The 57397-nt window shown below is 74.9% G+C and carries 37 protein-coding genes; 24 read left to right on the forward strand and 13 right to left on the reverse strand.

What is annotated here, in order from left to right:
• The 8 genes from ACFVHV_RS22380 to ACFVHV_RS22415 all read left to right on the forward strand — a co-directional run.
• The coding region (locus ACFVHV_RS22380; protein ID WP_380352916.1) for an SDR family NAD(P)-dependent oxidoreductase at positions 1-4212 on the forward strand (4212 nt) is incomplete at its 5' end.
• A gap of 47 nt (positions 4213-4259) precedes the next feature.
• Positions 4260-10769, forward strand: a complete 6510-nt coding sequence (locus tag ACFVHV_RS22385; RefSeq protein ID WP_380352917.1) for an SDR family NAD(P)-dependent oxidoreductase — start codon at positions 4260-4262, stop codon at positions 10767-10769.
• Positions 10770-10840: 71 nt separating this feature from the next.
• Positions 10841-15406 (forward strand): beta-ketoacyl synthase N-terminal-like domain-containing protein, encoded by a 4566-nt coding sequence (locus tag ACFVHV_RS22390; RefSeq protein ID WP_380352919.1) that lies wholly within the window; start codon positions 10841-10843, stop codon positions 15404-15406.
• A 16-nt stretch (positions 15407-15422) separates the two neighbouring features.
• Complete coding sequence (locus ACFVHV_RS22395; protein ID WP_380352921.1) at positions 15423-16991, forward strand: FAD-dependent monooxygenase; 1569 nt, start codon at positions 15423-15425, stop codon at positions 16989-16991.
• Positions 16927-17229 (forward strand): DUF6059 family protein, encoded by a 303-nt coding sequence (locus ACFVHV_RS22400; protein ID WP_380352922.1) that lies wholly within the window; start codon positions 16927-16929, stop codon positions 17227-17229. The genes ACFVHV_RS22395 and ACFVHV_RS22400 overlap by 65 nt, the downstream gene beginning before the upstream one ends.
• 202 nt (positions 17230-17431) lie before the next feature.
• The gene (locus ACFVHV_RS22405; protein WP_359911225.1) at positions 17432-18385 is read left to right on the forward strand and encodes a Gfo/Idh/MocA family oxidoreductase; all 954 of its coding nucleotides are present in this window, start codon (positions 17432-17434) and stop codon (positions 18383-18385) included.
• Positions 18386-18610: 225 nt separating this feature from the next.
• Positions 18611-20479 carry an endonuclease/exonuclease/phosphatase family protein gene (locus ACFVHV_RS22410; RefSeq protein WP_380352924.1) on the forward strand — a complete coding sequence of 623 codons (1869 nt, stop codon included), beginning with the start codon at positions 18611-18613 and terminating at the stop codon, positions 20477-20479.
• Between the two features lie 110 nt (positions 20480-20589).
• Positions 20590-21123, forward strand: a complete 534-nt coding sequence (locus ACFVHV_RS22415; protein ID WP_380352926.1) for a GNAT family N-acetyltransferase — start codon at positions 20590-20592, stop codon at positions 21121-21123.
• Positions 21124-21174: 51 nt separating this feature from the next.
• On the opposite strand, the gene ACFVHV_RS22420 is transcribed toward ACFVHV_RS22415, so the two are convergent.
• The 3 genes from ACFVHV_RS22420 to ACFVHV_RS22430 all read right to left on the reverse strand — a co-directional run bounded on the left by ACFVHV_RS22420 (position 21175) and on the right by ACFVHV_RS22430 (position 25543).
• Positions 21175-23550, reverse strand: a complete 2376-nt coding sequence (locus tag ACFVHV_RS22420; protein ID WP_380352928.1) for an ATP-binding cassette domain-containing protein — start codon at positions 23548-23550, stop codon at positions 21175-21177.
• Between the two features lie 179 nt (positions 23551-23729).
• The gene (locus ACFVHV_RS22425) at positions 23730-24143 is read right to left on the reverse strand and encodes a VOC family protein (RefSeq protein WP_380352930.1); all 414 of its coding nucleotides are present in this window, start codon (positions 24141-24143) and stop codon (positions 23730-23732) included.
• A 167-nt stretch (positions 24144-24310) separates the two neighbouring features.
• On the reverse strand, positions 24311-25543 hold the full coding sequence (locus ACFVHV_RS22430) for a C40 family peptidase (protein WP_380352931.1): 1233 nt from the start codon (positions 25541-25543) through the stop codon (positions 24311-24313).
• 310 nt (positions 25544-25853) lie between these two features.
• Here ACFVHV_RS22430 and ACFVHV_RS22435 point away from each other — a divergent pair, with 310 nt between their 5' ends.
• The 9 genes from ACFVHV_RS22435 to ACFVHV_RS22475 all read left to right on the forward strand — a co-directional run bounded on the left by ACFVHV_RS22435 (position 25854) and on the right by ACFVHV_RS22475 (position 39564).
• Entirely contained in the window at positions 25854-26423 is a 570-nt protein-coding gene (locus tag ACFVHV_RS22435) for a pyridoxamine 5'-phosphate oxidase family protein (protein WP_380352933.1), read from the forward strand.
• 142 nt (positions 26424-26565) lie between these two features.
• Positions 26566-27522 (forward strand): WYL domain-containing protein, encoded by a 957-nt coding sequence (locus ACFVHV_RS22440; RefSeq protein ID WP_359915040.1) that lies wholly within the window; start codon positions 26566-26568, stop codon positions 27520-27522.
• A 246-nt stretch (positions 27523-27768) separates the two neighbouring features.
• Complete coding sequence (locus ACFVHV_RS22445; protein ID WP_380352960.1) at positions 27769-29445, forward strand: acyclic terpene utilization AtuA family protein; 1677 nt, start codon at positions 27769-27771, stop codon at positions 29443-29445.
• Positions 29442-31040: an acyl-CoA carboxylase subunit beta gene (locus ACFVHV_RS22450; protein ID WP_380352934.1), complete on the forward strand. Its 1599-nt coding sequence runs from the start codon at positions 29442-29444 to the stop codon at positions 31038-31040. The genes ACFVHV_RS22445 and ACFVHV_RS22450 overlap by 4 nt, the downstream gene beginning before the upstream one ends.
• A 15-nt stretch (positions 31041-31055) precedes the next feature.
• On the forward strand, positions 31056-33062 hold the full coding sequence (locus ACFVHV_RS22455) for an acetyl/propionyl/methylcrotonyl-CoA carboxylase subunit alpha (protein ID WP_380352935.1): 2007 nt from the start codon (positions 31056-31058) through the stop codon (positions 33060-33062).
• A gap of 12 nt (positions 33063-33074) precedes the next feature.
• A complete protein-coding gene (locus ACFVHV_RS22460) occupies positions 33075-34262 on the forward strand; it encodes an acyl-CoA dehydrogenase family protein (protein WP_380352937.1) in 1188 nt (395 codons plus the stop codon).
• 345 nt (positions 34263-34607) lie between these two features.
• The gene (locus ACFVHV_RS22465; RefSeq protein WP_380352939.1) at positions 34608-36206 is read left to right on the forward strand and encodes a 4-coumarate--CoA ligase family protein; all 1599 of its coding nucleotides are present in this window, start codon (positions 34608-34610) and stop codon (positions 36204-36206) included.
• 113 nt (positions 36207-36319) lie between these two features.
• Positions 36320-36940, forward strand: coding sequence for a TetR/AcrR family transcriptional regulator (locus ACFVHV_RS22470; RefSeq protein WP_380352940.1), 621 nt, complete (start codon positions 36320-36322; stop codon positions 36938-36940).
• A 146-nt stretch (positions 36941-37086) separates the two neighbouring features.
• Positions 37087-39564, forward strand: coding sequence for a SpoIIE family protein phosphatase (locus ACFVHV_RS22475; protein WP_359913663.1), 2478 nt, complete (start codon positions 37087-37089; stop codon positions 39562-39564).
• A gap of 67 nt (positions 39565-39631) precedes the next feature.
• On the opposite strand, the gene ACFVHV_RS22480 is transcribed toward ACFVHV_RS22475, so the two are convergent.
• The 7 genes from ACFVHV_RS22480 to ACFVHV_RS22510 all read right to left on the reverse strand — a co-directional run bounded on the left by ACFVHV_RS22480 (position 39632) and on the right by ACFVHV_RS22510 (position 46179).
• Positions 39632-41203, reverse strand: coding sequence for an MFS transporter (locus ACFVHV_RS22480; RefSeq protein ID WP_380352942.1), 1572 nt, complete (start codon positions 41201-41203; stop codon positions 39632-39634).
• Positions 41200-41847, reverse strand: a complete 648-nt coding sequence (locus ACFVHV_RS22485) for a TetR/AcrR family transcriptional regulator (RefSeq protein WP_359913657.1) — start codon at positions 41845-41847, stop codon at positions 41200-41202. Before ACFVHV_RS22485 ends, ACFVHV_RS22480 begins: the two co-directional genes overlap by 4 nt.
• A gap of 175 nt (positions 41848-42022) precedes the next feature.
• Positions 42023-42415, reverse strand: a complete 393-nt coding sequence (locus ACFVHV_RS22490; RefSeq protein ID WP_359913654.1) for a cell division protein SepF — start codon at positions 42413-42415, stop codon at positions 42023-42025.
• Positions 42416-42697: 282 nt separating this feature from the next.
• Positions 42698-43210 (reverse strand): DinB family protein, encoded by a 513-nt coding sequence (locus tag ACFVHV_RS22495; protein WP_380352943.1) that lies wholly within the window; start codon positions 43208-43210, stop codon positions 42698-42700.
• A 79-nt stretch (positions 43211-43289) separates the two neighbouring features.
• A complete protein-coding gene (locus tag ACFVHV_RS22500) occupies positions 43290-44006 on the reverse strand; it encodes a TVP38/TMEM64 family protein (RefSeq protein WP_380352945.1) in 717 nt (238 codons plus the stop codon).
• A 62-nt stretch (positions 44007-44068) separates the two neighbouring features.
• Positions 44069-44839 carry a dienelactone hydrolase family protein gene (locus ACFVHV_RS22505; protein ID WP_380352947.1) on the reverse strand — a complete coding sequence of 257 codons (771 nt, stop codon included), beginning with the start codon at positions 44837-44839 and terminating at the stop codon, positions 44069-44071.
• A 95-nt stretch (positions 44840-44934) separates the two neighbouring features.
• Complete coding sequence (locus tag ACFVHV_RS22510; RefSeq protein ID WP_380352949.1) at positions 44935-46179, reverse strand: MFS transporter; 1245 nt, start codon at positions 46177-46179, stop codon at positions 44935-44937.
• Positions 46180-46288: 109 nt separating this feature from the next.
• Between ACFVHV_RS22510 and ACFVHV_RS22515 the strand changes: the two genes are divergently transcribed.
• The 7 genes from ACFVHV_RS22515 (at position 46289) to ACFVHV_RS22545 (ending at position 52519) form a co-directional block, all read left to right on the forward strand.
• Positions 46289-47473: an ROK family transcriptional regulator gene (locus ACFVHV_RS22515; protein ID WP_380352950.1), complete on the forward strand. Its 1185-nt coding sequence runs from the start codon at positions 46289-46291 to the stop codon at positions 47471-47473.
• A 91-nt stretch (positions 47474-47564) separates the two neighbouring features.
• Positions 47565-47981, forward strand: a complete 417-nt coding sequence (locus tag ACFVHV_RS22520) for a TOBE domain-containing protein (RefSeq protein ID WP_359913640.1) — start codon at positions 47565-47567, stop codon at positions 47979-47981.
• 76 nt (positions 47982-48057) lie between these two features.
• Entirely contained in the window at positions 48058-48504 is a 447-nt protein-coding gene (locus tag ACFVHV_RS22525) for a hypothetical protein (protein ID WP_359913638.1), read from the forward strand.
• A gap of 5 nt (positions 48505-48509) precedes the next feature.
• A complete protein-coding gene (locus ACFVHV_RS22530; RefSeq protein WP_359913635.1) occupies positions 48510-49205 on the forward strand; it encodes a glycerophosphodiester phosphodiesterase in 696 nt (231 codons plus the stop codon).
• On the forward strand, positions 49202-50299 hold the full coding sequence (locus ACFVHV_RS22535) for a winged helix DNA-binding domain-containing protein (protein WP_380352952.1): 1098 nt from the start codon (positions 49202-49204) through the stop codon (positions 50297-50299). The genes ACFVHV_RS22530 and ACFVHV_RS22535 overlap by 4 nt, the downstream gene beginning before the upstream one ends.
• Positions 50300-50397: 98 nt before the next feature.
• Complete coding sequence (locus ACFVHV_RS22540) at positions 50398-51498, forward strand: AI-2E family transporter (protein WP_359913630.1); 1101 nt, start codon at positions 50398-50400, stop codon at positions 51496-51498.
• A 103-nt stretch (positions 51499-51601) separates the two neighbouring features.
• A complete protein-coding gene (locus ACFVHV_RS22545) occupies positions 51602-52519 on the forward strand; it encodes a virginiamycin B lyase (protein WP_380352954.1) in 918 nt (305 codons plus the stop codon).
• Here ACFVHV_RS22545 and ACFVHV_RS22550 read toward each other — a convergent pair.
• Genes ACFVHV_RS22550 through ACFVHV_RS22560 form a run of 3 tightly spaced genes read right to left on the reverse strand, consistent with a single transcriptional unit; the run spans position 52510 to position 57030 of the window.
• Complete coding sequence (locus ACFVHV_RS22550) at positions 52510-53067, reverse strand: GAF domain-containing protein (protein WP_359913624.1); 558 nt, start codon at positions 53065-53067, stop codon at positions 52510-52512. The genes ACFVHV_RS22545 and ACFVHV_RS22550 overlap by 10 nt on opposite strands.
• The gene (locus ACFVHV_RS22555; RefSeq protein WP_380352956.1) at positions 53051-53917 is read right to left on the reverse strand and encodes a S8 family serine peptidase; all 867 of its coding nucleotides are present in this window, start codon (positions 53915-53917) and stop codon (positions 53051-53053) included. The genes ACFVHV_RS22550 and ACFVHV_RS22555 overlap by 17 nt, the downstream gene beginning before the upstream one ends.
• Positions 53914-57030 (reverse strand): adenylate/guanylate cyclase domain-containing protein, encoded by a 3117-nt coding sequence (locus tag ACFVHV_RS22560; RefSeq protein ID WP_380352958.1) that lies wholly within the window; start codon positions 57028-57030, stop codon positions 53914-53916. The genes ACFVHV_RS22555 and ACFVHV_RS22560 overlap by 4 nt, the downstream gene beginning before the upstream one ends.
• Between the last annotated feature and the right edge of the window lie 367 nt (positions 57031-57397).

Consider the following 57397-nt stretch of genomic DNA (forward strand, 5'->3'; position numbering starts at 1 on the left):
GCGGGGGTCTCCGCGTTCGGTATCAGTGGTACCAACGCGCATGTCGTTCTCGAACAGCCGCAGTCCCAGCCGTCCTCCCCGCCGGTTGATGTGGTGGCGGGTCCGGTTCCGTGGGTGCTGTCGGCCCGTTCCGAGGCGGCGTTGCGCGAACAGGCCGTCAACCTCGCCCGGAGCGTGCGCGAGGTCGACGGCGTCGATCCGGGTGCCGTCGCCCGGGCCCTGGCCACCACCCGCACCCACTGGAACCACCGCGCGGCGGTCGTCGCTCGCGACCTGGACGGCTATCTCGTGGGCCTGGACGAACTGGCGGAGGGCGGCACGACTCCCGACGTGGTCGGCGCCGTCGCCGGCTCCGGGGCGGTGGCGTTCATGTTCACCGGGCAGGGCAGCCAACGTACCGGCATGGGACGGGAGTTGTACCGGTCCCAGCCGGTCTTCGCCGCTGCCGTCGACGAGTTGTTCGCCGAACTCGACCGGCACCTGGAACGCCCGCTGGCCGACGTGGTGTTCGCCGATCCGGGGAGTGCGGAGGCGGCACTGCTCGACGGAACCGCGTACACCCAGCCGGCGCTGTTCGCCCTCGAGGTGGCCCTGTTCCGGCTGCTAGAGCACTGGGGCGTGCGTCCCGGTCTGCTGCTCGGGCACTCGGTCGGTGAGATCGCGGCCGCGCACGTGTCCGGCGTGCTGGGGCTGCCGGACGCGGCGAAGCTGGTCACGGCCCGGGGCCGGCTGATGCAGGCGCTTCCGCCGGGCGGGGCGATGCTCGCCGTCGAGGCGGACGAGGAGCAGGTGCGGGCGCTGATCGAGCGCCACGGGTCCGCGGTGGACCTGGCCGCGGTGAACGGCCCGACGTCGGTGGTGATCGCCGGGGACGAGGACGCCGTCGCCGAACTGGCTCGCGAACTCGCCACGGCGGGGCGCAGGACGAAGCGCCTGGCGGTCAGCCACGCCTTCCACTCCGCGCACATGGACGACATGCTGGCGGAGTTCCGCGTCGTCGCGGAGGGCCTCGACTACCGGCCCGCGACCGTCCCGGTGATCTCCGCACTGACGGGCCGGCCGGCCGGTGACGAGGAACTGGGGTCGGCCGAGTACTGGGTGCGCCATGCCCGCGGCACGGTGCGCTTCGCCGACGCGGTGCGCCGGGCTCAGGAAGCGGGCGCCGAAGTGCTGCTGGAACTCGGTCCGGGAGCGGTCCTGACGCCGATGGCCCTGGACAGCTGGCCCGCCGGGGCCGAACGGCCCGTCGCGGTGCCGGTGCTGCGCGCCGACCGGCCGGAGGACCTCAGCGCGGCCGTCGCGCTGGCCCGGCTGCACGTGCACGGGGCCGAGGTCGACTGGCCGGCGCTGCTCGACTCAACCGGAGGCTCGGGGAATCACCCCGGGACCGGTGCGTTCGCGGTGCCGAGCTACCCCTTCCAGCGGCGGCGCTACTGGCTGGAGCCCACCCCGGCTGTTGGGCAGGTCTCGGCCGCAGGTCTGGGAGAGGTGCTCCACCCGCTCCTGGGCGCGGTGATGGACGACCCCGAGTCGGAGGCGCTGAGCCTGACCGGCCGGGTGGCGGAGGCCACCCACCCGTGGCTGGTCGAGCACACGATCGCCGGAGCGGTACTGCTGCCCGGCACGGCGATCCTCGACCTGCTGCTGCACACCGCGGGCCGGGTCGGCGCGGACGAGGTGCGGGAACTGCTGTTGGAGTCCCCGGTCGTGTTGCCCGCGGGCAGGGGGCTCCAGCTCCGGCTGGTCGTCGGCGCGCCGGGGGACGACGGGGATCGGTCGGCCGCCCTGTACGCCCGGCCCGAGGACGATGCCTCGTCCACGGGGTGGACGAAGCACGCCACGGCGCGGCTGAGCCCGGGCACGGCCGGAACGCCCGGGCAGGATCCGGCGGACCACCACGGGCCGTGGCCGCCCGCCGGGGCCACCGCCCTGTCCGTCGAGACGTTCTACCCGGACCTCGCGGCCCTCGGGCTCGGCTACGGCCCGCTGTTCCGGGGACTGCGCGCCGCCTGGCGCGAGGGCGGCACCGTACTGGTGGAGGCCGAACTGCCGGAGGGCACCGACCCGGACGGCTTCGTGCTCCACCCGGCCCTGCTCGACTCCGCACTGCACGGATTCCTGCTGCTGCGGGACGACCCGGCGCCGGTGCTGCCGTTCGCCTGGAGCGGCGTGCGGGTGGCGGGGACGGGCGCCACGGCGCTGCGGGCCCGCATCACCGAGCTCGCGGCGGACCGCGTACGCGTCGAGGCCTGGGACCGGGACGGGCGGTTCCTCGCCCGGATCGACTCGTTGGCCTGCCGTCCCCTTCCCACCGGGGTCCTCGGTGGCGAACGAGGCGGCCTGTACGCGACGGAATGGGTCGAGGCAGCCCTGCCGGCCGCGCCGGCCGGCCTGCGGTGGGCGCTGCTGGGCGGCGAGGACCCGGAGACGGAGGCGGTCGGCCTGCCGGCCGGAGCGGGACGTCACCCGGACGTCGCCGCGCTCGCCGCCGCGGACGGCGACGCACCGGAGGTGGTGGTGGCGCCCTGCCCGGCCTTCGCCCCGTCGACGGCGCGAGCCGCGGAGAGGGTGCGCACGGAAACCGCGGGCTTCCTCGCCGTGCTGCAGTCCTGGCTGGCGGAGGAGCGGCTGTCCGGCAGCCGCCTGGTCGTGCTCACCCGCGGCGACGGGCCGGCCGACGCGGCGGTGCGTGGACTCGTGCGGGCCGCACAGCGCGAACACCCCGGTCGGTTCGGGCTGGTGGAGACCGACGGGCGGAGCACCGTCGAGCTGCTGCTCGCCGCCTGTGCCGGGGACGAGCCCGAGGTGGCCCTGCGGGACGGTGCGGCGCGTGTCCCGCGCCTGGCCCCGGTGTCCGTCGACGCCGAGGCGACGGCCCCGGTGCTGGACCCCGACGGCACCGTGCTGATCACCGGCGCCACCGGCGCGCTCGGCCGCCAGGTTGCCCGTCACCTGGTCCGGAGGCATGGTGTGAGCCACCTGCTGCTGGTCAGCCGCGGCGGCGCCGATGCCGAGCTGGCGGCCGAACTGGCCGCGGACGGCGCGGCCGTGACCTTTGCGGCCTGCGACGTCGCGGACCGTGCCGCACTGGCGGCCGTCCTGCGGGACGTTCCGGCGGCACACCCGCTCACCGGGGTGTTCCACGCCGCCGGCGTGGTCGCGGACGGGGTGCTGCGGTCGTTGACCGCCGCGGACCTGGACGCCGTGCTGCGGCCCAAGAGCGACGCGGCGCTGCACCTGGACGAGCTGACCCGGGGCACGGCGCTCGGCGCGTTCGTGCTGTTCTCCTCCATCGCCGGGGTGCTCGGCTCGGCCGGGCAGGCGAACTACGCCGCCGCCAACGCGATGTTGGACGCGCTGGCCGATCAGCGCCGCGACCTGGGCCTCCCCGCCGCCTCCCTGGCCTGGGGCAGCTGGGAGGCCGAGGGGCCCGGCCGCGGCATGACCGGGGCGCTCGACGGCGCGCAGTGGGCGCGGCTGCGCCGCACCGGTGTGGTCCCGCTGACCGCCGAGGACGGACTCGCCCTGCTCGACCTGAGTCTGGCGTCGCGTCAGTCCGCGCTGGTGGCCGCCCGGTTCGACCTGCGCGCGCTGCGCGAGCAGGAGGAGGCGGGTACCGTTCCGGCGGTGCTGCGCGGCCTCGTCCCGGCCCGCCCCCGGCCGGGGACGGGCCGCGCGGTGACCGCCGGCAGTACGCAGGGTGACCGGTTGCGGAGCCGGCTGGACGCGCTGGCCGGGCCGGAACGCGGACAGCTGCTGCTCGACACGGTGCGCCGGCGGGCCGCCGCGGCGCTCGGCCACCTCGACGAGGACGCCGTCCCGCCCGGCCGCGGCTTCCTCGACCTGGGCTTCAACTCGCTCACCGCGGTCGAGTTCCGCAACGACCTGGAGCGGCTCACCGGGCTGCGGCTGAGCACGACCGTGATGTTCGACCACCCCACCCCGGACGCCCTGGCCCGGTACCTGCTGGAACTGACCGGGTCCACGGATCCGGCGCCGGCCGCCTCGCCGGCGTTCACCGGACTGGAGGAGCTCGCCAGGACCCTGACGGAACTCGATGACGCGGCCCGGGCCGGCGCGCTCGTCCAGCTGAGGGACCTGCTGCAGGCACTCGACCGGCCCGCGGCCGGACCCGGGGACGAGGACGGCTTCGAGGACGTCAGCGACGACGAGATCTTCGACTTCATCGACCGCGAGCTCGGGGCCTCCTGATGGGCCACCGAAGGCTGTCTCCGCAGACCCCGAGAGGACGGACCGACGTGACGACCGAACAGAAACTGCGCGACTACCTCAAGCGGGCGACCGGCCAGCTCCAGCAGGCCAACCGTCGCCTGCGCGAAGCCGACGAGGCACGGACCGAACCGATCGCGATCGTCGCGATGAGCTGCCGTTACCCGGGCGACGTCAGCACCCCCGAGGAGCTCTGGCAGCTGGTCGCCGACGGGCGGGACGCGACCGGCGACTTCCCCACCGACCGGGGCTGGGACACCGCGGCGCTGTACGACCCCGACCCGGAGGCGACCGGCCGGACCTACACCACCCGGGGCGGTTTCCTCTACGACGCCGACCGCTTCGACCCGGAGTTCTTCGGACTCAACCCGCGGGAGGCGCTCGCCACCGACCCGCAGCAGCGGCTGCTGCTGGAACTCGCCTGGGAAGCCTTCGAACGGGCCGGAATCCGGCCGCAGGACGTGCGCGGCAGCTCGACCGGCGTGTTCACCGGCGTCATGTACAACGACTACGCCGGTCGGCTGCGGCCGATGCCCGGCGCCTTCGAGGGATACCTGGGCAGCGGCAGCGCGGGCAGCGTCGCCTCCGGTCGGGTCGCCCACACCTTCGACCTCGGCGGGCCCGCCATCACCGTGGACACCGCCTGCTCGTCCTCATTGGTCGCCATCCACCTGGCCGCCGAGTCGCTGCGCCGGGGCGAGTCCGCACTCGCGCTGGCCGGCGGGGTCACCGTGATGGCGACCCCGGACACCTTCGTCGAGTTCAGCCGCCAGCGCGGCCTCGCCCCCGACGGGCGCTGCAAGCCGTTCGCCGCCGCCGCCGACGGCACCGGCTGGGGCGAGGGCGGCGGACTCCTCCTGCTCGAACGGCTCTCGGACGCGGAGCGCAACGGGCACCCCGTGCTCGCCCTGGTCCGCTCCAGCGCCGTCAACCAGGACGGCACCAGCAGCCAGCTCACCGCGCCCAACGGCCCGGCCCAGCAGCGCGTCCTGCGGCAGGCGCTGGCGAACGGCGGACTGCTGCCCTCCGACGTCGACGCCGTCGAGGCGCACGGGACCGGAACCACGCTGGGCGATCCGATCGAGGCCGGCGCGCTGCTCGGTGTCTACGGCCCCGACCGCGCCCCGGACGCCCCGCTGTGGCTGGGCTCGGTGAAGTCCAACCTCGGCCACACCCAGGCCGCCGCCGGCGTGGCCGGCGTGATCAAGACGGTGATGGCGCTGCGCCACGAGGTGCTGCCGCCCACCCTGCACGCCGGGACGCCCTCGCCGTACGTGGACTGGGCGGCGGGCGGTGTCGAGCTGCTGACCGGGCCGGTGCCGTGGCCGCGGCGCGAGAGGCCCCGGCGGGCCGGTGTGTCCTCCTTCGGCATCAGCGGCACCAACGCCCATGTGATCGTCGAGGAGGGCCCGGCCGTCGAGCCGTCTGCTCCGGGCGAACCGGCCGTCGCCACCGGGACCCCGCCATGGGTGCTGTCGGCCCGGACCGGTGCGGCCCTGCGTGCCCAGGCCGGCCGGCTCCGGAACTGGCTCGGCGGCGCCCGGACCGGCGATGCCGAGATCGCCGCCGCGCTGGCCGGTGACCGCACCCTCTTCGAGCACCGCGCCGTTCTGCTCGGCGGCGACCGCGACCGGATGACGGCCGCCCTCGACGCCCTCGCCGCCGGGCGCGACACCCTCGACCTGGTCGAGGGAAGGGTCGCACCCGCGGGCCGTACCGTCCTGGTCTTCCCCGGGCAGGGCACCCAGTGGGTGGGCATGGCCGGCGACCTGCTCGACCGCTCGCCGGTGTTCCGGCGCGCGCTGGAGGACTGTGCGGACGCGCTCGGCCCGCACACCGACTGGTCGCTGCTGGACGCGGTGCGCACCGACGGCAACGCGGAGCTGCTGCAACGTGTGGACGTCGTCCAGCCCGCGCTGTTCGCGATGATGGTGTCGCTCGCGCGGCTGTGGCGATCCGTCGGCGTGGTTCCGGACGCCGTCGTCGGCCACTCCCAGGGCGAGATCGCCGCCGCCCACGTCGCCGGCGCGCTCGACCTGGACGACGCCGCGCGCGCGGTCGCCCTGCGCAGCCGCGCCGTGGCCCGGCTGGCCGGCACCGGCGCGATGGCCTCGATCGCGCTCGGCGCGGAGCAGGTCGCCCGAACGCTCGCGGCCGGTCGGCCCGGCGTGCAGATCGCCGCCGTAAACGGCCCCAACGCCACTGTCGTGGCGGGCGACCTCGGTTCGGTCCGGGCACTCCTCGACGAGTACCGGACGGCCGGAGTGAAGGTCCGCCCGCTCCCCGTCGACTACGCCTCGCACTCCCCGCACGTCGAGGCCATCGAACAGGAGGTCACCGAGGCGTTGGCCGGCCTGAAGCCGCGTACCGCCGACACCGCCTTCTACTCGACCGTCACCGCCGGCCCGATCGACACCGGTACCCTCGACGCCGACTACTGGTACCGCAACCTGCGCCGGCCCGTCCGATTCGACGAGGCCACCCGCCGACTCACCGCGGACGGCTACACCGTGTTCGTGGAGTCCAGCCCGCACCCCGTGTTGACCTCCGCCGTCGAGGAGACCGCCGAGCAGTCCGGCACGACCGTCACCGCGGTCGGCACGCTGCGCCGCGAGGAACCGGCCGCCGACCGCTTCCTGCGCTCCGCAGCCGAACTGCACACCCAGGCCGCGGACGTCGACTGGACCGCCCTGCGCACCGTCTCGCCGTCCCGCGAGGCGGTGCCGCCCACGTACGCCTTCCAGCGCCGCCGGCTGTGGATCGACACCCCGGTCGGAGCCGGCGACGCCGCCGGGCTGGGTCTGGAGCCGGCCGGGCACCCGATGCTCGGCGCGGCGCTGGGCACCGCCGAACCCGGAACCCTGGTGCTGACCGGCCGGATCTCCCGGCGCACCCACCCCTGGCTGACCGGCCACGCGGTGGCCGGAAGCGTGCTCGTCCCCGGCACCGCGCTGCTCGAACTCGCCCTGCACGCCGCCGCCCGGGTCGGTGGCGGCGCGGTGGAGGAACTCACCCTGGAAGCACCGCTGCCGCTGCCCGAGGAGGACGCGGTGCAGCTCCAGGTCGCCGTCACCGCGGACGGCGAAGGCCGGCACCGCGTCACCGTCCACTCCCGGACCGCGCCCGACGGCACCCCCGGCGACTGGATCCGCCACGCCTCCGGCACCCTGGCCCAGCAGCCGCCCGCCACCCCTGCCACCCCTGCCACCGCCTGGCCGCCGTCCGGCGCGCAGCCCGTCCCGCTCGACGGCGTGTACGGGCGGCTCGCCGACCTCGGCTACCACTACAGCGGAGCGTTCCAGGGCCTGCGCGCACTGTGGCAGGACGGGGACGAGCTGCACGCCGAGGTGGAACTGGCCGCCGACTCGGACGACACCGGCCACGGGATCCACCCGGCGCTGCTCGACGCCTGTCTGCACGCGCTGCTCGTCGCCGACCCGCCCGAGGACGGCCTGCTCCTGCCCTTCCACTGGAGCGGCGTGCGTCTGCACGCGGCGGGTGTCCGCACCCTGCGGGTCCGGCTGCGACCCACCGGCGAGCAGACGCTGGAGCTGGCCGCCGCCGACGTCCACGGCCGCCCCGTCCTCGACGCGGCGGCCCTGACACTGCGCCCGATCGACCCGGCCAGGCTCGCCGCAGGCACCCGTGAGGCCCGGGACGGCATGTTCCACCTCGGCTGGCGGCCCCGGCCCGGGACCGCCGATCCGGCGCCCGAGGCCGGCCCGTTCGTGCTGCTCGCCGCGCCCGTCCCCGGAGGTCGTTCCGCCGCCGAGGACGCGGCCCACAGGCTGGCCGACCACCCCGAACAGCCGATCCGTCACCTGAGCCTCGACGGGCTCCGGGCCGCCCTCGCCGCCGGTGCGCCCAGCCCCGAGCACGTACTGGTCCTCGTGCCGTCGCAGGAGGGGGAGGACGTCGCGGGCGACACCCACCGGCTGACCGCCGGGCTGCTCGGCCTGCTCCAGGACTGGCTGGCCGACGAGACGCTCGCCGGCTCCCGGCTCGTCCTCGTCACCCGGCGGTCCGTCTCCACCACGGCCGACGAGCCCGCGCCCGATCTCGCCGGCGCGGCAGTCTGGGGTCTGGTCGGCGCGGCGATGGCCGAGAGCCCCGACCGGTTCGGTCTGGTCGACGTCGACGAGCACTCCCTCGACGCGCTGCCGGCGGCTCTCACCGCCGGCGAATCCAGGTTCGCGCTGCGCTCCGGAACGGTGCTCCTGCCGCGTCTGGCCCGCTCCGCCGGACCGCACCCCGACCTGGCGGTTCCCGACCGGCGGACCTGGCGGCTCGACCTGACCGAGCGCGGGAGCCTGGAGAACCTCGTCCTGGCCGACTGCCCCGAACTCGGGGAGGAACTACGACCGGGACAGGTCCGGGTGGCGCTGCGCGCGGCCGGCCTGAACTTCCGCGACGTGCTGATCGGTCTCGGCATGTACCCGGGCGACGGGCGGATGGGAGGCGAAGGCGCCGGCGTCGTCCTGGAGACCGGGCCCGGCGTCACCGAGCTGCGGCCCGGCGACCGGGTCATGGGCCTGATCACCCACGGCACCGGCCCCGTCGCGGTCACCGACCACCGGATGCTGACGCCCGTTCCGGCCGGGTGGTCGTACGCGCAGGCCGCCACCGTCCCCATCGTCTTCCTCACGGCCTACTACGGGCTGCAGGACCTCGCCGGTGCCCGGCGCGGCGAACGCGTGCTGCTGCACGCGGCCACCGGCGGCGTCGGCATGGCCGCCCTGCAACTCGCCGAGCACTGGGGCCTCGAAGTGCTCGCCACCGCCAGTCCCGCCAAGTGGCCGGTGCTGCGCGCCCTCGGCGTGCCCGAGGAACGCATCGCCTCCTCCCGCGAACTCGGTTTCGAGGCCATGGTCGCGGAGCGCACCGGTGGAGCGGGCGCGGACATCGTGCTCAACTCGTTGGCCAAGGAGTTCGTCGACGCCTCGCTGCGCTCCCTGCGCCCGGGCGGCCGGTTCGTCGAAATGGGCAAGACCGACATCCGGGACGCCGATACCGTCGCCCGCGAGCACCGGGGCGTCCGCTACCGGGCCTTCGACCTGCTCGACGCCGGGCCCGAACGGATCCGGCGGATGCTCGCCGATCTCGGAAGGCTGTTCGCCGAGGGCGTGCTCGCCCCGCTGCCCGTGCACAGCTGGGACGTCCGGCAGGCCAAGGACGCGCTCCGATTCCTCTCACAGGCCCGGCACACCGGCAAACTCGCACTCGCGCTGCCCGTCCCGCGCGACCCCGAGGGCACCGTACTGCTCAACGGCGGCACCGGCACCCTCGGCGCGATGGTCGCCCGCCACCTGGTGCGGGAACGCGGCGCCACCCGCCTGCTGCTGGTCGGTCGGCGTGGCCCCGAGGCACCCGGGGCGGAGGAACTCGCCAAGGAACTGACCGCCCTCGGCGCCCACGTCGACCTCGTGTCCTGCGACACGGCCGACGAACAGCAGCTCGCCGCCCTGTTGGCCGGCATACCCGCCGAGCACCCGCTGACCGCGGTCGTGCACCTCGCCGGGGTGCTCGACGACGCGACCGTCGCCAACCTCACCGAGGACAAGCTGCGCGCCGTGCTGCGCGCCAAGGTCGACGCGGCCTGGAACCTGCACCGGCTCACCGAACACCTCGACCTGTCGGACTTCGTGCTGTTCTCCTCGCTGGCCTCCACCGTCGGCGCCCCCGGCCAGGCCAACTACGCCGCCGCCAACGCCTTCCTGGACGCGCTCGCCCGACACCGGCGGGTCCGCGGCCTGCCCGCGGCCTCGCTCGCCTGGGGCCTGTGGGCGCAGGCCAGCGGAATGACCGGCCACCTCGACCGCGACGACCTGGCCCGGCTGCGGCGCGGTGGCGTCCTGCCGATGGGCGAGGAGCTCGCGCTCGGCCTGCTCGACCTCGCCATGGACGGCAGCCACCCGGCCGTGGTCCCCGCCCTGTTCGACCTCGCGGCGCTGCGCCGGCAGGCCGAGACCGAACTGCTCCACCCCGTCCTGCAGGACCTGGTGCGCCGCCCGGCCGGGCGCGACGTCCCCGCCGGGGCCGCCCGGCCGGAGGCGCTCCAGCTGGCCGGCCGGGACCCCGAGGAGCGTCGACGAGCCGTCCTGGAACTGGTCCTCGGCAACGCAGCCCTGGTCCTCGGCCACGACTCGCCCGACGGCGTCCGACCGGACCGGCCCTTCAAGGACCTCGGATTCGACTCCCTCACCGCCGTTGAGCTCCGCAACCGGCTCAACCGCGCAACCGGGCTGCGCCTGCCCGCGACCGTGATCTTCGCCCACCCCACCGCCGGGCAGCTGACCGAGTACGTGCTCGCCCAACTCGCCCCGGCCGGGCCCACGCTGCTCGCTGAACTGGACCGTCTGGAGGCGCGGCTCACCGCCGAAGACCCCGACGACATGCCGCGGGAGGAACTGCTCGCCCGCCTGGAGGCGATGGCGCAGCGCCTGCGGCCCGCCGAGCCGGACACGGCGCCGGAGGCCGGCATCGATGCCGCCAGCACCGAGGAGATCTTCGCCCTGATCGACCGGGAACTCGGCCGATGAGCAGCGCGCCGGGGCCGCGCACCGCCGCACACCGCCGTGGACCGCACCCAACCGGAGAGGCCGGGCCAGCCGTGACCGAGGAAGCCAAACTCGCCGACTACCTGAAGCGGGTCACCGCCGACCTGCTGAGGACCCGCCGCCGCCTGCAGGAGGTGGAGGCGGAGCGAACCGAACCGATCGCCGTCGTCGGCATGGCGTGCCGCTACCCGGGCGGTGTGCGGAGCCCCGAGGACCTGTGGGAGCTGGTGGCCTCCGGTACCGACGCCATCACCCGCTTTCCCGCCGACCGCGGCTGGGACCTCGACGCCGTCCACCACCCGGATCCCGAGCACCGTGGTACCAGCTACGTCGACCAGGGCGGATTCCTGCACGAAGCGGGTGATTTCGACGCGGCGTTCTTCGGAATGAGCCCCCGTGAGGCCCAGGCCACCGACCCGCAGCAGCGGCTGCTGCTGGAGATCGCCTGGGAGGCCGTCGAACGGGCGGGCATCGACCCGGCGACGCTGCGGGGCACCGACACCGGCGTGTACGCGGGTGTCATCGCACAGGACTACGGGCCGGTGACCGTGCACGGTGTCCCGGCCGACATCGAGGGCTTCGCGATCGGCAACCAGACCAGCGTCGCGTCCGGCCGGGTCTCCTACACGCTCGGCCTGAACGGCCCCGCGATCACTCTGGACACCGCCTGCTCCTCCTCACTGGTGGCGATCCACCTGGCCGCCGGCGCCCTGCGCGACGGGACGTGCTCGCTGGCCCTGGCGGGCGGTGTGACCGTGCTGCCGAGCCCGCGCGGCTTCGTCGAGTTCAGCCGCCAGCGCGGCCTCGCCCCGGACGGGCGCTGCAAGCCGTTCGCCGCCGCTGCCGACGGCACCGCGTGGGCGGAGGGCGCCGGGGTCCTGCTGCTGGAGCGGCTGTCCGACGCACGCCGGGCCGGCCGTCGCGTGCACGCCGTCATCACCGGTACCGCCGTCAACCAGGACGGCGCCAGCAACGGGCTGACCGCGCCGAGCGGCCCCGCACAGGAACGGGTGGTCCGCCGAGCGCTGGCCGAGGCACGGCTGCTCGCGGCCGACGTCGACGCGGTCGAGGCGCACGGCACCGGAACCCCGCTCGGCGACCCGATCGAGGCGCAGGCGCTGCTCGCCACCTACGGACAGGGCCGGCCCGCGGACCGGCCGTTGTGGCTGGGTTCGGTCAAGTCGAACCTCGGGCACACCCAGGCCGCCGCAGGGGTGTGCGGGGTGATCAAGACGATCGAGGCGATCCGCCACGGTCGGCTGCCGCGCACCCTGCACGTCGACGCGCCGTCGCCGCACGTCGACTGGTCCGCCGGCGCGGTCCGGCTGCTCACCGAGGACGTTCCCTGGCCCGCGGTGGACCGGCCGCGTCGTGCCGCGGTCTCGTCGTTCGGGATCAGCGGCACCAACGCCCACGTCATCGTCGAACAGTGCTCCGACACCGACACCGACACCGACACCGACACGGACACCGACACCGGAGCCGGCGCCGCGGCCCCGTGCCGGGTCGGCGTGTCCGGCCCGCGCCCATGGGTGCTCACCGCCCGCACGCCGTCCGCGCTGGCGAGCGGCGCCCACCGGCTGCTGCACCACCTGCGCACCCGGACGGAGGCTGACGAGGCGATCGGCTGGGCCCTCGCGACCACCCGCACCCCGTTCGAGCACCGCGCCGTCGTGGTGGGCGGAGACCGTGAGGCGTACACCGAGGGTCTGCGGGCGTTGCACGAGGGCCGCACCTCGACGCGTCTGCTGACCGGCCGGGCCTCGGCCCCGCCGAGGGTCGCTTTCATGTTCTCCGGTCAGGGCGGCCAGCGGCCCGGCATGGGCGGCGAGCTGTACCGCGCCCACCCGGTTTTCGCCACCGCCTTCGACGCGGCGTGCGAGGCCCTCGACCCGCACCTGCCGCGGCCCCTGCGGGAGGTCGTCGGAGCCCGGGCGGGCACCCCCGAGGCCGCGCTGTTGGACCGCACCGAGTACGCACAGCCGGCCCTGTTCGCCCTCCAGATCGCGCTGTTCCGTCTGATCGAGGCCTTCGGCGTCCGGCCGGACGCGTTGATCGGGCACTCGGTGGGCGAACTGGCCGTCGCCCACTGCGCCGGAATGCTGTCGCTCCCCGACGCGGCCGGGCTGGTCGCCGCCCGTGGCCGGCTGATGGGGGAACTCCCCGACGGCGGCGCGATGATCGCCGTGGAGGCCACCGAGGCCGAGCTCCTGGAGGCCGTCTCCGGTCTGGAGGACCGGCTCGGCGTCGCGGCCGTCAACGGTCCCCGGGCGGTGGTGCTGTCCGGAGCGGCCGCGGAGGCGCAGGAGGTCGCCGAGCGCCTCCGCCGCCAGGGCCGCAGAGTCCGCCGGCTCACCGTGAGCCACGCCTTCCACTCGCCGCTGATGGAGCCGATGCTCGACGGCCTCCGCAAGGCCGCCGCCGAACTCGACTTCGCCCCGCCGCACACCCACGTGGTCTGCGGCTCCACCGGGGACAGCGCCGACGGGCGACTGGCCACCCCCGACTACTGGGTGGAGCACGCGCGGGGCACGGTGCGTTTCCACGACGGGCTGCGGCGGCTGCAGGAAGCCGGGATCGAGGCGTACCTCGAACTCGGACCCGACAGCGTGCTCGCCGCCCTCGCCCAGCGTCCCCCGGCGGCCGCCGCCGGAGGATCCGAGTCCGCTCCGCCGCGGGTGGTCGTCCCGTCGCTGCGCCACGACCGTGCCGAGCCCGAATCGGTGCTGGCCGCCCTGGCCGCCCTGTACGTCGAAGGCGTCGAGGTGTCCTGGCGGACGGCCTTTCCGGTCCCACCCACCGCTCCGGCACAGCTGCCGACCTACCCGTTCGAGCGGAAGCGCCACTGGTTGCGGCCGGCCGACCCGGGCCACGGCGCGACCGAGCGGTGCCGGGCCGTCGACCACGCCGACGCCACCGGGCGGACCGGGCAGGACGGCGACCGCTCCGCGACCCCGGCCGAGCCCTCGAACACGCCGACCGGCGCGCGCAGCCCCGACCCGGCCGGGGCCGAGGGCGGCTCCGGGTACCGGCCCGGGTGGCGTCGGATCCCGCCGCCGGACGTACCGCTGCTCTCCGGCTGCTGGCTCGCCGTCCTGCCCGCGGACGCCGCCGCCGAGCCGTACCCGGCTGCCGTCCTCGCCGCCCTCCGGGACAGTGGCGCCGAGGTGATCCCGGTCCTCGTCGGTCCGGCCGACTCGGACCTGACCGGAGCGTTGCGCGCGGCCCTCGCCTCCGCCCCGGCCGGCGTCCCACCGACGGGCGTGCTCTCGCTGCTCGCCCGCCACGACCGTTTCCCGCCGTCGGCCGCGGAGCCCGCGCCCGAGGCGGAGGCCACCGAACGCCTCGACGCGGCCCTGCTGGAGGTCGGGCTGGACGCGCCGCTGTGGTGTCTCACCCGCGCCGCCGTCGAGCCCGACGGGCCGGAGCCCGGAGCAGCCGCCGGCCGGCTGTGGTCGCTCGCCGACGTCCGCAGGGCCGCGCCCGTCCCCTGGTTCGGGCTGGTGGACCTGCCCGAGCAGCCCACCGGGCGCGTCCTGTCCTGGCTGGTCGCACTGCTCGCCGATCCGTCCGGTCCCGAGCACGCCGTGATCCGGCCCGGCGGCGTGCAGGTTCGGCGCCTGGCCCGGACGGCCGGGCGATCCGCCGGGCCGGCGGCGCGCACGACCGGCACCGTCCTGGTCACCGCCGGCCCGGCCGCGCCGACCGCGGCAGCGATCCGGTGGGCGGCGGAGCACGGCGCCGCCCAGGTTCTGCTCCTCGCCCGGGACGGGCAGGCCGAGCGGTTCTCCGCGTCGCCCGGCTGCGGGCTCGTGGTCCGTGACCGCGTCCCGACCGACCGGGCCGCGATGGCCGCCGTCCTCGCCGACCTTCCGGAGGATCGGCCGCTGAGCGCGGTCCTGCACCTGGCGGCCCTCGCCGATCACGGGGCGGACGAACAGTCCTCCGCCGCGGCGCTGGCGCTCCATGAGGTGACGGCCGGGCTGCCGCTCACCCACTTCGCCCTGTTCGCTCCGCTCGCTCCGCTGCTCGGCGGGGGCTCCGCCGGGTCGACGACGACGCTGCGGGCCGTCCACGACGCGGTGGCCCGTGAGCGCCGGGCCGCCGGGCTGCCCGGCCGCAGCGTGACCTGGGCCGAACCCTCGGACCCCGCGGACGCGATGCGACACGCCATGCTCGGCGAGGAGGCCGCCCTGCTGGTCGCCGACCTCCCGTTGACCGACCTGCTCACCGCGTTCGCCGGGAGTCCCGTTCCGCCGTCGCTGCGCGAACTGCTCGGCCGGGCCCGGCCCGTCGACGACCCCGCGGCGCCCGACGCGTCCGGGACCCGTCTGACCGCGCACCTGGCGGACCTGCCCGCGGAGCAGCGCCAGGACGCGCTGCTGTCGCTGGTGCGCAGGAGCACAGCGTTCGTTCTCGGGCACGCCGCCCACGACGCCGTGCCCGGGGACATCTCCTTCGCCGACCTGGGCCTCACGTCCTTCACCGCGTTCGAACTGCGCACCCGCCTGGTGGACGCCACCGGCGTCGATCTGCCGCTGACGGAGATCTTCGAGAACCCCACCCCGTCCGCACTCGCCGGCTACCTGCACACCGTGCTCCCCGTCACCGCACCCTGAGGAAGGAAGTCCCGTCATGGACGCCGATGCCCGCCCCGATGCGGACGTGCTGGTGGTGGGGGGCGGCCCGGTCGGCCTGTTCCTCGCCGGCGAACTCGGCCTGGCCGGCGCGTCCGTCCTCGTGGTCGAGAAACTCGACCGGAACGGACGCCCGGACAGCCCCGCGCTGCGCGGAGTCACCACCCGCACGATGCGCACCCTGGCACTGCGCGGACTGGACAGGCCGATCGTCGAGGCGGCCGAGCAGGCGCTGCGCACGCTGATCGGCACTGCCGCCACCCTCGCCCCCGCCCGTGCCCGGGGGTCCGAGGCACCCGGCCAGGTCGCCTCGACCAAGCTCGGGAACGGCGGCGCCACCAAGGGGCACATTGCCATGGTGCCGCTGACGGATCCGGCCGGGGAGCACTCCGACGTGTCGCTGCTCCCGGTGCCCTACGCCGCTCTGCGCGAGGTGTTCGCCGAACGCGCCCGGCAGCACGGCGTCCGGTTGACGCACGGTCGCGGCGTCGTCGCCCTGGAGTCCGAACCGGGCGGAGTGGCCGCCCGACTCGACGACGGCCGGACCGTCCGGGCCCGCTACCTGGTCGGTGCCGACGGTGGACGCAGTACCGTCCGCCGACTCGCCGGATTCGACTTCCCCGGCACCGAACCCACACTGTTCGCGGTCGGCGGTGAGGACGTCACCCTGGTCGGCCCTGAGAGGCTCCCCCGCGGATTCACCCGGACTCCCGTCGGCGCGCTCATGGTCGACGTCGTTCCCGGCCAGGTCGTCGCCCTCGAATTCGACCGCCCGCCCGCGGACCGTCACGCCCCCGCCACCGCGCGGGAACTCCAGGCGGCGCTGCGCCGGGTCAGCGGCGTCGAGGTGACCGTCGCGCGGGTGCGCTCGCCGTTCCGCTACAACGACAACGCCCGGCAGGCCGTGAGCTACCGCCGTGACCGGATCCTGCTCGCCGGCGACGCCGCCCACGTCCACTCGCCGTTCGGCGGACAGGGCGTCAACCTCGGTGTCCAGGATGCCGCCAACCTCGGCTGGAAGCTCGCCCGTGTGGTCCGCGGAACCGCACCGTCCCGACTCCTCGACACCTACACCGCGGAACGGCACGCCCCTGCCGCCCGGGTCCTGCGCAACTCCCGTGCCCAGGCAGCGCTGCTGCGCCACGGCCCGCAGATCGACGCGGTGCGCGAGCTGATCGCCGACCTGGCCGAAGTGCCCCAGGCGAAACGGATGCTGATCGAGATGCTGCACGCACTGGATGTCACCTACGACCACGGCCGCCCCGCGGGCCACCCCCTGGTCGGTCGCTTCGCTCCCGATCTGCTGGCGCCCGACGGTCCTGCCGTCTTCGAGGACGGGCGCGCCGTCCTGCTCGACGCGACGCCCGCCGCCGAACACCGGCCGGCCGTCGTCGGCCGCCCGGACGTCCGCTGGGCCCGGACGGGGTTCCCCGACCACCCGGCTCTCGCCGCCGTCCTGGTCCGCCCCGACGGTTACGTGGCCTGGGCCGGCGACGGGGCGGATGCCCGGCCCCGGCTTGCGGAGGCACTGGACGACTGGTTCGGCCGCCCGTCGGCCACGTCCTGACGTGCGGTGGTACCTACCGGCCCGCGCCGGGGTGATCATCCTGTTGCGCTGCGTGGGCCGCGTTCTGATCACCTACGGCAACTGCTGGTTCCCGCCCCCGGCCCCGCCGGATCCGCCCGCCCGGGGCCCCGGCGCGGGTCACCCCGAGCGGACCTGCCCCGAACTGCCTCCCACCGCGGTCGAGCTGATGCTCTGGCGTCAACTCGACCGCGGTGGATCGCGCCGTCGCCGGCCCTGAGGGCGTACCCGCACCCGCACCCGCCGTGCGGCCGGCGGCGAACGTCCCGCCCGCGAAAGGTCCCGGCGGCGAAGGTCCGGGAGGAGGAGCTCGCCCGGTGAGCGCGAGGGCTCCTCGGCGGCGGGTCGGCGGCGGGTTGGTGGCGCGGGGGAGCCGGTGCATAGGGTGGGGCCGATGTGTCGCCGTACCCGTGGAGAATCCGATGAATTCGACCCCTGTTTCCGACGGCCTTCTCCCGGTCGGGGTGATCGGGCTCGGTGACATCGCGCAGAAGGCGTATCTGCCGGTGCTCACCGCGCTGCCCGGGCTGGACGTCCGGCTGATGACCCGGGACGCGGCGAAGCTGGACCGGATCGGCGAGGCCCACCGGATCGCCCCCGAGCACCGCTTCACCGACCTCGGCGCCCTGATCGGCAGCGGGATCCGGGCGGCGTTCGTGCACGCCGCGACCAGTCAGCACGTGCCGATCGTGGAGCAGCTGCTCACCGCCGGGGTGGACGTCTACGTCGACAAGCCGCTCGACCAGACCCTGGACGGCGCCCGCCGGCTGGTCGACCTCGCCGACCGCACCGGCCGCTCGCTGATGGTCGGCTTCAACCGCCGCCACGCGCCCGGCTACGTCCAGGCCAAGGAGCGTCCGCGCGATCTGATCGTGCTGCAGAAGAACCGCGAGGGCCTGGCCGAGGCGGCACGCCCGCTGGTGTTCGACGACTTCATCCACGTGGTGGACACCCTGCGTTTCCTGGCCCCCGGCGAGATCGAGCACGTGGACGTCCGCTCGCGGGTCCGCGACGGCCTGGTCGAGCACGTCGTCCTCACCCTGGCCGGCGACGGCTTCACCGCCCTGGGCATCATGAACCGGGTCTCCGGCTCCACCGAGGAGGTGCTGGAGGTCTCCGGCGGCGACTCCAAGCGCGAGGTGCGCAACCTGGCCGAGGTGGTCGACCACCGCGGCCAGCCGACCGTCCGCCGCCGCGGCGACTGGGTGCCGGTGGCCCGTCAGCGCGGCATCGAGCAGTGCGTGCTGGCCTTCCTGGCGGCCGTCCGCGCCGGGCACACCCTGGACGCCCATGACGCGCTGCGCACCCACGAGCTGTGCGAGCTGGTCGTGGAGCGGATCGGGGCTTCCTGGGAGTCGGCTGGGAGCGGGCTGTGAGGATCCTGGGCTGACCTGGTGTCAAGTCATCTCCGGGGAACCGACAGTTCACCGGCAGGGTCTTGTCGGGGCATTTTCTACGCGCGTATCTTGAGGGGCGCCGCGGGGGGTGGGTGTCCGTCCCCCGCTTCTTCTCTACGCGAGTAGCGCGCGCTCGAAGCGCGCCTCCGCCCGGACCGCCGTGCCACGCCAGTGCCGCACGACGGAGCTAGGAGTCCAGCCCCGGTGACCACCGCCCCCGCACCCCGCCCCCGCAGAGCCCTGCTGCGCGCCGCCCTGATCCCGGCCTCGCTGGCCGCCTCGCTGGTGCTCGTCCCGCTGCCGGTGGCCAACGCCGCCGCGCCCGCGACCCCCGCCCCGACCGAGGTCGGCCCGCTGCGGATCCACGACATCCAGGGCGGCACCCGGATATCCCCGCAGGCCGGCAAGCCCGTCACCGGCGTGCCCGGCATCGTCACCGGCGTGCGCGCGTACGGCAGTTCCAAGGGCTTCTGGCTCCAGGACCCGAACCCGGACGCCGACCCGGCCACCAGCGAGGGCGTCTTCGTCTTCACCGGCGGCAACCCGACCGTGAAGGTCGGCGACTCGGTGCTGGTCAGCGGCAAGGTCACCGAGTACTACCCGAACTTCAGCGGCGGCTCGCAGTCCCTCACCGAGATCTCCGCCCCGGGCGTCACCGTCCTGTCGGCCGGCAACCCGCTGCCCGCCCCGGTGGTCGTCGACACCCGCAACATCCCCGGCACCTACGCCCCGCCGGCCGGTGCGGACGGCTCCGTCGACGGCGTGGCGCTCAACCCGGAGAAGTACACCCTGGACTTCTACGAGTCCCTGGAGGGCATGCTCGTCCAGGTCAAGGACGTCCGGGTGATCCAGGCGACCGACAAGTACAACGAGCTGTGGGTCGCCGCCGACCGCCAGGACCAGCGCAGCAAGCGCGGCGGCGTCCTGTACGAGTCCTACCGCGAGCCCAACGTCGGCCGCCTGATGATCCAGCAGCAGGCCGCGGTCACCCAGCAGCCCTTCCCGGTCGCCAACGTCGGCGACGAGCTGACCGGCACCACCACCGGCCCGCTGGACTACAACAACTTCGGCGGCTACACCCTGGTCGCCGGCACCATGGGCACGCTGAAGGACAACCACCTCCAGCGCGAGGTCACCGCCCAGGCGACCGACCGCGAGCTCACCCTCGCCACCTACAACGTGGAGAACCTGGCCCCGGGCAACCCGGACGCCAAGTTCGCCGAGCTGGCCCAGGGCGTCGTCACCAACCTGCGCTCGCCCGACATCGTCGCCCTGGAGGAGATCCAGGACAACAACGGCGCCAAGAACGACGGCACGGTGGACGCGAGCCAGACCGTGGCCAAGTTCATCGCCGCGATCAAGGCGGCCGGCGGCCCGGCCTACGACTGGCGCTCGGTCGACCCGCAGGACGGCAAGGACGGCGGCGAGCCCGGCGGCAACATCCGCCAGGTGTTCCTGTTCAACCCCCAGCGGGTGTCCTTCACCGACATCCCCGGCGGCGCCGCCACCTCCGCCGTCGGCGTGACCGGCACCGGCGCGAGCACCGCGCTGACCGCCTCGCCCGGCCGGATCGAGCCGAACGACGAGGCCTGGACCAACAGCCGCAAGCCGCTGGTCGGCCAGTTCTCCTTCCGCGGCAAGAAGGTCTTCGTCATCGCCAACCACTTCAACAGCAAGGGCGGCGACCAGGGCATCGACAGCCGCTTCCAGCAGCCGGTCCGCAGCTCCGAGGTGCAGCGGATCAAGCAGGCCACCGTGGAACAGGCCTTCGTCGCCCAGCTGCTGGCCGCCGACAAGGAGGCCAAGGTCGTCTCCCTCGGCGACTTCAACGACTACCAGTTCTCGCCCGCGCTCGGCGCGCTCACCAAGGACGGCGTGCTGCGCGACCTGGTGAACGAGCTGCCGGAGACCGAGCAGTACTCGTACGTCTACCAGGGCAACTCCCAGGTGCTGGACCACATCCTGGTCAGCCCCGAGGTCGGCTACGCCAAGTACGACGTGGTGCACATCAACGCCGAGTTCGCCCAGCAGGCCAGCGACCACGACCCGCAGGTGGTCCGCATCAAGCCGTAGGGCCGCACGGAGCCGTAGGGCCTCGGGAATCCGGGGCCCGGGCACGGCTATCCTGCCTCCGCCGCCGGTGATCACCGGCGGCGGAGGCAGTGTCGTGCGACGGGGAGACCATGGACTACCGGATCGAGCGGATCGGGCGCGCGGACTGGCAGCGCCTGCGGAAGGTGCGGCTGGCCCAACTCCTCGACACGCCCCTGGCCTTCGGCGAGACCCACGAGGACGCGAGCCGCCACGGCGAGGGCGAGTGGATGGCCCGGTGCGGCTGGGTCAACGAGCCCGACCGCCTCGGCCTGGTCGCGGTGGACGCCGCGGGGGAGTGGGTCGCCACCATGCTGTCCGTCCCGAACCGGAGCCAACCCGGCGCGCTCGACCTGATCGGCGTCTGGGTGGACCCGGCGCACCGCGGCCGGGGCCGCGGCGTCGCCGACGCCCTGCTGGACGCGGTGCTCGCCTGGGCGCGGGTCCGGGGCGCCGGGCGGATGCTGCTCGGGGTGCACGAGGCGAACCCCCGCGCCGCCGCCTTCTACCTGCGGCGCGGGTTCGCCTACACGGGACAGGAGACGCCGTACGTGCTGGACGTCTCGGCGCGGATCCTGGAGATGGCGCTCCCGCTCGACCGGGCGGGAGCGGATCGGCCCCGGTAGGGCGCGGCCCGGGCGCGGCTCGGCCCAGGTGCCCGGGTGCCCAGGTACGGCTCAGCCCAGGTACTGGGCCAGCGCCTCGCCGGTCAGTGTGGAGCGGGCGGCGACCAGGTCGGCCGGGGTGCCCTCGAAGACCACCCGCCCGCCGTCGTGGCCGGCCCCCGGACCGAGGTCGATGATCCAGTCGGCGTGCGCCATCACCGCCGGGTGGTGCTCGATCACGATCACCGACTTGCCGGACTCGACCAGCCGGTCCAGCAGCCCGAGCAACTGCTCGACATCGGCCAGGTGCAGCCCGGTGGTCGGCTCGTCCAGCACGTAGACGCCGCCCTTGTCCGCCATGTGCGTGGCCAGCTTGAGCCGCTGCCGCTCGCCGCCGGACAGCGTGGTGAGCGGCTGGCCCAGGCTGACGTAGCCGAGCCCGACGTCGGCGAGCCGCTCCAGGACGCGGTGCGCGGCCGGGAGCTTCGCCTCGCCCGAGCCGAAGAACTCCTCCGCCTCCGTCACCGACATCGCCAGCACCTCGGCGATGTCCCGCCCGCCCAGGCGGTACTCCAGCACCGCCGGCTGGTACCGCTTGCCCTCGCAGTCCTCGCAGGTGGTGGCCACCCCGGCCATCATCGCCAGGTCGGTGAAGACCACCCCGGCGCCGTTGCAGGTCGGGCAGGCGCCCTCGGAGTTGGCGCTGAACAGGGCCGGCTTCACGCCGTTGGCCTTGGCGAAGGCCTTGCGGACCGGTTCGAGCAGACCGGTGTAGGTGGCCGGGTTGCTGCGCCGGGAGCCCTTGATCGCCCCCTGGTCGACGGAGACCACGCCCTCCTCGCGCGGGATCGAGCCGTGGATCAGCGAGCTCTTGCCGGAGCCCGCCACCCCGGTCACCACCGTGAGCACCCCGAGCGGGACGTCCACGTCCACGTCCCGCAGGTTGTGGGTGTCCGCGCCGCGGATCTCCAGCTTCCCGGTGGGCTTGCGGACGTCCTCCCGCAGCGCCGTCCGGTCGGACAGGTGACGGCCGGTCACCGTGCCGCTGGTGCGCAGCCCCGGCACGTCGCCCTCGTAGCAGACCGTGCCGCCGGCCGTGCCCGCCCCGGGGCCGAGGTCGACCACGTGGTCGGCGATCGCGATGGTCTGCGGCTTGTGCTCCACCACCAGCACCGTGTTGCCCTTGTCGCGCAGGCGCAGCAGCAGCTGGTTCATCCGGTCGATGTCGTGCGGGTGCAGGCCGGTGGTGGGCTCGTCGAAGACGTAGGTGGTGTCGGTGAGCGAGGAGCCGAGGTGGCGGACCATCTTGACCCGCTGGGCCTCGCCGCCGGAGAGGGTGCCGGAGGGGCGGTCGAGCGAGAGGTAGCCGAGGCCGATCTCCACGAAGGAGTCCAGGGCCTGCCGGAGCGTGCCGAGCAGCGGCGCCACCGACGGCTCGTCGAGGTCGCGGACCCAGGCGGCGAGGTCGCTGATCTGCATCGCGCAGGCGTCGGCGATGCTGATCCCGGCGATCCGGGAGGAGCGGGCGGCCGCGCTGAGCCGGGTGCCCTCGCAGTCGGGGCAGGCGGTGAAGGTGACGGCCCGCTCCACGAAGGCCCGGATGTGCGGCTGCAGCGCGTCCTTGTCCTTGGACAGCATCGACTTCTGGATCTTGGGGATCAGGCCCTCGTAGGTGAGGTTGACGCCGTTGACCTTGACCTTGGTCGGCTCCCGGTACAGGAAGTCCCGCATCTCCTGCTCGGTGAACTCGCGGATCGGCTTGTCCGGGTCGAGGAAGCCCGAGTTGGCGTAGACGCCGACCGTCCACCAGCTGTCCGTCTTCCAGCCGGGGATGGTGAACGCGCCCTCGGAGATCGACTTGCCGTCGTCGTACAGCTGGGTGAGGTCGATGTCCGAGACGCTGCCGCGGCCCTCGCAGCGCGGGCACATGCCGCCGGTGATGCTGAAACTGCGCTGCTCCTTGACGGTCTTGCCGGCGCGCTCGACGGTGACGGCGCCGGCACCGCTGATCGAGGGCACGTTGAAGGAGAAGGCCTTGGGGGAGCCGATGTGCGGGGTGCCGAGGCGGCTGAAGAGGATGCGCAGCATCGCGTTGGCGTCGGTGGCGGTGCCGACGGTGGAGCGCGGGTCGGCGCCCATCCGCTGCTGGTCGACGATGATCGCGGTGGTCAGGCCTTCGAGGACGTCCACCTCGGGGCGGGCCAGCGTGGGCATGAAGCCCTGGACGAAGGCGCTGTACGTCTCGTTGATCAGCCGCTGGGACTCGGCGGCGACGGTGTCGAAGACCAGCGAGCTCTTGCCGGAGCCGGACACCCCGGTGAACACCGTCAGCCGGCGCTTGGGGATGTCGACGCTGACGTCCTTGAGGTTGTTCTCGCGTGCGCCGTGCACGCGGATCAGGTCGTGGCTGTCGGCGAGGTGCGGCTGCGCGTCCGTCCGCTCGGTCATCGTTCTCTTCGCTCCCTGGCTCTCGGCGGTCTGTGGAGGGGCCTGCTGGGCGGGCCCGCCCCTCGGCCGCCGTCGGTGTGCTCGAACCGTTCGATCCAACCATCGATCCGGCCGGGATCGAACGGGTTTCGGGTGCAGCCGACGAGGGGCGGGGCGGGCCCGGTGCCCGTGGGTCCGGCTCAGCCCAGTTCGTTGAAGCGGACCATGTTGCCCGCCGGGTCGCGGAACGCGCAGTCGCGGACGCCGTACGGCTGCTTGGTCGGCTCCTGGACCAGCTCGGCGCCGCCCGACTTCAGCCGGTCGTACACGCCGTCCAGGTCGCGGGTGCCCAGGACGACCCGGGCGTAGGTGCCCTTGGCCATCATCTCGGTGATGGTCCGCTGCTCCTCCTCGGTGCGGCCCGGGTCGGCGGACGCCGGCTCCAGCACCAGGGAGACGTCGGGCTGGCCGGCGGGGCCGACGGTGATCCAGCGCATCGGGCCGCCGCCGACGTCGCTGCGCACCTCGAAGCCCAGCAGATCGCGGTAGAAGGCGAGGGAGGCCTCGGGGTCGGTGTGGGGGAGGAAGGTCCAGTGAATGGTGATGTCGCTCATGACTGCAACGCTAGGCGCGCACCCCGGCCGGGCGCTTCTCGAATCCTGATCGGTCCGGGCGGCCGCGAAATCTCCTCGGGGGAAGCGGCCGTGCCGGCCGCGGCCCCAGGGGAGGGGCTGCGGCCGGCACGGCCGGAACGGGTCCTGAAACGGGTTCTGAACAGGTCCTAGCAGTCGGGGATGGTGGTGCCGTTGTTGTCCTTGGCCACGTCGCTGCCCCATCGGGACAGGTAGTAGGCGGACACCCACTGGCCGGCGGGGCCGCCGTCCGAGTCGGTCTTCAGCCACCAGTGGTTGTAGCCGGCGCCGCCGGAGACCTCGCGGCCCCACGCCTTGCAGTAGACGTAGTTGGTCCCCTGGTACAGCGTCCCGGTGGCGCTGGTGGAGGTCGGCGAGGCGTAGACGTTCGCGGTGGCGTTGGTGTCCACCCAGTACTTGCCGGTGGCGGGCGGGGTGCCGCCGCCCGGGCAGTCGGGGATGGTGGTGCCGTTGTTGTCCTTGGCCACGTCGTTGCCCCACCGGGACAGGTAGAACGCGGACACCCACTGGCCGCCGGGGCCGCTGTCCGGGTCGGTCTTCAGCCACCAGTGGTTGTAGCCGGCGCCGCCGGAGACCTCGCGGCCCCAGGCCTTGCAGTAGACGTAGTTCGTGCCCCGGTACAGCGTTCCCGTGCTCGTGGTGGAGGTCGGGGAACCGTACACCGGCGCGTTGGCGTTGGTGTCCACCCAGTACTGGCCGCTGTTCGACGGGGGCGGGGTGGTGGGCGGCGTCGTCGGGGAGGTGCTGCCGGGGCCGTACAGCCGGATCGCACCGTAGTAGTCGCCGTGCGAGGAGAGCGCCGCCACCTGGACGTAGCCGCCGGAGTAGGGGGCCTCGACGATCCAGCCCTGCCCGAGGTACATCGCGACGTGGTGGATGGTGGAGGCGGTGTTGCCGAAGTACACCAGGTCGCCGGGGAGCAGTGGTGCGGTCCCGTCCGCCCGGTAGTAGCGGGCGACCGCCCGGGAGGTCGGCCACTGGGTCCGGGTGGTGCCGTTGATGACGTCCGCGCCGACCGCCAGGTCGTAGGCGTAGCGGACCATGCCGGAGCAGTCCAGGCCGCGGACGTTGCAGTCGTTGGGGGCGCCGTTGGCGGGGTCGCAGAGGCCGTACGTCGGACCGGGCTGCGAGCCGTGGCCGCCGCCCCACGAGTACGGGGTGCCTATCAGCCCGCAGGCGGAGCGGACGGCGGCGGTCGCCTGCGGCGCCGCGCCGGTGGAGAGCACCCCGCAGGCGGGTGCCGCCTGAGCGGCTCCGGCCCCGGCGAAGAACACGCCGACCGACACCAGCACCGACAGCAGAGCCGCCCACCGCAGGGGGGCGACCAGCCACCGCGACAGAAGGTTTACGCGCGTAGTCATGGTCGCGAATCTTTCCGGAGGCGCTGACTCCGGGTCAATGGTTCGGCGGCACACGGATCCTGGGGTTCCGGTAGTTGCCGGTTCGCTGGTCACGGGCGCGGAAACCGGCAACTGCGCGGCAGGCGGCGAGGGCGTTGCCGGGGTGATCCGCCGAGGGCCGGGAACCCGTCGCGCCCGCGGAAGTCGCGGGGGAAATACGACAGAGGATGTCGGGTTCTGCGGAGACAGTGGGGTCACCGGCCGGCGCCGAGACGCCGGCCGGGACGACGCACGGAAGACCCACGGAAAGACGCACGGAAGAAGGACCCCCATGCGCGAAACACCCGACGAGCTGCGCCGGCTCCAGGCCCTCCTCGACACCTCGCTCTCCCGCTCCACGGCGCACCTGCGGTCGATCATCAGCAGCGAGCGCACCCTCACCGCCGGGCAGCTCACCGGCGTGCTCACCGGCATGTGCACGCTCGCGCTGTCCACCGTGACGGCGAAGGGCGAGCCCCGGATCAGCGGCGTGGACGGGCACTTCCTGCACGGCGCGTGGCACTTCGGCACCGCCCGGGGCGCCGCCAAGGCGCGGCACCTCGCCGCCCGGCCCGCCGCCAGCGCCGCGCACCTGCGTGGGGAGGACCTGGGCGTGTTCACCCACGGCACCGTGGAGGTCCTCAACCCCCACGACGGCGAGCCGGCCGCGGACTGGCCGGACCTGCTCGCGTACTTCCGGGACTTCTACGGCGCCGACGCCTTCGACTGGGACAACGACGTGGTCTACTACCGGCTGCATCCGCACTGGATGGCCGCGTTCGCCCCCGACCCCGCCGAGCTCGGCGAGGCCGGCGAGGCCGGCAAGGCCGGCCAGCTCGGCGGGAGGGCGGAGGAGGCCTGACCCCGTCCGCACCGGACCCGTCCGCACCGGGCCCGCCCCCGGGCCGGGGCGGGCCCACGGCGCCGCGCCCGGCGAGAATGGTGCCGGCGCCGCCGTGGGACCACCGGGCGCCCGACGACGGCGGACGAGCGGAAGGAGCGACGTGCGGGCGAGCCGGGCCATCGCGCTGCTGCTGCTCCTCCAGTCCCGGCGGGCGATGACCGCCGCGGAACTCGCGGTCGAGCTGGAGGTCTCCGAGCGCACCGTGCAGCGGGACGTCGCCGCCCTGGTCGAGGCCGGGGTGCCGGTGTACGCCGAACGCGGCCGGGGCGGCGGCTACCGACTGGTCGACGGCTACCGCACTCGCCTCACCGGCCTCGAACGCGCGGAGGCGGAAGTCCTGCACCTGGCCGGCCTCCCGGGCCCGCTGCGCGACATGGGCCTGGCCGGGCGGGCCCTGGCCGCCCGGCTGAAGGTCGCCGCCGCGCTCGGCGACGCCCCCGCGGCCGCCGTCCAGCGGTTCCACCTCGACGCACCGGCCTGGTTCCGCGAGGCCGGGACGCCCGCGCTGCTCGCCGAGGTGTCGCGCGCGGTGTGGGAGGACCGGGTGCTCCACGCCCGCTACGCGGCGCGCGGCGGCACCCGGGACCGGCGGCTGGAGCCGTACGGCCTGGTCCTGAAGGCCGGGCAGTGGTACGCCGTGGCGCGCGGGCCCTCCGGCCGGTTCGGCTCGTACCGGGTGGACCGCTTCGAGACCGCCGAGGCCGGCGAGGAGCGGTTCGAACGCGACCCGGAGTTCGACCTCGCCGAGCACTGGGCCGCGGCGGCACGGGAGTTCACCCGCGCCATGCTGCGCGAACGGGCCCTGGTGCGCCTGAGTCCGTTCGCCGTGGAGAACCTCGCCGTCCTGCTGGAAGCGACCGCCGCCGCCGACGCCCTCGCCACCGCGGGCCCGCCGGACGCCGACGGCTGGGTCACCGTGACCCTGCCGGTCGAGAGCTGGGACATCGGCTTCTTCGAACTCCTCCGCCTCGGCCCGGAGGCCGAGGTCCTCCAACCACCCGAATTCCGCGCCCGCCTCGCCGAGGCCACCCGCCGCGCCGCCGCCCTCTACACCTGACGGGCGGTCTCCGGGGAAGCGCCCGGCCGGTCGCGGCCGGCAACGGCGGAGGGCCGCGAGCAGCGCAGGTGCAAGAAAACAAGCAAGCATGATTGCTTTTTTCTGTCGACGGTGCCACGCTGCTGCCCGGTGGCGCCCGTCCGAGGGCGCGCCCAACTCACCGGCAGGGGAGGCGCCTTGGTGCGCGACGGCACGGTACTGCGGATCGGCAACGCCTCGGGGTTCTACGGGGACCGCTTCACCGCGATGCGGGAGATGCTCACCGGCGGGCCGCTGGACGTGCTCACCGGGGACTACCTGGCCGAGCTGACGATGCTGATCCTCGCCCGGGACCGGCTGAAGGACCCGTCGCTCGGCTACGCCCGGACCTTCCTGCGCCAGATGGAGGAGTGCCTCGGCCTGGCCCGCGAACGCGGCGTGAAGATCGTGGTCAACGCGGGCGGCCTCAATCCGGCCCGGCTCGCCGAGGAGCTGCGGGCGCTGGCGGGGCGGCTCGGGGTCGAGACGGCCGTCGGCCATGTCGAGGGCGACGACCTGCTTCCGCGCCGGGCCGAACTCGGCCTGCCGGGCGGTCTGTTGGCCGCCAACGCCTATCTCGGCGGGTTCGGTATCGCCGCCTGCCTGGCCGCCGGCGCCGACGTGGTGGTGACCGGCCGGGTGACGGACGCGGCACTGGTCGTCGGCCCCGGGATCGCCCACTTCGGCTGGACCCCGGAGGACCTGGACGCCCTGGCCGGCGCCGTGGTGGCCGGGCACGTCCTGGAGTGCGGCGCCCAGGCGACCGGCGGCAACTACGCCTTCTTCCGCGAGCACGACGTCACCCGGCCCGGTTTCCCGCTCGCCGAACTGCGCGCCGACGGCTCCAGCGTGATCACCAAGCACCCGGGCACCGGCGGCGCCGTCACCACCGGCACCGTCACCGCCCAACTCCTGTACGAGACCGGCGGACCGCACTACCTCGGCCCGGACGTCACGGCCCGGCTGGACAGCGTGCGGCTCACCGGGGAGGGCCCGGACCGGGTCCGGATCGACGGCGTGCGCGGCGAGGCCCCGCCGCCCACCCTGAAGGCGGGCCTCAACCGGCTCGGCGGCCACCTCAACGAGGTGGTGTTCGTCCTCACCGGCCTGGACATCGAGGCCAAGGCCGACCTGGTGCGGCGGCAGTTCGCCGACGCCCTGCCGTCCGACGCCCGGCCCGCCGAACTGCGCTGGACCCTGGCCCGCACCGACCACCCGGACGCCCCGACCGAGGAGGGCGCCTCCGCCCTGCTGCGGCTGGCCGCCCGCGACCCGGACCCGGCCAAGGTCGGACGCGAACTCGGCAAGGCGGCCGTCGAGTTGGGTCTCGCCGGGTACCCGGGCTTCCACCTCACCGCCCCGCCCGGACCGGGCGCGCCGTACGGCGTGTTCAGTGCCGCGCACGTCGACGCGAAGGCCGTCGAGCACACCGCCGTGCTGCCGGACGGCCGCCGGATCGCCGTACCGCCGGCGCCCGTCACCACCGCGGCCCAACAGCCCCACCGGGCCCGCCCGGTGGAGGCCGAGCTGCCCGAACCGCTGCCGGCCGGCCCCACCCGGCGGGCGCCGCTCGGCCTGGTGGCCGGCGCCCGCAGCGGCGACAAGGGCGGGGATGCCAACCTCGGTGTCTGGGCCCGCTCCGCGGACGGCTGGCGCTGGCTGGCGCACGCCCTCACCGTCGAGCGGCTGCGCGAACTCCTGCCGGAGACCGCCGGGTTGAGCGTCACCCGGCACGTTCTGCCGAACCTGCGCGCGGTCAACTTCACCCTCACCGGCCTGCTCGGCGAGGGCGTCGCCGCCCGGCACCGCTTCGACCCGCAGGCCAAGGCCCTCGGGGAGTGGCTGCGCTCGCGCCACCTCGACATCCCGACCCTGCTCCTGGACAGCCCGGAGGCCCCGCTGTGACCGTCCTGACCACCCGTGTCGACCCGGCCGGGCCCGATCACGCCGAGCACCGCGCCGCGATGGTCGCCAAGCTCGCCGAACTCGACGCCGAGCACGCCAAGGCGCTGGCGGGCGGCGGCCCCAGGTACGTGGAACGCCACCGCAAGCGCGGCAAGCTGCCGGTCCGCGAGCGGATCGAGCTGCTGGTCGACCCGGACTCCCCGTTCCTGGAGCTGTCCCCGCTGGCCGCGTGGGGCAGCGATCACCCGGTGGGCGCGGCCCTGGTCACCGGGATCGGCACGATCGAGGGCGTGGAGTGCGTGATCACCGCCAACGACCCGACGGTGCGCGGCGGCGCCAGCAACCCCTGGACCCTGCGAAAGGCCCTGCGGGCCAACGAGATCGCGCTGAACAACCGCCTCCCGCTGGTCAACCTGGTCGAGTCGGGCGGCGCCGACCTGCCCAGCCAGAAGGAGATCTTCATTCCCGGCGGCGCCCTCTTCCGCGACCTCACCCGGCTGTCCGCCGCCGGAATCCCCACCGTGGCCGTGGTGTTCGGCAACTCGACGGCCGGCGGCGCCTACGTGCCGGGCATGTCCGACCACACCGTGCTGGTCAAGGAGCGCGCCAAGGTGTTCCTCGGCGGCCCGCCGCTGGTCAGGATGGCCACCGGCGAGGAGGCCGACGACGAGTCGCTGGGCGGCGCCGAGATGCACGCCCGCGTCTCCGGCCTGGCCGACCACTTCGCGGTGGACGAGGCGGACGCGCTGCGGATCGCCCGCCGGATCGTCGCCCGGCTCGACCACCGCAAGCCCGGCCCCGGCCCGGACCGGCTCGCCGAACCGCCCGCGTACGACGAGGAGGAACTGCTCGGGATCGTCCCCGGCGACCTCAAGGTGCCCTTCGACCCGCGCGAGGTGATCGCCCGGATCGTCGACGGCTCCGACTTCGACGAGTTCAAGCCGCTCTACGGCACCAGCCTGGCCACCGGCTGGGCCCGCCTCCACGGCTACCCGGTCGGCGTGCTGGCGAACGCCCAGGGCGTGCTGTTCAGCCAGGAGTCCCAGAAAGCAGCCCAGTTCATCCAGCTGGCCAACCAGCGGGACACCCCGCTGCTCTTCCTGCACAACACCACCGGCTACATGGTCGGCAGGGACTACGAGCAGGGCGGCATCATCAAGCACGGCGCGATGATGATCAACGCGGTCGCCAACTCGAAGGTCCCGCACCTGTCGGTCCTGATGGGCGCCTCGTACGGGGCCGGCCACTACGGCATGTGCGGGCGGGCCTTCGAGCCGCGGTTCCTGTTCGCCTGGCCGAGCGCCAAGTCTGCGGTGATGGGCCCGCAGCAGCTCGCTGGAGTGCTGTCGATCGTCGCCCGGCAGTCCGCCGCGGCGAAGGGACAGCCCTACGACGAGGACGCGGACGCGGCGATCCGGGCGATGGTCGAGCAGCAGATCGAGGCCGAGTCGCTGCCGGTGTTCCTCTCCGGCCGGCTCTACGACGACGGCGTGATCGACCCGCGCGACACCCGGACGGTGCTCGGCCTGTGCCTGTCCGCGATCCACAACGCGCCGGTCGAGGGTGCGCGCGGCTACGGCGTCTTCCGACTGTAAAGGACCCCCGAGACGATGATCACCAATCTGCTGGTCGCCAACCGGGGTGAGATCGCCCGCCGGGTCTTCCGCACCTGCCGGGAGCTCGGCATCGCGACCACCGCCGTCCACTCCGACCCGGACGCCGGCGCCCCGCACGTGCGCGAGGCCGACGCGGCCGTCCGGCTGCCCGGCGCCGCGCCCGCCGACACCTACCTGCGGGCCGACCTGATCGTCCGGGCCGCGCTCGCCGCCGGGGCCGACGCAGTCCACCCCGGCTACGGATTCCTGTCCGAGAGCGCGGACTTCGCGCGGGCCGTGCAGGACACGGGACTGCTCTGGATCGGCCCGCCGCCGGCCGCGATCGCCGCGATGGGCTCCAAGACCGCCGCCAAGGAGCTGATGGCCGCGGCCGGGGTGCCGGTGCTCGGCGCGCTGACCGAGCCCACCGAGGCCGACCTGCCCCTGCTGGTCAAGGCCGCGGCGGGCGGCGGCGGGCGCGGCATGCGGGTCGTCCGGAGCCTGGCGGACCTCCCCGGCGAACTGGCGGCCGCCCGCGCCGAAGCGGCCAAGGCCTTCGGCTCGGACGAGGTGTTCTGCGAGCGCTACCTGCCCGCCGGACGGCACGTCGAGGTCCAGCTGCTGGCCGACGCCCACGGCACCGTCTGGGCGGTCGGCGACCGCGACTGCTCGCTGCAGCGGCGGCACCAGAAGGTGATCGAGGAGGCCCCGGCCCCCGGCCTGCCCGCGGAGGTGCGCGCCGGCCTGCACGCGGCGGCCCGCGAGGCGGCCAGGGCGATCGGCTACACGGGTGCCGGCACCGCGGAGTTCCTGCTCACCGGGGACGGCCGGTTCTTCTTCCTGGAGATGAACACCCGCCTGCAGGTCGAACACCCGGTCACCGAGGCCGTCACCGGGCTGGACCTGGTGGCGCTGCAGCTCGCCGTCGCCGAGGGGGAGGCGCTGGCGCCCGAGCCCCCGGCCTCCGGCGGCCACGCGATCGAGGCGCGGCTCTACGCCGAGGACCCGGCCAAGGACTGGCAGCCCGCGACCGGGACCCTGCACCGGCTCGAACTCACGCTCCCGTACCAGGAGTTCACCGGAGCCGGAGCCGGAGCCGGAGCAGGCACAGGCACAGGAGCCGGAGCAGGCGCAGGTGCAGGAACGGGCACGTTCACCGGACGAGGCACCGGACTGCGGCTGGACTCCGGAGTGGAGGCCGGCAGCGAGATCACCCCGCACTACGACGCGATGCTCGCCAAGGTGATCGCCTGGGCGCCCACCCGCGCGGCCGCCGCCCGCCGGCTCGCCGACGCGCTCGCCCGCGCCCGCATCCACGGCCCGGCCACCAACCGGGACCTGCTGGTGCGCGCCCTGCGCCACCCGGCCTTCCTGGCCGCGGAGCTGCACACCGGTTTCCTGGCCGAGCACGCGGCCGAACTCACCGCCCCGGACAGCAAGGGCGCCGACCGCGCCACGCTGGCCGCCGCCCTCGCCGACGCCGCGGGCCGCCGCGGCGCCCTGCCCTCCGGCTGGCGCAACCTGCCCTCGCAGCCGCAGCTCAAGCGCTACCGGGCCGAGGACGGCACCGAGACGGCCGTCCGCTACCGGCTGACCCGCGCAGGCCTGCTGGCCGAGGACCACCCGGGCGTCGAGCTCGTCGAGGCCGCGCCGGACCGGGTGGTGCTGTCCGAGGACGGGCTGCGACGCACCTACCGGGTCGCCCGCTACGGCGACCGGGTGCACGTCGACACCCCGGCCGGCGGCACCGTGCTCACCGCCCTGCCGCGCTTCCCCGACCCCACCGTCCGCACCGAGCCCGGCGCGCTGCTCGCCCCGATGCCCGGCACCGTCGTCCGGGTCGTCGCCGCCGTCGGGGACACCGTCACCGCCGGCCAGCCGCTGCTGGTGCTGGAGGCGATGAAGATGGAGCACCGCGTCGCCGCCCCGTCCGACGGCACCCTCGTCGAACTGCGCGCCACCCCCGGCCGGCAGGTCGAAACCGGCACCCTGCTGGCCGTCGTCCAGCCCATCGAAGCCTGAGGAAGGACCCGCATGTCCACCATCGGCAGTCAGCTCCTGGAGACCCCCGAACGCCAGGCCCTGCGCCGGGCCGTCGGCGACCTCGGCCGCCGCTACGGCTCCGCCTACTACCTCGCCAAGGCCCGGGCGGGCGAACCCGCCGACGAGCTGTGGGCGGACGCCGGCAAGGCCGGATACCTCGGCGTCAACCTGCCCGTCGAGTACGGCGGCGGGGGCGGCGGCATCACCGACCTCGCCATCGTCCTGGAGGAGCTCGGCACCGCCGGCTGTCCGCTGCTGCTGCTCATCGTCTCGCCGGCGATCTGCGGCACCGTGATCGCCCGCTACGGCACCGAGGAGCAGAAGCGCCGCTGGCTGCCGGGCCTGGCCGACGGCAGCCGCCGGATGGCCTTCGGCATCACCGAACCGGACGCCGGCTCGAACTCCCACCGGATCTCCACGGTGGCCCGCCGGGACGGCGAGGACTGGCTGCTGACCGGCCGCAAGGTGTTCGTCTCCGGCATCGACCACTGTGACGCGGTGCTGTTCGTGGCCCGCACCGAGACTGCGGACACCGGTGGGGGCCGCACCGGCAAGCTGAAGCCCTGCCTGTTCATCGTCCCGCGTGAGACCCCCGGCTTCGAGTTCCGGGCGATCCCGATGGAGCTCGTCGCCCCGGAGAAGCAGTTCCAGGTCTTCCTGGACGACGTCCGGCTGCCCGCCGACGCCCTGGTCGGCGACGAGAACGCGGGCCTGCTCCAGCTGTTCGCCGGCCTCAACCCGGAGCGCGTCCTCACCGCGGCCTTCTCGCTCGGCCTCGCCCGCCAGGCCCTCGGCAAGGCGGTCGAGTACGCGAAGACCCGCACGGTCTGGTCCACCCCGATCGGCGCCCACCAGGGCCTGGCCCACCCGCTCGCCCAGTGCGCGGTGGAGATCGAGCTGGCCCGGCTGATGACCCAGAAGGCCGGGCTGCTCTACGACGCGGGGGAGGACCTCGCCGCCGGGGAGGCCGCCAACATGGCCAAGTACGCCGCCGGCGAGGCCGCCGCCCGTACCGTCGACCAGGCGGTGCAGACCCTCGGCGGCAACGGCCTGACCCAGGAGTACGGGCTGGGCGCGCTGCTGGCCGCCACCCGGGTCGGCCGGGTCGCCCCGGTCAGCCGGGAGATGGTGCTCAACTACGTGGCCCAGCACACCCTCGGGCTGCCGAAGTCGTACTGATGCACGAGACATCGCCCAGGTGTGCGATCGAGCCGGTGGTGTCCCCGGTGCGCGGCGGCCGGTCCGAGGGCGGTCGCCGGGGCGTCGGGCGCGAGCGCGGGGAGCCGGATCCCGGGTGAGTGGCGCGGCGGGCGGCGGTGCTCACCCGGACGGTCCATTCGAGCCCGTGGTGCACACCGTCCCGTCGGGCGCCCCCCGGGAGCAACCGCGCCACGCACGGACGGTCACGGGTTCCCCACAATGGCCGAGCCGGACCCCCGACTGTCCGTATGCTCCTGAACGCGCCCCGCACGGAACTGCTCGCCGGTTTTGTTGCTACGTCAACTTCCTTACTGGAGGCTCACCTTGGTGTTCCGCAGCGAGTTCCCCGACGTCTCCGCGGTCGACCAGCCGATCCACGAGGCGGTGCTCGGCGCCGCGCACAGGTACGGCGACCGCCCGGCCCTGATCGACGGCGTCACCGGCGAGAGCACCAGCTACGCCCAACTCGCCGCCGCCGTCGAGCGGGTGGCCGCCGGGCTGGCCGAGACAGGCGTGCGCCGCGGTGACGTCGTCGCCCTCTTCAGCCCCAACTCGACCGCCTACCCGATGGCCTTCTACGGCGCGACCAGGGCCGGCGCCACCGTCACCACGGTCTCCTCCTTCGCCAAGCCCGCCGACCTGGCCGGCCAGCTGCGAGACAGCGGCGCCCGCTGGCTGGTCACCGTCTCCGCCTTCCTGCCGACCGCCCGTGCGGCCGCCGAACTCCTCGCCGAACAGGGCCACCCGCTGGCCGGGACCGTCGTCCTGGACGGCGCCGAGGGCCACCGCTCGCTCGCCGACCTGCTGGCCGCCACCGGCCCCGCCCCCGAGGTGGCCATCGACCCGGGCGAGGACATCGCCGTGCTGCCGTACTCCAGCGGCACCACCGGCCTGCCCAAGGGCGTGATGCTCACCCACCGCTCGATCGCCACCAACCTCGCCCAGTGCGACGCCCTCTACCGCCCCGCCGAGGGCGAACGGGTGCTCGCCGTCCTGCCCTTCTTCCACATCTACGGGCTGGCCGCGCTGCTCAACCAGCCGCTGCGCTGCGGCGCCACCGTGGTCGTGCTGCCCCGCTTCGACCTGGAGCAGTTCTGCCGCACCGTCCAGGACCACCGGGTGCAGGCCCTGGTGGTCGCCCCGCCGATCGCCCTCGCACTGGCCCGGCACCCGATCGTGGACCAGTACGACCTCTCCTCCGTCGAGTACCTGCTGTGCGCCGCCGCCCCGCTGGACCATGAACTCGCCGACGCCTGCGCCCGGCGCCTGGGCCTGCCGCACCTGCTCCAGGGCTACGGCATGACCGAGCTCTCCCCGGTCACCCACGTCGTCTCCCCGCGCGAGGGCGACCCCTCGCCCGGCTCGGTCGGCCGGATGGTCCCCTCCACCGAGCTGCGGATCGCCGCCCTGGACGGCTCCGACGGCGACCTCGGGCCCGGCGAGCGCGGCGAGCTGCTGATCCGCGGCCCGCAGGTGATGAAGGGCTACCTCGGCCGCCCCTCCGAGACCGCCGCGGTGGTCGACGCCGACGGCTGGCTGCACACCGGCGACGTCGGCTTCGTGGACGAGCGCGGCTACCTGCACATCGTCGACCGGGTCAAGGAACTGATCAAGTACAAGGGCTACCAGGTCGCCCCCGCCGAGCTGGAGGCCGTCCTGCTCGGCCACCCGCAGATCACCGACGCCGCCGTGATCGGGGTCCCGGACGCCGAGGGCACCGAGTGCCCCAAGGCCTTCGTGGTCCGCGCCCCGGGCAGCGCCCTGACCGAGGAGGAGGTCACCGGGTACGTCGCCGGGCAGGTCGCCCCGTACAAGAAGGTCCGCGCGGTGGAGTTCGTGGACGCCGTCCCCAAGTCCGCGGCCGGCAAGATCCTCCGCCGCGAACTGCGCGCCCGCGAGGCCGGGCGCGCCGGCGTCCGCTGACCGGACCGGGCCGCCCCGGCGGCCGAAGACCGGCGCCCGTCTGTGAGGATCTTCCTGCCGCGCCCCGACCGGGACCCGCCGCGCCCCGATCGGAACAGGAACCGCCCGCCGCCATGACCAGCCACCCCGCCGCCCGCGCCCCTCAGCAGGACCGCAGCCGAGCCACCCGGGCCCGGCTGCTCGCGGCGGCCGTGGAATGCCTGGCCGAACTCGGCTGGCACGGCTCGACCGTCACCGTCGTCGCCGAGCGGGCCGGGGTCTCCCGGGGCGCGGCCCAGCACCACTTCCCGACCCGCGAGGACCTCTTCACCGCGGCCGTCGAGCACGTCACCGCCGAGCGGCTGGCAGCCGTCCGCGCCCACTCGGACGAACTGCCGGCCGCCGGGCCGGACCGCACCGGGGCCGTGGTCGACATGATCGTGCGCCTCTACACCGGCCCGCTGTTCCGCGCCGCCCTGCACCTGTGGACCGCCGCCGCCACCGAGGAGGTGCTGCGTGAGCGGATCATCGCCCTGGAGGGCCGCGTCGGCCGGGAGGCCCACCGGGCCGCCGTGGAGTTCCTGGACGCCGACGAGAGCCGCCCCGGCGTGCGCGAATCCGTGCAGGCCACACTGGACCTCGCCCGCGGACTGGGCCTCGCCAACCTGCTCACCGACGACAGCCACCGACGTTCCGGAGTGATCCGGCAGTGGGCGGGCGTTCTGGAGAGTACGCTGCGGCCGGTACGCCCATGACGCCCGTACAACCGGAGCGGCCGGACGCCCCCTGACCAAGGGGTCGCCGGGCGGCCGATGTCCGTGCAGTCTGGAGAAGAATCCCGGCCGGCACGGACCGCGAGGCCCCCGGCCGGGCACGAGCCGAACCGGGGTGCTGCCTGATCATGCACGGACACGAGTGGGACGCGACCGACGCCGCCCCGGCACCGGGCGGCAATCCCGGACGTTCCGACGGCACGTACCCCGAAGGCCATCGGCTCGTCCCGCTCGCCACGGCGCTGCTCCAGGACGACGGACTGATCCTGCACTGGAGCGAGGACGCCGAGGCCCTGCTCGGCTACTCCTCCGAGGAGGCCGTCGGCAGCTACGCCGCCCAACTGCTCACCGACGAGTCCGACCGCTCGGAGGTGCTCGGCCTCTTCCAGCGGATCATGGGCGGCAGCGGCTGGTCCGGGGTCTTCCCGGTGCGCCACCGCGACGGCCACAAGGTCGACCTGGAGTTCCGCACCTACCCGATCGCCGGACCGGGCGGCACCCTGCTGCTGCTCGCCACCGCCTCCGACACCCGCGCCCTGCACGCCGTCGAGGCCGACCTCGCGGTGCTGGACGGCGTCTTCGACCGCTCGCCGATCGGCATGGCCGTCTACGACACCGAACTGCGCTACATCCGGATCAACGAGGCGCTGGCCCGGATGAACGGGGTACCGGTCGCCGCCCACCTCGGCCGCCGGATATCCGCCGTGCTGCCCGGCATCAACAGCGCCGAGATCGAGCAGATCATGCGTCAGGTGCTGAGGACCGGCAAACCCGTGGTGGACGCCCGCTCGCACGGAAGGGTCCCCGGCGACCCCAAGCGGGACCACGCCTGGTCCGCCTCCTACTTCCGGCTGGAGGACTCCACCGGCCGGATCTTCGGGGTCTGCTCCTCGATCATCGACGTCACCGAGCGCTTCCAGGCCGAGGCCCGTGCCGCCCGCGCCCAGGAACGGCTCGCCACCATCGCCGAGGCGACCGCCCGGATCGGCACCACCCTCGACCTCCAGCGCACCGCCGAGGAGCTGATCGAGGCGGTCGTCCCCCGGTTCGCCGACTTCGCCACCGTCGACCTGCTGGAGCCGGTGCTGCGCGGCTCCGAGCCCACCGTGATCCCCTCCGACCGGAACATCACGCTGCGCGCCGTCGCCGTCGGGGAGTCCTACGAGAGCGGCCTCGCGCACGCCGTGGACGTGGTCGGCGAGACCTCCGAGTACTCCCCGGACCGCAGCTACGTCCAGTGCCTGCGCAGCGGGAAGCCGCTGCTGCGCTCGCACGTGGACGAGGAGGCGCTGCGCGGCCTGGTGGCCAGCGAGGACCGGGTGGCCCCCGGCATAGCGGCGGGCATCCACTCGTACCTGATGGTGCCGATCACCGCCCGGGGCATGGTGCTCGGCGGCTCCGAGTTCATCCGGATGCGCAACCCCGAGCCGTTCACCGCCGCCGACGTCGCCCTCGCCGAGGAACTGGTCGCCCGCACCGCGCTGGCGCTCGACAACGCCCGGCTCTACCGCCGCGAGCGGGAGACCGCGCTCACCCTCCAGCGCAGCCTGCTGCCGCAGGAGGTGCACCGCACCCTCGGCCTGGAGATCGCCTACCGCTACCTGCCCAGCAGCGTGGTCAGCGAGGTCGGCGGCGACTGGTTCGACGTGGTGCCGCTGTCCTGCGGGCGGGTCGCCCTGGTGGTCGGCGACGTGATGGGCCACGGCATCCGGGCCGCCGCCACGATGGGTCAGCTGCGCACCGTCGCCCGGACCCTCGCCACCCTCGACATGCCGCCCGAGCAGGTCCTCACCCGGTTGGACGAGACCGCCACGGGGATCGGCGAGGGCCAGTTCGCCACCTGTATCTGCGCGGTGTACGACCCGCTGGAGCGCACCGTCCAGATCGCCGCGGCCGGGCACCTGCCGCCGGTCCGGGTGGGCCCCGACGGCACCGCCGCCCGGGTGGACGTGCCGCCCGGGGTGCCGCTGGGCGTCGGCGGGGTGGCCTTCGAGTCGATCGAGTTCGACATTCCCGAGGGCGGCATGGTCGCGCTCTACACCGACGGCCTGGTCGAGCGGCGCGGCCAGGACCTGGACGCCGGCATCGACCTGCTCGCCCGCACCCTGTCCGGCCCCGGCCGGACCCTGGAGGAGAGCTGCGACGCCGTCCTCGCGGCGCTGGTCACCGACGGCACCGAGGACGACATCGCGATGATCATGGCCCGGGTGCTGCCGCTGCCCGCCGACCGGATCGCCACCCTGCCGCTGTCCGGCGGGGGCCGGGTGCCCGGCAAGGCCCGCCGCTTCACCCGCGCCACCCTGGAGGCCTGGGGCCTGTCGGCGCTCACCGACTACGCCGAGCTGCTGGTCAGCGAGCTGGTCACGAACGCCCTGCTGCACGCCGACGCCCCGCGCCGGCTGCGGCTGTTCCGCGACCGGGTGCTCACCGTGGAGGTCTCCGACGCCGGCGGCCAGACGCCCCAGCTGCGCCCGTTCGCCGAGCAGGACGAGGGCGGACGCGGGATGTTCCTGGTCAGCGAGCTGGCCCAGCGCTGGGGCAGCCGGCTGACCCGGGACGGCAAGGTGGTCTGGGCGGAGCTGGAGCTGCCCTTCGGGGCTTCCTAGGGAACGGCCGCTCCGCAGACGGGAACGGCCGTTCCCCCGGCGGGGAAACGGCCGTTCCCGGGCACTGCTACGCGGTGACCTTCGGCTGCTCGGCCGGTGCGTCGACCGCGCCCTGCGAACCGGTCGCCGCCCCCGGCTTCGGCTCGGACAGCCCGCGCAGCAGCCGCCAGGCCATCACGGCCGCACCGACCAGCAGCGCGGCGGCCAGCAGCCCGGCGCTGTTCATGCCGTTGACGAAGGACTCCCGGGCGCTCGCCAGCAGCGGCCGGGCGAGCTCCGGCGACAGGCCCTGTGCCGTCTCGACGGCCGAGCCCAGCGATTCGCCGGCCCGGGCGGCCGCCGCCGGGTCCGTCCCGGCCGGGACCGCCAGCCCGCTCGCGTAGATCGAGCCGACCACCGAGCCCACCAGGGCGATGCCGAGCGCGGTGCCCAGCTCGTACGCCGTCTCCGAGACCGCCGAGGCGGCCCCGGCCTTGTCGGCGGGCGCGGCGGTCAGCACCAGGTCGGCGCCGAGCGTGTAGACCACGCCCTCGGCCGTCCCGACCAGCAGGAAGGAGGCGGCCAGCAGCAGGTAGGTGGTGTCCTGCGACAGCCAGCCGAGCGCGCCCACGCCCAGTCCCATCGCCAGCAGGCAGGCCGTCAGCGCCTTGCGGGCGCCGAAGCGCCGGGCGATCGCGGCGGTGAGCAGACCGCCGGCCACCGAACCCGCGAAGGCGGGCAGCTCGGCCAGGCCCGCCTGGAGCGGCTGGTAGCCGCGGACCAGCTGGAGGTACTGCGAGACCACGAAGATCACGCCGGAGAGCCCGACCAGGGAGATCAGCGAGGCCGAGACGGCCGCCGTGAACCGCCGGTCGCGGAACAGCCGGACGTCGAGCAGCGGGGTCTCCAGCCGCAGCTGGCGGCGGACGAAGAGGAACAGCGCGGTGGCGCCGAGGACGAAGGTGACCGGCACGTCCCAGCGGTCCACGCCGTGCGCGGCGGCCTCCTTGATCGCGTACACCGTGCCGATCACGCCGGCCATCGACAGCAGCACGCTCAGCACGTCCCAGCGGCCCGGCTTCGGGTCCTTGGACTCCGGCAGCAGCCAGGCGCCGGACACCAGCAGCAGGATCAGCACCGGGATGTTCAGCAGGAACACCGAACCCCACCAGAAGTGCTCCAGCAGCACCCCGCCGACGACCGGCCCGAGGGCGGCGCCGGCGGTGGCGGCCGCGCCCCAGATGCCGATCGCGGTGGCCCGCTCCCGGTCGTCCGGGAAGAGGCCGCGGATCAGCGAGAGCGTGGACGGCATGATCGTCGCCCCGGCCACGCCGAGCAGCGCGCGGGCCAGGATCAGCCAGCCGGCGCTCGGCGCGTAGGCGGCCAGCAGCGAGGCGGCGCCGAAGGCGGCGGACCCGGCCAGCAGCAGCTTCTTGCGGCCGATGCGGTCGCTCAGGGCGCCCATGCTGACCAGCAGGCCGGCCAGCACGAAGGAGTAGGAGTCGCCGATCCAGAGCAGCTGGGTGCCGCTGGGGCGCAGCGTTTCGCTGATCGACGGGATGGCGAGGGAGAGGACGGTCGCGTCCAGGGCGACCACGGTCACGGCCAGGACGAGGACGGCGAGGCCGGTCCAGCGCTGGCGGGCGGTCAGGGTGTTCATGGTTTATCGGTGTCCGGCCTGTGGTCGGAAGTGCTGTGGACAGGGGTGGCGGTGCTGTGGGCGGTGCTGCCGGCGGTGGCGCCGGCGGGGGTGCGGGTGTCCGGTCTGCGCAGCGCGCCGCCGAGGAACAGCTCGGCGAGCGAGAAGGCGGCGTCGCGCGGGGCGAGCCGGCCGTCCTGGATGGACCAGCCGACGCCGGCCACCAGGTCGAAGAAGGCCTCGCTCAGCCAGGCGGCGCTCAGTTCGATGCGGAACACGCCCTGCTGCTGGCCGCGCAGGAAGAGCGCGTGCAGCCGGGCGATCTGGACCTCCCAGAGGTCGTTGATGTCCTCGTGCTCGTAGAGCTGGTTCTCGCCGGCCAGGAAGGCGCAGAGCATGGCGTCGGGGACGGAGGCGTCCACCAGGCGGCGCAGCGCGGCCTCGGCGTCGCCCCGCTCGACGTCGGCGGTGTCCAGCGCGGAGGCGAAGCGGCGCAGCCCGAGCAGGCCGATCTCGCGGATCAGCGCGTCGCGCCCCGGGAAGAGCCGGTGCAGCGTGGCGCGGCTGATGCCGGCGGCGCGCGCGATCTCGTCCAGGTGGGCGGTCGGGCGGCGGGAGAGGACGCCGACGGCGGCTTCCAGGACAGTGTCGCGATCGGTGGCCATGCATCGAGTCTAGTTCACATGAGACGCGGATGTCTCATTCTTTTGTTCGGGCTCTCAGGTGAGGCGTCGGGTCTCGGTGGGCGGGCAGCAAAAAACCGGGGACGGTGGGTGTACCGTCCCCGGTCCGGGGTGCCGCCGCTGTCGGCCGGAGCTTCAGCCGTCGCCGGGCGGCGGCTCAGCTCTGGTTGTAGAAGCCGGTCTCGTCCATCGGGCGGTCGATCACCATGACCTCGACGTCGGCCGGGGTGAGCAGGAAGACCCTCCGGGCGATCCGCTCGATGCCGCCCCTGGTGCCGAAGATCAGCCCGGAGGCGAAGTCGACCATGCGCTTGGCCTCGGCCTCGTTCATCTCGGTGAGGTCCATGACCACCGGGATGCTCGCCCGGATGTGCTCACCGACCGTCCGGGCCGCCTCGAAGCCCGTCGGCCGCAGGGAGACGATCTTCGTGGGCGCGGGGGCGGCCGGAACCGTCTCCTGATCCACCCACTCGTCGTCGTACACCGCGGCCGGGTAGTTCCCCGAGGGCATCAGCCACCCGTTGTGGTGCTCGTCGCGAAGTGCTCCCATGCCGCGCCTCCCTGCCTCGTCCCGTCCTGGTCCCCCGGGGTCGCGTGCCGTTCTTGACACGTCATCCACTCGTCGGAACTGTCCGAGTATCGCACTGTTCACCGGTCCCGTGCCCGCTCGCAACCCCCGTACGAGTCGTGCCGCGCCGGAAACCCGGGCGAACCCGGGCACTTCCAGTGACGCGGCGCGGCACCGTACGGTTGCGCGCGTTGACCTTATCGGTCGCGGTCACGGCTTAATTGACCTTCTGTCAACAATGAGGAAACGATTTCACCCGTCGCGTCACTCGCCGGTCGCGCCGTCGATCAATTCGCGCAGAAGATCCGCGTGGCCGTTGTGTCGCGCGTACTCCTCGATCATGTGGGTGAGGATCCAGCGCAGCGTCACCGGCTGTCCCCGGCGCGGGTTCTTGCCGACGGTGTCCAGCGGCAGGCCGGCGACGGCGAGGCGGGCGGCCTCGACCTCGGCGCGCCAGGTGGCGAAGTCGGCCGCGACGTCGGCGGTGTCGACGTCGTCGAAGTCGGCGTCCTCGTGCTCCTCGGTCCAGAAGTGCCCGGTGATCTCCCGGCCGAGCAGGACGGACTGGAACCAGTACAGCTCCACCTCGGCCATGTGCCGGACCAGGCCCAGCAGCGAGAGGCTCGACGGCGGGACGGAGCGCAGCCGCAGCTGGTCGTCGGTCAGACCCTCGCACTTGAGGGCGAGGGTGCGGCGGTGGTAGTCGAGGAAGGCGGTCAGGGTGGCGGCCTCGTCGGCCGTCATCGGCGGGTCCACCCGCGGGTTCGGTTCGGTCATGCGCGCCATCCTGGCGTCCGGTCGCGCGCGGGCGCGAGCGATTTTGCTCCCGGCTCTGCTGCCGGCCCCGTGGAGCGGCTCAGCCGGCCGTCGCCCGGTGGCGGGTCCGGACCGTCCGCCAGAGGCCCACCACGCTGCCCAGCACCAGCAGGGCGATCACCCCCGCCGACAGCAGGAAGGCCGCCGAGCCCGGCCGGCCCGCGCTGGCCGCCGCCGTGACGTACACCGCGGTGGTCGGCACCACGCCGATCGCGGTGGCCAGCACGAAGGGCAGGAAGCGGACCCCGGAGAACGCGGCGCCGTAGTTGGCCGCCTGGAACGGCATCCCGGGCAGCAGCCGCAGCACCAGCACGCTGCGGAAGCCCTGCTCGGTGAACCGCCGGTCCAGCGCCCCGAGCACCTTCCCGCGCAGGTACGGGCGCAGCGCCTCCCGGCCGAGGCCCCGGCCGAGCCCGAAGGCCAGGGCCGCGCCCACGGTGGTGCCGAGCACGGCCAGCAGCACGCCCTGCTGGATGCCGAGCAGCAGACCGGCCACCGCGTTCAGCGCCGGCCGGGGTACGAAGGCGAGCGTCCCCACCGCGTAGACCAGGGCGAACAGCGGGCCGAACCAGTACCCCGGCATCCGGTCCGCCAGCCCGCCGGACAGCAGCTCCGTCGGGCTCCACAGCAGCAGCGACCCGGCCGTCGCCGCGAGCACCACCACCAGCAGCGCGAACCGCCACCACGGGGAACGCGGTGCGACGGCGGGCGCCTGCGGCACGGCGGGCGGCACGGGAACGGCATCGGGCTCGAACACCGCCCGAGCCTAACCGGTGCCCGGGCCCCGCCGGCGCCCCGGGCCGACCCGCGGGACGGACCTCAGCTCGGTCGGGAGAGGAACCCCAGCAGGCGCTGCCACGAGTCGCGGGCCGCGTCGGCGTGTTCGACGGCGGCGAGCTCGAAGAAGTTGTGGGGTGCCCCCGGATAGCTGACGAACTCGTGGGGGCAGCCGGCCGCGGTGAGCGCCGCGTCGAAGGCCTCGACGGCGGCGGCCGGGATGTGCTCGTCGGCGCCGCCCCAGAAGGCGAGCACCGGGGCGGTCAGCCCCCCGGCCAGTTGGGTGGGCCCGGGGGCGCCGTTGAGGGTGTCCGGGTAGCCGTAGTAGCCGACCGCGCCGGCCAGGCCGAAGCGCGGGGCGGCGGTGCGGAAGGCCTGTCGGCCGCCGAAGCAGAAGCCGAGCGCGACCACCTCGGCGGGCCCGGCGGCGCGCAGCCGTTCCAGTGCGGCGGTGATGTCGGCGTCCAGTCCTGCGGGGGTGAGCGCGAGCAGGTGGGGGAGCAGGTTCGGCATTTCGCCGAATTCCGCCGGGCGCTTTTCCGGGGCGGCTCCGGCGGTGCGGCCGTAATAGTCGAGGACGAGGGCCGGGTGGCCGTGTTCGGCGAGCCGGGCGGCGGTCCGGCGGTAGAACGGGGAGAGGCCCCTGTTGTCCGGCAGGACGAGCACTCCGGGCCCGGTGGCGGTCTCCGGCCGGGCCAGGAAGGCACCGAACCGGGTGCCGTCGGCCGAGGTCAGGGTGAGTGGGGCGGCCTCGGCCAGGGGCCACGGGGCGGGGCCGAGGACGGGCGGGGCGGCGTCCGGGTCGTAGCACACGGGGGAATTCCTCTCGCGGAGCACGAAAACCGCCGGGCGCGGTGTGCGCCCGGCGGTTCGAGACCTTAGCGGGAAATTCCCTCAGGAATTCATCATCATATCGCGGAGAGATCTTTTCCGGAAGGCTTTTCCGGTGACATTGCGGTCACGTTCTCACCGCCGGAATTCCGTTCGGCCAGCCGCAGCGCCCCGGCGCTCAGCAGCAGGGCGCAGGCGAGCGCGGTGACCAGGCCGAAGGAGACGGTCAGCGAGGTGGCCTGGGCGAGGGCGCCGATGACCGCGGGGGCGATCAGGCCGGAGGTGTAGGTGACGGTGGCGACGCCCGCGATGGCCTGGCTGGGGTTGGTGCCGATCCGGCCGGCCGCGGCGAAGGCGAGCGGGACGATCACCGCGATGCCGATGCCGATGAGGGCGAAGCCGGGGATGGCCAGTGCCGGGCTGTCCGCGGCGACCACCAGCAGGCCGCCGACGGTGGCGACGGCGCCGCCGATGCGGGTGGTGCGGACGGCGCCGAGGCGGCGGATCGCCGCGTCCCCGGCGAGCCGGCTGACCGCCATGGTGAGCGAGAAGGCGGTGTACGAGGCGGCGGCGACGGTGGCCGAGGCGCCGGTGACGTCCCGCAGGTAGACGCCGCTCCAGTCCATCGAGGCGCCCTCGGCGAAGACCGCGCAGAAGCCGACCAGTCCGATCACCAGCGAGCTGCGCGGCGGCAGCGCGAACCGCGGCGGCTCCTCCGCGCCCTCGTGCGCCCGGAGGTCGGGCAGGCCGCGGCAGACGGGCTGGGCGAGCGCGAGCAGGACCAGCGCGGTGACGGCGAGCTGGATCCGGGCGTCGAGGTCCAGGTGGGCGGCGAGGATGCCGAAGGGGGAGGCCAGCAGCCCGCCCGCGCTCCACATCCCGTGCAGCCCGGACATGATCGAGCGGCCGAGCCGCTCCTCGATCTCCACGCCCTGGGCGTTCATCGCGACGTCGGCCATCCCGGAGGTGGCGCCGTACACCAGCAGGGCCGCGCACAGCACCGGCAGCGAGGGGGCGAGTGCGGGCAGGGCGAGGGACAGGCACCAGAGCGAGATCAGCCCGCGCACCGCGGCCCGGCCGCCGTAGCGGTGCACGAAGCGGCCGGCCAGCGGCATGGCGAGGGAGGAGCCGACGGCGGGCATGACCAGGGCCAGGCCGAGCTGGCCGGTCGAGAGGTCGAGGTGGTGCTGGATCCAGGGGATGCGGGTGACGAAGCTGCCGGTGACGGCCCCGTGCACCAGGAAGGTCAGGGCGATGCTCCTCCGGGCCCGGCGGGGCGCGGCCAACGGCTCCGGCGGTGGTGGTGCGGTGGTTCCGCTCATGGGTTCTTCCCTCCCGGTCGCGCGGTGAGGGGCGCGACAGTGCCCTGTGACGGTCGCTAAATTATCAGGAAGGGACCCTGATAGAAATGCTCTGGAAGGATGAGCTGCCATGACCACCGCGCGTACGGCCACGCCGAGTACCGCCCGGGCGATCAACGACCGGTTGGCGCTCAACCTCCTGCTCGAACAGGGCCCCCTGACCGCGACCGAGCTGCGCGACCTCACCGGCCTCTCCCGGCCGACCGTCGCCGACCTGCTCGAACGCCTCCAGCGCACCGGACTGGTGGCCGTCGTCGGCGAGCGCGGCGAACAGCGGCGCGGCCCCAACGCCCGGCTCTACGCGCTGGTCGCCTCCCGGGCCCACCTCGCCGCCTTCGACGTCCGCTCCGGCGGCGTCAGCCTGGTCGTCGCCGACCTGGCTGGCCGCGGCCTGGCCACCGCCGAGGTCCCGGTCGAGGGCGACGGCGGGCCGGACACCGCCGGGACCATCGTCGCCGCCCTGCTGGACACCGCGCGCGGCGTCGGCGTCGAACGGCTGCACACCGTCGCGGTCGGCGCCCCCGGACTGGTCGACCAGGCCACCGGCCGGCTGCAGAGCACCGGCAAGCTCCCCGCCTGGCACGCCGAACTCCTCGCCGCGCTGCGCGAGCTGCCCGGCACCGAGGTGATCCTGGAGAACGAGGTCAACCTGGCCGGGCGGGCCGAGTACCGGGTCGGTGCCGCGCGCGACCGCGACACCTTCGTGCTGCTGTGGCTCGGCCACAGCGTCGGCGCCGCCGTGATCCTGGACGGGCGGCTGCGCCGGGGCTTCTCCGGCGGCACCGGCGAGATCTGCTTCCTGCCCGTTCCCGGCACCGTCGCCCTGCCCAGCGCCGACAGCTGCGAGGGCGGCTTCCACAGCCTGGTCGGCAGCGCCGCGATCTGCGCGCTGGCCCGCGCCCACGGGCTGCCCGCCGGCCCGGCCGGGGACGCCCCCGCCGCCGAGGCCGCCGTACGGGCCGCCCTGGCGGCCGGCTCGGCGGGCGAGGTCTTCCTGGACGAGCTGGCCGAGCGGATCGCGATCGGTGCGGCGAGCGTCTGCGTGGTGCTGGACCCCGGCTGCGTGGTGCTCGGCGGCGAGGTCGGCCGGGCCGGCGGCCCGGAGCTGGCCGGACGGGTCGAGCGGCGGCTGGCCCGGCTCTCCCCGCTGAGCACCGAGGTTCGGGCCGGCACGGCGGGCGGCGGCGCGGTGCTCGCCGGGGCGGTGCTCACCGCCGGGGACGCGGTGCGGCGCGACCTCTTCGGCGAGCCGTGACCGCCCTCGCGTGATCACCCGCGCCGTCCGTACGGCAGGATGGCGCAGGGGCACTCGCCCCGGGAATCAGAACCACCGTCAGGAGACGCTCATGGGCCAGCCCGAGGTGCCGGCCAACCCGTACCGCATCGGCGAGGCCGCGGCGCTGCTCGGCGTCAGCGCCGACACCATGCGGCGCTGGGTGGACGCCGGGCGGGTCGCCGCCGCGCGGGACGAGCACGGGCACCGGATCATCCCGGGTGCCGAGCTCGCCGCCTTCGCCCGGGAGCTGGCCCGGCCGGAGAACTCCGAGGCGGAGGGCCGGCCGTCCTCGGCGCGCAACCGCTTCCCGGGGATCGTCACCCACGTGGTGCTCGGCGACGTGGCCGCGCAGGTGGAGATCCAGGCCGGGCCGTTCCGGGTGGTGTCCCTGATCAGCCGGGAGTCGGCGGAGGAGCTGAACCTGGTCCCCGGCGCACCCGCCACGGCGGTCATCAAGTCCACCAATGTGATGGTCGAACGACGCTAGTCGGGGCCCGTCGCCCGAGCACGGGCCGCCCCGGCCCACGAGCCCCACGAGCCCCGGAACCGAAGGAGAGGCCCGGATGCCACCCCCGCACCTGCCGACCACCCAGAGCGCCGTGCTCGCGATCGAGGCCGTGGCCGCCCGGCACGGCCGCACCGTCCGCGCCCAGCACGACATCGGCCGCGACCGGACCTTCGCCGGGCTGGTCGGCCCGGGCGGTCCCGACGGGGAACCGGACGCCCTCCCGCACGAGGCGCTGCTGGAGTTCGACGGCCGGCCCGCCGTCACCGTCCGGCTGTTCACCCACGACGAGGTCACCGTGACCGTCGAGGGCATCGCCTTCGACGTCGACCGCGACCGCGTCCCCGGCTTCCTGAACGCCCTCTGGTCCGACCTGGTGCACGTCAAGGCGCGCACCTTCCCGCCGTCCACCACGCTGATCGTCACCGTCCCGGGGGAGCCGAGCCACCGCGAGGCCATCGGCGTCCACGACCTCACCCCCTGGCTCGCCGGAAGGATCCGTTGAACGCCATGGCCAAACCGCTCGCCGTCGCCCACCGCGGCGACCCCTACCGCCACCGCGAGAACACCCTGCCCTCCGTCGAGTCCGCGCTCGCCGCCGGGGCCGACGCCGTCGAGGTGGACGTCCGGCTCACCCGCGACCGGGTGCCCGTGCTGCTGCACGACGAAACCCTGGAGCGGCTCTGGCGCGACCCGCGGTCGATCGACCGGGTCACCGCCGACCAGCTGGAGGAGCTGCGACAGGGCCCGCTGACCGTCCCCACCCTCGCCGAGGCGATCAAGGCGGTCGCCGCCGTCGACGGCCGCAGGCTGCTGATCGACCTGGACGACGCCGGACCGGCCGCGGCGACCTGGTCGGTGGTCACCGGGCTCGGCGCCGAACGCGCGGTCGCCTTCTGCGGCCCCACCACCGCCATGCTCGCGGTGCGCGAACTGAGCCCGGACGCCGAGATCGCCCTCACCTGGAAGCAGCCCGGGATGCCCGTGCGCGCCCTGCTGGACGACCTGCGCCCGCGCTACCTCAACCCGCCGTTCGGCCTGGTCACCCCCGCGTTCACCGCCGCCGCGGCGGAGCAGGGGCTCGCCGTCTCCACCTGGACCGCCGACCTGCGCCGCACCATGCGCCGGCTGCGCGAGAGCGGCGTCGCCTCCATCACCTCCAACCGGATCGGCGTCCTGCGCTCCGTGCTGGACGGCCGCCGGTGACCGCACCGGTCCTGAGCCGACGGGCGCTCGGCCGGGCCCTGCTGGCCCGTCAGCACCTGCTCGCCCGCACCGACCAGCAGCCCGCCGCACTGATCCACCACCTCGGCGGCCTCCAGGCCCAGGCCGCACCCCAGCCGCCCTACCTCGGACTGCTGGCCCGGCTCGACGGCTTCACGCCCGAGCGGCTGAGCACCCTGATCGAGCAGCGGGCGGTGGTCCGCACCGCCCTCCAGCGCGGCACCATCCACCTCGTCACCGCCGAGGACTGCCTGACGCTGCGCCCGCTCCTCCAGCCGATGCTGGACCAGGCGATGCGCACCACCTTCGGGAAGCGGCTGACCGGCCTGGACCTGGACGCGCTCGCCGCCGAGGCCCGCACCCTGGTCGAGGAGCGGCCGCGCACCTTCCAGCAGCTCGGCGCGCTGCTCGCCGCGAGCCGCCCGGAGCGCGACCCGGCCGCCCTCGCCCAGGCCGCCCGCTGCCGGCTGCCGCTGGTGCAGGTCCCGCCGCGCGGGCTGTGGGGGCGCGGCGGACCGGCCGCCCACACCACCGCCGAGGCCTGGCTCGGCCGCCCGCTCGACCCGTCACCCGGCCCGGACGGCCTGGTGCTGCGCTACCTCGCCGCGTTCGGCCCCGCCTCCGCGGCCGACCTGCGCCAGTGGTGCGGCCTGGCCGGCCTCGCCCCGGTGCTGCGGCGGCTCGCACCGAGCCTGCGGGCCTTCCGGGACGAACAGGGCCGGCAGCTGTACGACCTGCCCGAGGCGCCCCGCCCCGACGAGGACACCCCCGCGCCGGTCCGGCTGGTCGCCCCGTTCGACAACCTGCTGCTCTCGCACGCGGACCGCACCCGGGTGCTGTCCGAGGAGCACCGGGGCCGGGTGATGACCCGCAACGGCATCGTGCACGGAACCCTCCTGGTGGACGGGCTGGTCGCCGGGACCTGGCGGCTGACCGGCGACCGGGAGGTGACCGTCGCCCCGTTCGCCCCGCTGCGTCCGGCCGACCGGCGGGCCGCCGAGGCCGAGGCGCAGCGGGTACTGGTCTTCGCGGGGGCGGGCGAGGACAGCGCGGTGCGGTTCGAGGCCCCCGGGTAGCTCGTTCGGGTGCTCCCGGCCGATCCGCCGCGCGGGCCGTCGGAACCTCTGCTGAGCTGGGGCGGTCCGGAATCGTCGAGACCCCGGCGGAGGCGACCGTGTCCGTGGAGCGCGCGCCCGGCGAGGAGCGGCGGCCGGACCACCGCAGGCCGTACCTGATGCTGCCCCCGGCGCTGCGGCAGGCGGCGGCCTGGTCGCTGGCGGTGATCCTGCTGATCGCCGTCGCCTCGCTGGTGGTCTTCGCGCTGGTCGAACTGCGGGCCGCGACCGTGCCGTTCCTGCTGGCCCTGCTCGGGACCTCGCTGCTCTACCCGGTGGTGCCCTGGCTGGTGCGCCGGGGCGTCGGGCGGGGCCTGGCCGCCGGGCTGACCTGCACGGTGCTGGTCACGGCGGTCGGCGGGGTGATCGCCCTGCTGGTCAACTCCCTGGTGCACAGCGCCCCGCAGATCGCCGCCTCGCTCCCGGAGGCCGGGCGGCGGCTGGCCGGCTGGCTCGGCCCCTTCGGGTCGAAGATCCAGCACGCGCTGAGCAACGCCAAGGGCGAGACCAATTCGCTGGTGTCCACCCTCACCAACGGCGTGCTCTCCGGGCTCGGCCTGCTCACCCAGCTGATCACCGGCGGGGTGCTGGCGCTCGCCCTGGTGTTCTTCTTCCTGCGGGACGGCCACCGCACCGGCGACGTCATCCGCTCCTACCTGCCCGAGCGCAGCGCCACCACCGTGATCGCCTGCGCCGGGCGGGCCTTCGACGCGATGGCCGGGTTCATGCGCGGCACCACCCTGATCGCCCTGATCGACGCGAGCTTCATCACCATCGGCCTGCTCGCCCTCGGTGTGCCGGGCGCGCCGGGGCTGGGCGCGCTGGTCTTCATGGGCGCCTACATCCCCTTCGTCGGGGCCTTCCTGTCCGGCACGGCGGCGGTCCTGGTCGCCCTCGCCGACGGCGGCATCGGTACGGCGCTGTGGGCGCTCGGCGTGGTGCTCACGGTGCAGATGATCGAGGGGAACATCCTCCAGCCGGTGATCCAGAGCCGCACGGTGGAGCTGCACCCGGCGACCATCATGGTCGCCGTGGTGGCCGGCGCCGGCATCGCCGGCATCATCGGCGCCCTGCTCGCCGTCCCGGTCTGCGCGGCCGGAATGGGCGTCGTCTCGGTGCTGCGCGGGGATCCGGACCGGTCGGCGGCGCCGGACCGCTGAGCAGCCGGCCGGGCGGAGCGGAAAGCGGGTTGCCGTCGGCCGGGGGATCATGTGAGCATTGCTAATGCGACATGAGTCGCAATAGTGCTTCGGGAGGGGTCGCATGGAACTGTTCGAGGTGGCCGAGGCGGGAGCCGGGCCGTACGGGGTCGCCGTGGGGCCCGACGGGGGCGTCTGGTTCACGCTGGTGCACAGCGGGGAGATCGGGCGGCTCGCCCCGGACGGGACGGTGCGGCGCTACGGCCTCGGGGCGCCCGGGTGCGGGCCCGCGGTGATCACGGCGGGCCCGGACGGGGCGCTCTGGTTCAGCCGGATGCGGGACCACCGGATCGGGCGGATCGACGTCCGCGGGCGGGCCCGCTCGTTCGAGCTGCCGGGCGAGGACCCCGGCCCGTACGGGATCGCCGCGGGGCCGGACGGGGCGCTCTGGTTCACCGAGCTGAACGCCGACCGGGTCGGGCGGATCACCGTGGACGGCGAGGTGACGCAGTACCCGCTGCCGGTCGACGGTGCCTTCCCGTCGCTGATCACGGCCGGGCCGGACGGGGCACTGTGGTGCACGCTCAACCAGGCGGACGCGGTGGCGAGGGTCGGCACCGACGGCGCGGTGACCGTCCACCGGCTGCCCACCGAGGGCACCGCGCCGGTCGGGATCACCGCCGGGGCGGACGGCGCGCTCTGGTACGTCGGGATCGGCGGCGGGCTGGTCGGGCGGATCACCGTGGACGGGAAGGTGACCGAGCATCCGCTGGCCGACCGCTCGGCCAGGCCGCACGCCGTCGCGGCCGGACCGGACGGGGCGCTCTGGTTCACCGAGTGGGGCGCCGGCCGGATCGGGGTGCTCACCCCCGACGGGCGGCTCGACGGCCACCCCGTCCCGGGCGCGGGCGCCGAGCCGCACGGCATCGCCGTCGCCCCGGACGGCACGGTGTACGCGGCGCTGGAGCGCGGGCAGATCGCCCGGCTGACCCCGGCCCGGGACGCCCGGGACGCCCTGGGTGCCCGGGGCGCTCAGGGCTGACGGCGCAACAGCTCCTCCAGGTCGGCGAGCAGGCCGAGGGCGGCGGCGCGGTCGGGGGCCGGCGCCGGGGCGGGGGAGCGCTCGGCGATCACCCGCAGGGCGGCGGCGGCCTGGCGGGCGAACATCGCCAGCAGGTCCAGCTCGGGCAGGCTGGCGCGGGCCTGCGGGGCCGGGTCCAGCACCTCCAGGACGCCGAGCACCCGGCTGCCGTGGGTGAGCGGCGCGGCCATCAGGGCGGTCGGGACGTACGCGGTGGACTCGGCGAAGTCCCGGTCGAAGGTGCGGTCGGCGCCCAGGTCGTCCACCACCATCGGCTCGCCCGAGGCGGCCACCCAGCCGGCGATCCCCCGGCCGGCCGGGAAGCGGCGGCCCACCAGCGACTCCTCGCCGCGCCCGGAGACGGCCTGGAAGACCAGCTCCCCGGCCGCCTCGTCGAGCAGGCACACCGAGCCCGCCTGGGCGCCGAAGATCGCCCGGGCGACGTCCACCACGGACTGGAGCAGCTCGCGGGCCAGCGGGTCGACGGCGGGGTCAGTGCTGAGGGTCATCGGGCGCCTCCGGGGTGGGGGTGGAAGGGACCTGGACGTTGGCCGCGGTGAGGTAGAGCGCGCTCTTCAGCTGGAAGGTGGTCAGCCTCGGCCGCCGGGACAGGATGCGGGCGCAGAGCCCGGCCACGTACGGGGTCGCGAAGCTGTTGCCGGTGGTGCGGATCGTGGCGCCGCCGAGCCAGGGCACCCGGACGTTCTGGCCGGGCGCGAAGAACTCCACCGGCGGGGCCGGGTTGTACAGGTGCAGCCGCGGGTCGTCCTCCTGGTGGCTGCCCACCGAGATGACCGAGGAGAACCGCCACGGGTAGCTCTCCACCGGGGTGTTGTGGGCGGAGGCGACGATCGCGGTACGGGCGAAGAAGGCGTCGTCGGCGATCGCGTGCAGCTCGTCCAGGAAGCGGGTCCGGGTGGTGGAGAGGCTGAGGTTGATCACGTCGAAGCGCTGCCCGACGGCCCAGCGCAGCCCGGCGATCAGCATGTCGCCGGTGCCGGTGAAGCGCTCGCCGAGGACCCGCACGCTGTAGAGCTCGCAGTCCGGGGCGGTGCGGCGGATGATGCCGGCGCAGGCGGTGCCGTGCCCGCAGGTGTCGCCGGCGGAGTCCGGGCGGACGACCAGCTCCCTGGTGGCCGGGTCCCTGGCCACCGCCCAGGAGCCCTGCACCGGCCCGACCAGCGGGTGGTCGGGCTCGATCCCGGAGTCGACGACGCAGACCCGTACGCCCTTGCCGGTCCCCCCGCCCCCGCCCCCGCCGCTCTCCTCGCCGTCGGGGGCGACGGCGTCGGCGAGCACCGGCAGGTCGGCGGGGGTGCGGTCGCGCAGGCTCCAGGTGAGGCCGGCCGGGCCGCTCACCGGGTGCCCCCGAGCCGCTCGGCCCGCCGCACGCCCGGCAGGTGGCCCTTGGCGGCGAACCGGTCCCGGGCGGTGGCGGCGGCCACCGCGGCCTCGGCGGGGCGGTCGAGCAGCAGCAGGGCGTGCGCCCGGTCGAGCGCGGTCAGCGCCTGCAGCAGCAGCGACTCGGTGGCCTCCGCGGCGGCCAGGGCGGCGGCGGTCAGGTCCAGGGCCGGCGCGGCCTCGCCCCGGGCGGCGGCGAGCCGGCCGCGCAGCGCGTCCAGTTCGATCGCGAGCACCGGCGGCAGCGCGGCGAGGGCGTCCGCGTCGTCCAGGTGCCGGGCGGCCTGGGCCGGGCGGTCGGTGTCCAGCAGGACCCGTGCGCTGGTCAGGGCGAGGCGCGGCAGCGGGGCGGGGCTGCCCTGGTGGCGGGCGATCTCGGCGGCGTCGGCGAGCAGGTCCAGCGCCTGGCCGCTCTGGCCGAGGGCGGCCGCCGCCTGGGCGGTCAGCGCGGGCAGCGCCACCATCGCCTCGGCCAGCGACAGCTCCCCGGCCAGGCTGTTGGCCTCGGCGAGCAGCAGCTCGGCCTCCTCGGGGCGCTCGCGCAGGGCCAGCAGGACGGCCAGCGGGCCGTTCAGCGCGACCCGCACGGTCCGCCGGCCGGTGCCGTGCTCGCCGAGCAGGGCGCGCAGCCGGAAGGTCGCGTTGGGGACGGGCTCGGGGCCGGCCAGCAGGGAGGCGGCCAGTGCGGCCAGCACGGCGGCCCGGTCCAGCTCGGCGTCGGTGCGGCAGACCCGGTCGAGGGCCTGGTCCAGCAGCCGCTCGGCCTCGGTGTGCCGGCCGGCCAGCAACTGCTCCTCGGCGAGCCGCAGCCCGGCCCGGGCCCGGCCGAGGTCGTCCCCGGTGTCGGTGAACAGCGGCAGGACGGCGCGGGCGGTCGCGGCGGGCTGGTCCGGGCCGGGCGGCAGGCCGCGGGCGGCCAGCGCGAGCCGGGCGTGCGCGGCGTCCAGCGGGTCGGCGGCCGCGTCCCGCACCTGGGCGAGGACGGGCAGCGCCTCCTCGGCGCGGCCGAGCGCCAGCCGGGCCTCGCCGAGGCGGCGCAGCGCGGGGCCCGCGGCGCGCTCGCCCGGGTAGTGCAGCCGGACGGCGCGCTCCAGCAGGTCGGTGGCGGCGGGCAGGTCGGCGCGGGCCAGCGCGCCGGCCCCGGCGGCGCCGAGGGCGGCGGCCGCGCGGGTGCGCAGCACGTCGGTGCGGGTGTCCAGCAGGCCGAGTTCGAGCCGGTAGCGGTGGGCGCGTTCCAGGTGGCCGCCGACGGCGGCGTCCCCGGTGGAGCGGACGGCCGGCAGGTCGGCGGCGCGCTCGTGGCGCTCGGCGCGGGCCCGCTTGGACATCGACTGGTAGACGGACTCCTGGACCAGGCCGCTGCTGAACCGGTAGCCGGTGCCGGCCGGTTCGACCAGCCGCAGCTCGGCCAGCCGGGCCAGCGCGGCGTGCAGCCGCGGCGGGGTGTCGTCGCCCCCGGCGGACGGGCCGGCCGGCAGCCCGTCGATCGGGCCGGTGAAGACGTCGTCCTCCGGGTCGGCGAACGCGTCCTGGTCGCTGCCGCCGTGGGCGAGTTCGGCGAGTTCGGTGGCGGTGAAGGCGCGGCCGAGGACGGCGGCGAGGTCGAGGGTGGCGCGCTCGTCGCGCTCCAGCCCGTCGATCCGGGCGCTGAGCAGGGCCCGCCCGGTGGGCGGCAGTTCGTCGGTCGGGACGGGGCCCTCGGTCTCGGTGAGGGCGGCCAGCAGCTCCTCCAGGTGCAGCGGGTTGCCCTCGGCGCGCTCCAGCAGCCGGGTGGGAACCGCGTCCTGGTGGGCGCTCAGTTCGGTCAACTGGGCGGCCAGCAGGGCGGATTCGTCCCAGGACAGGCCGCCGACCGGCAGTGCCGGCAGCTCCGGGCGGGCGGCCGGGAGCTCGGGGCGGGTCAGGCAGAGCAGCAGCACGGGGGCCGCGCCGAGCTCGGCCGTCAGCCACCCGGCGGCGTCCACCAGCGCCGGGCCGGCCCACTGGCAGTCGTCCAGGACCAGGACGGCCGGGCGCTCGACGGTGCGGCCCCGCAGGATCGCGGCCAGCAGCTCCAGCGAGCGGCGGGTGTCGAGGCCCGGCGCCGTCGCCTCGTCCAGCCGGGCCAGCGCCTCCGCCGGAGCGGCGCCCCCGGGCTCGTCCAGCAGGGTCCGGACCGCCTCGGCGATCGGCGCCAGCGTGCCCTGCTCGCCGAAGCTGCGGCAGCGGGCGGTGCCGCAGCGCGCGGTGCGCCGGCCGACCCGCTCGCGCCACTCGCGCACCAGCCGGGTCTTGCCGATTCCGGCCTCGCCGGCGACCAGCAGCAGCTCGGCCCCCGAGCCGCCCGCCACCCGCGCCAACGCGGCGTCCAGCTGAGCCAGTTCGCGATCCCGGCCGACCAGCGGGACGTCGAAGCGGCGCAGCAGCTCCGGGTCGTCCTCGTCCAGGGCGACCAGGCGGTAGGCGGTGACCGGCTCGGCCTTGCCCTTGAGGTGCAGCGGGCCGACCTCGTCCACCTGGGCGGCCGGACCGGCCGCGCGCAGCGTCTGCGGGCCGATCAGCACCTGGCCGGGGGCGGCCCGGGTCTGCAGCCGGGCGGCGATGTTCACGGTCTCGCCGGAGATCAGCGCCTGGCGCGCCGAGGCGTCCGAACCCGCCACCACCTGGCCGGTGTTGACACCGATCCGGACGTCCAGGCGGACCCCGAGGGTGGCGTCCAGCTCGGTGTTGAGGTCCTCCAGGTCCTCCAGCATGGCGAGGGCGGCGGCCAGCGCCCGGTGGGCGTCGTCCTCGCGGATCACCGGGACGCCGAAGACGGCCATCACGGCGTCCCCGATGAACTTCTCCAGGGTGCCGCCGTGCGCCTCGATCCGGCGGTGCATCCGCTCGAAGTAGCGCAGGATCACCTCGCGCAGGGTCTCCGGATCGAGCGCGCCGGACAGGGCGGTGGAGTCGACCAGGTCGCAGAAGACCACCGTGACCAGCTTGCGCTCCTCGGCGGCCAGGTCGAGGGCGGCGCCCCGGGCGGCGCCGCAGGAGGGGCAGAACTGGTCGTTGGTGCCGACGGGCTGGGCGCAGAGTGGGCAGGGCATGGTGGCCGTCCTTCGGTCGTCCTTCGCTGTGCGGGGGCGTGCGCGGCGGAGCGGGTGTGCACGGGCGTTCCCGGCCAGGGTCGCGGGCGCGGCTTCGGGCCCGGTTCGGGAACGCCTGGCGAGCGGTATGGCCGCAGGCGGGGCGGGGTGCGGGGGCCTGCGGGGAGGGCCCGGTGCGGCCCGCGCGGCCCGGTGCGGCCGCGCCGACCTGCGGACATACCGGATCCCAACCGGCCCCGAAGCCGGGCGCAGCCGGTCCCGCCCAGCATGGTGGGCGACGGCGGGGCGGCCCCCCCCGGCGCCCCCCCCACCCCCCCGGCGGGCGGGCTGTGGACCAAGGCGCCGGAAAAGGAGGCGGAGTCAGTAG

It is taken from the genome of Kitasatospora sp. NPDC127116 (assembly GCF_042677365.1).
Lineage (GTDB): Bacteria > Actinomycetota > Actinomycetes > Streptomycetales > Streptomycetaceae > Kitasatospora > Kitasatospora lactacystinica.

Bases quoted from the DNA above. Each gene is read 5' to 3' on its own strand.
- ACFVHV_RS22395 (WP_380352921.1), top strand. From the start codon at position 15,423: ATGGACGCCGATGCCCGCCCCGATGCGGACGTGCTGGTGGTGGGGGGC.
- ACFVHV_RS22400 (WP_380352922.1), top strand. From the start codon at position 16,927: ATGCCCGGCCCCGGCTTGCGGAGGCACTGGACGACTGGTTCGGCCGCC.
- ACFVHV_RS22405 (WP_359911225.1), top strand. From the start codon at position 17,432: ATGAATTCGACCCCTGTTTCCGACGGCCTTCTCCCGGTCGGGGTGATC.
- ACFVHV_RS22415 (WP_380352926.1), top strand. From the start codon at position 20,590: ATGGACTACCGGATCGAGCGGATCGGGCGCGCGGACTGGCAGCGCCTG.
- ACFVHV_RS22420 (WP_380352928.1), bottom strand. From the start codon at position 23,550: ATGACCGAGCGGACGGACGCGCAGCCGCACCTCGCCGACAGCCACGAC.
- ACFVHV_RS22425 (WP_380352930.1), bottom strand. From the start codon at position 24,143: ATGAGCGACATCACCATTCACTGGACCTTCCTCCCCCACACCGACCCC.
- ACFVHV_RS22430 (WP_380352931.1), bottom strand. From the start codon at position 25,543: ATGACTACGCGCGTAAACCTTCTGTCGCGGTGGCTGGTCGCCCCCCTG.
- ACFVHV_RS22435 (WP_380352933.1), top strand. From the start codon at position 25,854: ATGCGCGAAACACCCGACGAGCTGCGCCGGCTCCAGGCCCTCCTCGAC.
- ACFVHV_RS22445 (WP_380352960.1), top strand. From the start codon at position 27,769: ATGCGGGAGATGCTCACCGGCGGGCCGCTGGACGTGCTCACCGGGGAC.
- ACFVHV_RS22455 (WP_380352935.1), top strand. From the start codon at position 31,056: ATGATCACCAATCTGCTGGTCGCCAACCGGGGTGAGATCGCCCGCCGG.
- ACFVHV_RS22460 (WP_380352937.1), top strand. From the start codon at position 33,075: ATGTCCACCATCGGCAGTCAGCTCCTGGAGACCCCCGAACGCCAGGCC.
- ACFVHV_RS22470 (WP_380352940.1), top strand. From the start codon at position 36,320: ATGACCAGCCACCCCGCCGCCCGCGCCCCTCAGCAGGACCGCAGCCGA.
- ACFVHV_RS22475 (WP_359913663.1), top strand. From the start codon at position 37,087: ATGCACGGACACGAGTGGGACGCGACCGACGCCGCCCCGGCACCGGGC.
- ACFVHV_RS22480 (WP_380352942.1), bottom strand. From the start codon at position 41,203: ATGAACACCCTGACCGCCCGCCAGCGCTGGACCGGCCTCGCCGTCCTC.
- ACFVHV_RS22485 (WP_359913657.1), bottom strand. From the start codon at position 41,847: ATGGCCACCGATCGCGACACTGTCCTGGAAGCCGCCGTCGGCGTCCTC.
- ACFVHV_RS22490 (WP_359913654.1), bottom strand. From the start codon at position 42,415: ATGGGAGCACTTCGCGACGAGCACCACAACGGGTGGCTGATGCCCTCG.
- ACFVHV_RS22495 (WP_380352943.1), bottom strand. From the start codon at position 43,210: ATGACCGAACCGAACCCGCGGGTGGACCCGCCGATGACGGCCGACGAG.
- ACFVHV_RS22510 (WP_380352949.1), bottom strand. From the start codon at position 46,179: ATGAGCGGAACCACCGCACCACCACCGCCGGAGCCGTTGGCCGCGCCC.
- ACFVHV_RS22515 (WP_380352950.1), top strand. From the start codon at position 46,289: ATGACCACCGCGCGTACGGCCACGCCGAGTACCGCCCGGGCGATCAAC.
- ACFVHV_RS22520 (WP_359913640.1), top strand. From the start codon at position 47,565: ATGGGCCAGCCCGAGGTGCCGGCCAACCCGTACCGCATCGGCGAGGCC.
- ACFVHV_RS22525 (WP_359913638.1), top strand. From the start codon at position 48,058: ATGCCACCCCCGCACCTGCCGACCACCCAGAGCGCCGTGCTCGCGATC.
- ACFVHV_RS22530 (WP_359913635.1), top strand. From the start codon at position 48,510: ATGGCCAAACCGCTCGCCGTCGCCCACCGCGGCGACCCCTACCGCCAC.
- ACFVHV_RS22545 (WP_380352954.1), top strand. From the start codon at position 51,602: ATGGAACTGTTCGAGGTGGCCGAGGCGGGAGCCGGGCCGTACGGGGTC.
- ACFVHV_RS22550 (WP_359913624.1), bottom strand. From the start codon at position 53,067: ATGACCCTCAGCACTGACCCCGCCGTCGACCCGCTGGCCCGCGAGCTG.
- ACFVHV_RS22560 (WP_380352958.1), bottom strand. From the start codon at position 57,030: ATGCCCTGCCCACTCTGCGCCCAGCCCGTCGGCACCAACGACCAGTTC.